This window comes from Yoonia sp. 208BN28-4, from assembly GCF_037543925.1.
Lineage (GTDB): Bacteria > Pseudomonadota > Alphaproteobacteria > Rhodobacterales > Rhodobacteraceae > Yoonia.
Genome location: NZ_JBBIFY010000001.1, coordinates 1020581 through 1061847, shown reverse-complemented (window position 1 = coordinate 1061847; position 41267 = coordinate 1020581). Strand labels below are relative to the sequence as shown.

At 56.2% G+C, this 41267-nt stretch carries 45 protein-coding genes, 3 tRNA genes and 1 pseudogene (1 of these 49 cut by a window edge); 24 read left to right on the top strand and 25 right to left on the bottom strand.

Annotated elements, in window-relative coordinates; all coding sequences use genetic code 11:
- A pseudogene (locus V8J84_RS05275) lies at positions 1 to 273 on the bottom strand (hypothetical protein); the annotation flags it as partial.
- 602 nt (positions 274 to 875) lie between these two features.
- Between V8J84_RS05275 and V8J84_RS05270 the strand changes: the two are divergent.
- From V8J84_RS05270 to V8J84_RS05245, 6 genes are all read left to right on the top strand, one after another.
- Positions 876 to 2045 carry a tyrosine-type recombinase/integrase gene (locus tag V8J84_RS05270; protein WP_339928703.1) on the top strand — a complete coding sequence of 390 codons (1170 nt, stop codon included), beginning with the start codon at positions 876 to 878 and terminating at the stop codon, positions 2043 to 2045.
- Positions 1979 to 2650 (top strand): hypothetical protein, encoded by a 672-nt coding sequence (locus tag V8J84_RS05265; RefSeq protein WP_339928701.1) that lies wholly within the window; start codon positions 1979 to 1981, stop codon positions 2648 to 2650. Before V8J84_RS05270 ends, V8J84_RS05265 begins: the two co-directional genes overlap by 67 nt.
- A gap of 87 nt (positions 2651 to 2737) precedes the next feature.
- Positions 2738 to 3001: a helix-turn-helix transcriptional regulator gene (locus V8J84_RS05260; RefSeq protein ID WP_339928699.1), complete on the top strand. Its 264-nt coding sequence runs from the start codon at positions 2738 to 2740 to the stop codon at positions 2999 to 3001.
- Positions 3002 to 3053: 52 nt separating this feature from the next.
- Entirely contained in the window at positions 3054 to 4013 is a 960-nt protein-coding gene (locus tag V8J84_RS05255; protein WP_339928697.1) for a DNA-primase RepB domain-containing protein, read from the top strand.
- Positions 4006 to 4977: an AAA family ATPase gene (locus V8J84_RS05250; RefSeq protein WP_339928695.1), complete on the top strand. Its 972-nt coding sequence runs from the start codon at positions 4006 to 4008 to the stop codon at positions 4975 to 4977. Before V8J84_RS05255 ends, V8J84_RS05250 begins: the two co-directional genes overlap by 8 nt.
- A 214-nt stretch (positions 4978 to 5191) precedes the next feature.
- Positions 5192 to 5572: a hypothetical protein gene (locus tag V8J84_RS05245; protein WP_339928693.1), complete on the top strand. Its 381-nt coding sequence runs from the start codon at positions 5192 to 5194 to the stop codon at positions 5570 to 5572.
- A gap of 1256 nt (positions 5573 to 6828) precedes the next feature.
- Here V8J84_RS05245 and V8J84_RS05240 read toward each other — a convergent pair.
- Together V8J84_RS05240 and V8J84_RS05235 are read right to left on the bottom strand one after the other, a co-directional pair.
- Positions 6829 to 7731 (bottom strand): GIY-YIG nuclease family protein, encoded by a 903-nt coding sequence (locus V8J84_RS05240; RefSeq protein WP_339928691.1) that lies wholly within the window; start codon positions 7729 to 7731, stop codon positions 6829 to 6831.
- Between the two features lie 434 nt (positions 7732 to 8165).
- Entirely contained in the window at positions 8166 to 9110 is a 945-nt protein-coding gene (locus V8J84_RS05235) for an alpha/beta fold hydrolase (protein ID WP_339928689.1), read from the bottom strand.
- Between the two features lie 86 nt (positions 9111 to 9196).
- Between V8J84_RS05235 and V8J84_RS05230 the strand changes: the two genes are divergently transcribed.
- Positions 9197 to 9910, top strand: a complete 714-nt coding sequence (locus tag V8J84_RS05230) for a helix-turn-helix transcriptional regulator (protein ID WP_339928687.1) — start codon at positions 9197 to 9199, stop codon at positions 9908 to 9910.
- 356 nt (positions 9911 to 10266) lie between these two features.
- Here the strand turns inward: V8J84_RS05230 and V8J84_RS05225 are convergent, their stop codons facing one another.
- Positions 10267 to 11256, bottom strand: a complete 990-nt coding sequence (locus V8J84_RS05225; RefSeq protein WP_339928685.1) for a phospholipase D family protein — start codon at positions 11254 to 11256, stop codon at positions 10267 to 10269.
- Between the two features lie 277 nt (positions 11257 to 11533).
- Between V8J84_RS05225 and V8J84_RS05220 the strand changes: the two genes are divergently transcribed.
- Both V8J84_RS05220 and herA read left to right on the top strand, forming a co-directional pair.
- Positions 11534 to 12772 (top strand): SIR2 family anti-phage-associated protein, encoded by a 1239-nt coding sequence (locus V8J84_RS05220; protein ID WP_339928683.1) that lies wholly within the window; start codon positions 11534 to 11536, stop codon positions 12770 to 12772.
- A complete protein-coding gene (herA, locus tag V8J84_RS05215) occupies positions 12769 to 14490 on the top strand; it encodes an anti-phage-associated helicase HerA (protein ID WP_339928681.1) in 1722 nt (573 codons plus the stop codon). Before V8J84_RS05220 ends, herA begins: the two co-directional genes overlap by 4 nt.
- 276 nt (positions 14491 to 14766) lie before the next feature.
- On the opposite strand, the gene V8J84_RS05210 is transcribed toward herA, so the two are convergent.
- The 5 genes from V8J84_RS05210 to infA all read right to left on the bottom strand — a co-directional run bounded on the left by V8J84_RS05210 (position 14767) and on the right by infA (position 16987).
- Positions 14767 to 14841: transfer RNA gene (locus V8J84_RS05210), tRNA-Phe, on the bottom strand.
- A gap of 78 nt (positions 14842 to 14919) precedes the next feature.
- A complete protein-coding gene (locus tag V8J84_RS05205) occupies positions 14920 to 15102 on the bottom strand; it encodes a DNA gyrase inhibitor YacG (protein WP_339928679.1) in 183 nt (60 codons plus the stop codon).
- The gene (locus tag V8J84_RS05200; protein WP_339928677.1) at positions 15102 to 16133 is read right to left on the bottom strand and encodes a ribonuclease E/G; all 1032 of its coding nucleotides are present in this window, start codon (positions 16131 to 16133) and stop codon (positions 15102 to 15104) included. Before V8J84_RS05200 ends, V8J84_RS05205 begins: the two co-directional genes overlap by 1 nt.
- The gene (locus tag V8J84_RS05195; protein ID WP_339928675.1) at positions 16130 to 16735 is read right to left on the bottom strand and encodes a Maf family protein; all 606 of its coding nucleotides are present in this window, start codon (positions 16733 to 16735) and stop codon (positions 16130 to 16132) included. Before V8J84_RS05195 ends, V8J84_RS05200 begins: the two co-directional genes overlap by 4 nt.
- 33 nt (positions 16736 to 16768) lie before the next feature.
- On the bottom strand, positions 16769 to 16987 hold the full coding sequence (gene infA / locus V8J84_RS05190; RefSeq protein WP_007205486.1) for a translation initiation factor IF-1: 219 nt from the start codon (positions 16985 to 16987) through the stop codon (positions 16769 to 16771).
- A gap of 178 nt (positions 16988 to 17165) precedes the next feature.
- Between infA and V8J84_RS05185 the strand changes: the two genes are divergently transcribed.
- Positions 17166 to 17909, top strand: a complete 744-nt coding sequence (locus V8J84_RS05185) for a DUF5765 domain-containing protein (RefSeq protein WP_339928673.1) — start codon at positions 17166 to 17168, stop codon at positions 17907 to 17909.
- On the opposite strand, the gene V8J84_RS05180 is transcribed toward V8J84_RS05185, so the two are convergent.
- The 7 genes from V8J84_RS05180 to V8J84_RS05150 are packed head-to-tail and all read right to left on the bottom strand — an operon-like array spanning position 17899 to position 22568.
- Positions 17899 to 18345 (bottom strand): hypothetical protein, encoded by a 447-nt coding sequence (locus V8J84_RS05180; RefSeq protein ID WP_339928671.1) that lies wholly within the window; start codon positions 18343 to 18345, stop codon positions 17899 to 17901. The genes V8J84_RS05185 and V8J84_RS05180 overlap by 11 nt on opposite strands.
- Positions 18342 to 18821, bottom strand: a complete 480-nt coding sequence (locus V8J84_RS05175) for an arsenate-mycothiol transferase ArsC (protein ID WP_339928669.1) — start codon at positions 18819 to 18821, stop codon at positions 18342 to 18344. The genes V8J84_RS05180 and V8J84_RS05175 overlap by 4 nt, the downstream gene beginning before the upstream one ends.
- Position 18822: 1 nt before the next feature.
- A complete protein-coding gene (locus tag V8J84_RS05170) occupies positions 18823 to 19302 on the bottom strand; it encodes a UPF0262 family protein (RefSeq protein ID WP_339928667.1) in 480 nt (159 codons plus the stop codon).
- The gene (hisD, locus tag V8J84_RS05165; RefSeq protein WP_339928665.1) at positions 19299 to 20609 is read right to left on the bottom strand and encodes a histidinol dehydrogenase; all 1311 of its coding nucleotides are present in this window, start codon (positions 20607 to 20609) and stop codon (positions 19299 to 19301) included. The genes V8J84_RS05170 and hisD overlap by 4 nt, the downstream gene beginning before the upstream one ends.
- Before the next feature lie 52 nt (positions 20610 to 20661).
- The gene (locus V8J84_RS05160; protein ID WP_339928663.1) at positions 20662 to 21141 is read right to left on the bottom strand and encodes a DUF2948 family protein; all 480 of its coding nucleotides are present in this window, start codon (positions 21139 to 21141) and stop codon (positions 20662 to 20664) included.
- Positions 21138 to 22409 (bottom strand): UDP-N-acetylglucosamine 1-carboxyvinyltransferase, encoded by a 1272-nt coding sequence (gene murA / locus V8J84_RS05155; RefSeq protein WP_339928661.1) that lies wholly within the window; start codon positions 22407 to 22409, stop codon positions 21138 to 21140. Before murA ends, V8J84_RS05160 begins: the two co-directional genes overlap by 4 nt.
- A gap of 6 nt (positions 22410 to 22415) precedes the next feature.
- Positions 22416 to 22568, bottom strand: a complete 153-nt coding sequence (locus V8J84_RS05150; RefSeq protein ID WP_339928659.1) for a hypothetical protein — start codon at positions 22566 to 22568, stop codon at positions 22416 to 22418.
- A gap of 86 nt (positions 22569 to 22654) precedes the next feature.
- Here V8J84_RS05150 and V8J84_RS05145 point away from each other — a divergent pair.
- Positions 22655 to 22729 (top strand) — tRNA-Thr (locus V8J84_RS05145).
- 100 nt (positions 22730 to 22829) lie between these two features.
- Here the strand turns inward: V8J84_RS05145 and V8J84_RS05140 are convergent.
- The 4 genes from V8J84_RS05140 to V8J84_RS05125 all read right to left on the bottom strand — a co-directional run bounded on the left by V8J84_RS05140 (position 22830) and on the right by V8J84_RS05125 (position 27439).
- Positions 22830 to 23264 carry a hypothetical protein gene (locus V8J84_RS05140; protein WP_339928657.1) on the bottom strand — a complete coding sequence of 145 codons (435 nt, stop codon included), beginning with the start codon at positions 23262 to 23264 and terminating at the stop codon, positions 22830 to 22832.
- A gap of 14 nt (positions 23265 to 23278) precedes the next feature.
- Complete coding sequence (locus tag V8J84_RS05135; protein WP_339928655.1) at positions 23279 to 25201, bottom strand: acyl-CoA synthetase; 1923 nt, start codon at positions 25199 to 25201, stop codon at positions 23279 to 23281.
- Positions 25202 to 25446: 245 nt separating this feature from the next.
- Positions 25447 to 27240, bottom strand: coding sequence for an ABC transporter transmembrane domain-containing protein (locus V8J84_RS05130; RefSeq protein WP_339928653.1), 1794 nt, complete (start codon positions 27238 to 27240; stop codon positions 25447 to 25449).
- 125 nt (positions 27241 to 27365) lie between these two features.
- Positions 27366 to 27439 (bottom strand) — tRNA-Gly (locus V8J84_RS05125).
- Positions 27440 to 27590: 151 nt separating this feature from the next.
- Here V8J84_RS05125 and V8J84_RS05120 point away from each other — a divergent pair.
- Positions 27591 to 27950, top strand: a complete 360-nt coding sequence (locus V8J84_RS05120; RefSeq protein ID WP_339928651.1) for a hypothetical protein — start codon at positions 27591 to 27593, stop codon at positions 27948 to 27950.
- Here V8J84_RS05120 and V8J84_RS05115 read toward each other — a convergent pair whose 3' ends face one another.
- A complete protein-coding gene (locus tag V8J84_RS05115; RefSeq protein ID WP_339928649.1) occupies positions 27951 to 28616 on the bottom strand; it encodes an SOS response-associated peptidase in 666 nt (221 codons plus the stop codon).
- Between the two features lie 112 nt (positions 28617 to 28728).
- A complete protein-coding gene (locus tag V8J84_RS05110; protein WP_339928647.1) occupies positions 28729 to 30288 on the bottom strand; it encodes a bifunctional metallophosphatase/5'-nucleotidase in 1560 nt (519 codons plus the stop codon).
- Between the two features lie 184 nt (positions 30289 to 30472).
- On the opposite strand from V8J84_RS05110, the gene V8J84_RS05105 reads away from it, so the two are divergent.
- The 3 genes from V8J84_RS05105 to V8J84_RS05095 are packed head-to-tail and all read left to right on the top strand — an operon-like array spanning position 30473 to position 32274.
- Positions 30473 to 30865: a DUF1801 domain-containing protein gene (locus V8J84_RS05105; RefSeq protein ID WP_339928645.1), complete on the top strand. Its 393-nt coding sequence runs from the start codon at positions 30473 to 30475 to the stop codon at positions 30863 to 30865.
- Between the two features lie 39 nt (positions 30866 to 30904).
- Positions 30905 to 31234, top strand: coding sequence for a DUF952 domain-containing protein (locus V8J84_RS05100; RefSeq protein ID WP_339928643.1), 330 nt, complete (start codon positions 30905 to 30907; stop codon positions 31232 to 31234).
- Entirely contained in the window at positions 31234 to 32274 is a 1041-nt protein-coding gene (locus tag V8J84_RS05095) for a quinone-dependent dihydroorotate dehydrogenase (protein WP_339928641.1), read from the top strand. Before V8J84_RS05100 ends, V8J84_RS05095 begins: the two co-directional genes overlap by 1 nt.
- On the opposite strand, the gene V8J84_RS05090 is transcribed toward V8J84_RS05095, so the two are convergent.
- Genes V8J84_RS05090 through V8J84_RS05080 form a run of 3 tightly spaced genes read right to left on the bottom strand, consistent with a single transcriptional unit; the run spans position 32271 to position 34520 of the window.
- Positions 32271 to 33599: an MATE family efflux transporter gene (locus tag V8J84_RS05090; RefSeq protein ID WP_339928639.1), complete on the bottom strand. Its 1329-nt coding sequence runs from the start codon at positions 33597 to 33599 to the stop codon at positions 32271 to 32273. The two genes, V8J84_RS05095 and V8J84_RS05090, sit on opposite strands and share 4 nt — an antisense overlap.
- Positions 33589 to 34089: a PaaI family thioesterase gene (locus V8J84_RS05085; RefSeq protein ID WP_339928637.1), complete on the bottom strand. Its 501-nt coding sequence runs from the start codon at positions 34087 to 34089 to the stop codon at positions 33589 to 33591. Before V8J84_RS05085 ends, V8J84_RS05090 begins: the two co-directional genes overlap by 11 nt.
- Complete coding sequence (locus V8J84_RS05080; protein ID WP_339928635.1) at positions 34086 to 34520, bottom strand: PaaI family thioesterase; 435 nt, start codon at positions 34518 to 34520, stop codon at positions 34086 to 34088. Before V8J84_RS05080 ends, V8J84_RS05085 begins: the two co-directional genes overlap by 4 nt.
- A gap of 125 nt (positions 34521 to 34645) precedes the next feature.
- Between V8J84_RS05080 and V8J84_RS05075 the strand changes: the two genes are divergently transcribed.
- The 9 genes from V8J84_RS05075 to V8J84_RS05035 all read left to right on the top strand — a co-directional run.
- The gene (locus V8J84_RS05075; protein ID WP_339928633.1) at positions 34646 to 35014 is read left to right on the top strand and encodes a MerR family transcriptional regulator; all 369 of its coding nucleotides are present in this window, start codon (positions 34646 to 34648) and stop codon (positions 35012 to 35014) included.
- Positions 35015 to 35090: 76 nt separating this feature from the next.
- The gene (locus V8J84_RS05070; RefSeq protein WP_339928631.1) at positions 35091 to 35681 is read left to right on the top strand and encodes a hypothetical protein; all 591 of its coding nucleotides are present in this window, start codon (positions 35091 to 35093) and stop codon (positions 35679 to 35681) included.
- A gap of 3 nt (positions 35682 to 35684) precedes the next feature.
- A complete protein-coding gene (locus V8J84_RS05065) occupies positions 35685 to 36251 on the top strand; it encodes a hypothetical protein (RefSeq protein ID WP_339928629.1) in 567 nt (188 codons plus the stop codon).
- 307 nt (positions 36252 to 36558) lie between these two features.
- Entirely contained in the window at positions 36559 to 36960 is a 402-nt protein-coding gene (locus V8J84_RS05060) for a MerR family transcriptional regulator (RefSeq protein ID WP_339928627.1), read from the top strand.
- Positions 36961 to 36994: 34 nt separating this feature from the next.
- A complete protein-coding gene (locus V8J84_RS05055; RefSeq protein ID WP_339928625.1) occupies positions 36995 to 38773 on the top strand; it encodes an acyl-CoA dehydrogenase C-terminal domain-containing protein in 1779 nt (592 codons plus the stop codon).
- Positions 38774 to 38823: 50 nt separating this feature from the next.
- The gene (locus V8J84_RS05050; protein WP_339928623.1) at positions 38824 to 39036 is read left to right on the top strand and encodes a hypothetical protein; all 213 of its coding nucleotides are present in this window, start codon (positions 38824 to 38826) and stop codon (positions 39034 to 39036) included.
- A gap of 271 nt (positions 39037 to 39307) precedes the next feature.
- Positions 39308 to 39937 (top strand): glutathione S-transferase family protein, encoded by a 630-nt coding sequence (locus V8J84_RS05045; protein WP_339929091.1) that lies wholly within the window; start codon positions 39308 to 39310, stop codon positions 39935 to 39937.
- Positions 39938 to 39958: 21 nt separating this feature from the next.
- The gene (locus V8J84_RS05040) at positions 39959 to 41170 is read left to right on the top strand and encodes an acetyl-CoA C-acetyltransferase (protein ID WP_339928621.1); all 1212 of its coding nucleotides are present in this window, start codon (positions 39959 to 39961) and stop codon (positions 41168 to 41170) included.
- A gap of 12 nt (positions 41171 to 41182) precedes the next feature.
- Positions 41183 to 41267: the 5' end (the start) of a 3-hydroxyacyl-CoA dehydrogenase NAD-binding domain-containing protein gene (locus tag V8J84_RS05035; RefSeq protein ID WP_339928619.1), read on the top strand. It continues 2108 nt past the right edge of the window; 85 of the gene's 2193 nt are visible here — the first part of the coding sequence; the start codon lies at positions 41183 to 41185; its stop codon lies off the right edge, out of view.

Sequence of the window (41267 nt, the reverse complement as noted above, 5' to 3'; positions counted from 1 at the left end):
GATCCGGTTTTCGCCCACAATTATCGTCAGGTCATAAAAGCTGGACACGCGATCAAACTGAACGTCTGACGCAGCAATTCCTGCCTCGAACAAGATTTCATCACCGCCTCCACCGGAGCCGAAGATGGTATCTACTCCAAAGTCAGGACCAAAGATATAAGTATCGCGACCGGCACCACCGTAGAATTCGTCGTTTCCGCCAAGACCGACTAAGGTGTCGTCTTGTTCAGAACCGCTGATAAAATCGTCGCCGTCGGTGCCAACTATTCGCATGTGCTTTACCTAAATTCATTGTGTTTCGAAATATTTCAAGAGTAACGACTTCGTAGCTTCCACACACTCTCAGATTCGTAAACCGATGCCAATCTACGGCACCGACCGTCCGACGGTATACTCGGTTTGTATCACGAGAAAGTCCAATACATTGGAGGCGTGGTATGATTTTGTACTCATGATCGCCCAACCCAATAACTGTTCGGCGACACGATACGACGCAGAACGCTGGCGATAAGCGTTGAAGCTTACTTCAGTCCAACGACTTGAGGTGCCTTCAGGTCATGCACTTTGTCCGGCGTCGTACCAAAGGCCAAAAAGTCCGGGCAAGTATCTTCGTCAGATGTCCTTAATTCCCAGAAGGCTTTCTACCAAATTTACGTTTCGAAGTTGGTCTCAAACTGTCGAATCGCTGAAATGGCCGCTAAGATTTGTCGCTTAAACGTTCTGCTCCACAGGTGGACCTTTAGACGCAAAACCCACAAACAGCCAACAACGCCCACGACACGCCAAGTTAGAAGAACAGACAAATATTTTATTTTAAGATATAATATCAAGAGTTTACCCGTGAGAATGGGTGATGGATAGGATATATATCTCGTATGAAAAAGAAACTCACATCCCGCTACGTTGAAACCGTCACTACACCAGGTCCCAAACGACTTGAGGTGTACGATCAAACGCTCACCGGCTTTGGCATTCGCATTTCAACATCTGGTCGCAAGACGTGGTTCTGCTCAACTCGAAGCAACGGCAGCATCAAGCGCGTGACTATTGGGACCTTCCCCGCTCTCGCGTTGTCAGATGCCCGGGAACAAGCAAAAATTGTGATCCATGATGCACAGCTTGATCTTGCCGACCAAGTTGAAGTTCAAACGCTCGGGGAAGTCGTCCCGTTGTTCATCACGCTATACGCAAAACCGCGCAATCGTGGCTGGAAAGATCAAGAACGGCTGTTGAAACAAAAATGGAAGCCGTTGTTCAAAAAGCGCTTGAACGAGATCAAACGGACCGATGCCGTGCGTGTGCTTGATCAAATGATCGCCGATGGCGCACCAGGTCGCGCCAATCATGCAATGGCTGTTTTGAAGAAATTGCTCAATTGGTCCGTTGATCGCGGGATGATTGAAGTAAATCCGATTTCAGGCATGAGCCCACCGACGAAGCCAAGACCACGTGACCGCATACTGACTGACCCTGAGATCACACGTTTTATGCAAGCGTCGACAGCACAAGGCTACCCCTTCGGCACAATCCAACAAATGTTACTGCTGACTGGCCAACGACGCGCCGAAGTCTCTGAGATGAAATGGGCCGAAATCAATTTTGAAACCAACACTTGGAACATCCCCGCTGAACGCGCCAAAAACGGGCAGTCGCATAATGTGCCGTTGTCGACACCCGTACAAAGCATTCTAACGTCCCTGCCCCATTTCGCGGGTTCCGAATACGTGTTCACGACAACCGGCAAGTCGCCCGTTTCGGGCTTTGGGCGCGCTAAGGAACGCATTGACGTGGCCGTTGGTGCAAGTGACTGGCGATTGCACGATCTCCGCCGCACCGCCGCCTCAGGCATGGCCCGTATCAAGGTATCGCCACATGTCATCGAAAAAGTTCTCAACCACAAAACGGGGATTATTTCTGGTGTCGCTGCGGTTTATAACCGTTACTCTTATGAGGAAGAGAAACGCGAGGCACTTGAACTATGGGCAAATCAGATCGAAAGCCTTTGTCGCGAAACGAAATTCTCGACATCATCCAAAGCGGCATAGAAGATTCAATGTTTGTTGGTATTGCAGTAGCATACGACGAGTTGATCGGTACATGGCAAGAAAGAATCTCGAGTTCAACCGGTGACTTCCCAAACTCAGGGATTCAGGCAACACCGTCCCAACGCGCAAGATGGTTAGATCGAAATTTGCTGAAACCAGGTCAGAAACTACTTACTGCGCTTGAAGATGACAAACGTCCGTACCTTTCGAATTGGGGCGCATTGTATGTTAATCCTAAACAGATTTCTGATAAAAAAATGAAAAAGCTAAAATCGCAATTGGCCAGTTTACATGAATATGTGGATCAGCTTTGGATGGACCTGAACTCACAGATTGCCGAAGGCGCGCCGATCACGGGTGAGATGCGTTACGAGATCGTCTTCGATCTTGTGAAATTCACTCTCGAAAATTGTCCACACGTAGCCCCGACCAGAGGGACTTACGACGGTGAAGACAAGCGTTGGGTTGGTGACTTACCAGAGTTTGTTACCCATGCTTATCATCACATTACCAATGAGCATGGCCTCAACCGAAAGGGCATAGACGACTTGCTCCGGATCGCCTTAAAAGACTACTTGTCGGTCACAAACCAAAGCGGCACATAGCCAACAAGCCATAAGCTTTAAACGAATCTAAATTCCCATCATGTCTCGGTGAAGGCAACAATGCCTGGTCACCAATGGAGACAAATAATGGAAAAGAAGCTGATAGAACTCACCACCAGTACCGGCGATCCCCCAGCGGACTGTGCCGATACGGGACCTATTCTATTGGCCTATGAACAGCTTGCAGAAATCGGCATTTGTTACTCGAAAGAGCACATTCGAAACATGGAAAAGGACGGGCAATTTCCTGTGCGCGTCCGACTTAGCCCTAAGCGCGTGGCATGGGACCGAAATGAAATTACTGACTGGCTTCGACAACGTTTAGACGCCCGGACAACGGTGATCGGCTAACACCTTTCACAACAAGCCACAGATCAACTTACAAAATTATAAAGGAAATAACATGCCACATGGCCTGAACAATCCCGCCTTGCCGATACACTCGCGTCAAGAAATGAAGAACTTTCTACAAACGTGCTGGAAGGTACATGGACGCAGACCTGATGCTTTCGTTTGCATCGCTACTTATGATCGAGATGCAAATAGATTACGCCATCGCTTTATAAGGATTCGAAATTTAAAGGTCGAATTACGTTCACATATTAATGATGTGTCGCAACTAAATCATGATATTTACTTTTGCCCAAACGCAACTCGGACGGCAAGCTTAGCAAAAGAGAACGTTCTAGCAACTCCCTATTTGCACGCGGATATTGATGACGCAGAACCAGACGAGTTCAATCCGAGACCAAACATACTTTGGGAAACCTCACCAGGGCGCTTCCAAGGTCTCTGGACTATGAAGACTGCTATCGACGCTGATCTTGCACAAAATAACTCAAAACGAATGGCCTATGCTTTCGGTGCCGACAAGAATGGACATGCTCCAAATAAGCTACTGAGGGTGCCAGGCTCCATAAATCTCAAGCCGACGCACCGTCGACCCCGCGTACGGATCATCCGGGACAATTGGGAGCTTAAGTACTCAGGCAAAGAACTAAAGTTAGACTTGTTACCGCCAAAGAGCACCTCAGATCGCGTACATATTCGCCTACCGTCATCCGTCGATTATGCTCAGATAAAGTCAATTTGGAACAAGTACAGAACCGTCCTCTATAAGTCAGATATTGGCACGTCTGCTGCGCGCTTCATGATGCACCGGCGCGTTTACAAGACTCAAGATAGAAGTGGAACGATCTACTGTATTATTGCGGGCCTTCATTCTGTGGGAGCGACTCGAACAGAAATTGCCACTGTGCTTGTCGCTAACCCGTATTTTCAATCGAAGCATGGGACTAACCAAGAAGCTGTCGAACGGGAAATTTCGCGCTGCATTGCAAGCTGGGAGTCCAAAAATGGATGATCAATTTCAAAAGCTGAGCGAATTTGAACGTAAGGAGGTCGAGTGGCTTTGGGAACCGTTAATTCCGCGAGGAATGATGACAATCATAGAGGGCGATCCAGACGTCGGAAAGTCATATCTTGCGATGCATATAGCCGCAGAAATCTCGAAAGGGGGTAGCCTTCCAGGAGGCGCGTCCCTCAAGAAAGGCCGTGTTCTGTACTTCAGTCAAGAAGACGATCCTGCGTACACTATGCGTCCGCGTATCGAAGACATGGGAGGCAAGGTTCACCGCATCAAAGTTCACGTAGGAGATTCAGTGTTCGATGAAAATGGGCTCAACATGTTAGCTGCCTATGTCGTTGACTGGAAACCTGATCTCATCATTATTGACCCACTTGTCGGTTACGTTGGCTCAAATGTGGATTTCTTTCGCGCCAACGAAATCCGGCCGGTCTTGCGTGCGCTGTCTGACATCGCTGAGATCGCCAAATGCGGTCTTCTCGTCATCCGGCACCTGACAAAAGGCAAACACGACAAAGCAATGCATCAGGGCGGCGGATCTGTCGATTTCATTGCTTTTGTGCGATCTGCACTTCGTGTTGCTGTCCACCCTGAACGGGATGACATCCGTGTGATTGCGCACTTCAAGCACAACTTGTCAAAGCGCGGTGCGTCTCAGTCATATGAACTGCTGGCCCAAGAGCCGCCACTCAGGCCAAAAGTCGTCTGGCGCGGTGAGGTTGATATTTCGATTGATGACTTACACGGTGGAGCGCGCAAAGAACCAAGCGAACTAGATCACGCGATTAAATTTCTGTGCAGTGAGCTTGCAAACGGGAAGGTACCGTCAAAGCAGATTGCTGATCGGGCGGATAGCTTTGGTATCGCAAAGAAGACGCTTGAACGCGCAAAAGAAGAAATCGGTATAAAGCCAAAGAAGGTTGGCGCGCACCGGTTCTGGTCATTGCCCGCGACTAAATAAACAATTGAAGATCGCCATTATTGTATAAGGGAAAAACCTGACGATGATGGCGAACTTCATTTTAAGATTGCCAACATCGTCACTAATCCCCCTCATGCAATTTGACGTTCTTCGCACGATGGCACTAATTCAGGCCGACGGTTTAGAATTCACTGATTTGGCCCTATCGTGTGCAGGAAGCACCTAGACTCATATATATAGGGACACGCAGGATATGGCCATGACAACACATGAACCTACCGAGGACCAACGGCATCTCGTCGAGGTCCTCGTGGCAGGTGGCACCCCAAAACGAACAATCGCCCGAGCGATGGGCATCGGGATGAACACACTGCGCAAACGTTATAAGGTCGAACTTGAGACCGGCCTGGAGATGGCCAATTCAAAGGTGGTGCGCCGGTTGTATCGATTGATTGAACAGGGCTCGACACCCGCGACCATCTTCTGGCTAAAGACCCGAGCAGGTTGGAAAGAAGGCCAGACGATCGAAGTCAAACAGAACAACAAGGCATCGCCTTTCGATTTTGCATCGCTCAACGACGAAGAGCGCGCCACGCTGCGCCTACCACTCGAAAAGGCTGTACGCGCATCCTAACGACACCAAATGACGCGGGGCACACCGCCAGACACGTTGAGATCGCCGCCAGGACGTCACAATGTCCCTGTTTGCACACGTGACGCGTAAAATTGAGGATCACGCCCTGCGGTGCCTCTCAGCGCCTCAATGCAAAATGCAGTCAAAACCATCAAAATGAGACGAAGTGCGCTTCCGCAAGTGGTTTTTGGAGCCGGATGGCTGATGACACGAGGATTACTGTCAGACAGGCCTTATTCTTTGCTTAGCAGTGACTTGCGTCCAAAATGGCACCCCATGACACGCGGACTAGATAGCGGTCTGTCGTACCCAAGCTGATCTTGCTTTTACCGAGTCTTGCCAATCGGTTGAAGCAAGGTCGAGCCTAAAACAAAATGGATCTGGGTGACGTATGGGTGACAAACTCTCGGTTTCGAATGCCATCCGTGTACTTAAAGCCGTTAAAGCAACCAACTTCTACAGCGCCAAATAGGACGGCTGGCTGCCTTTGTCCAAGTTGGCATGCTAGCATCATGATCGGATATTGTCGCAGCATGGCTCAGCTTCAAAGACTAAAAACTCCAGCCAAACGGGTCGTTGGGATTTCCGTAGGTTCGGCGCGGATCCTTGGTACTTTAGATTTCGATTTGGGTGCAAAGAACTGGCCATTTTTCATGTTTCAAACCCCACTTTAGCCAAATAGCATAATCCGTAACTCTCAAAAGCTTGCATGCGACAAGAATGGCTGAGATGCTCGGGAAAAAATCGAACAAACAAGGCCAGCAAGAGTGTTGATTAATCCAGATGAATTTGAGACCCAGCTAAGAGCTGGATGCGGTCCTGCGATTGAGGGGGTCTATAGAACCCTGGCCGACGCCAAGTTGCCTCAAGGCATGACGGCACGCGCGACTGGTCACGGTTATATTTCCAGAGAGCTACGTTTCGAGGTAGACGACAGATGGTATTTTTCAGCCGTCCTAAACCAGTCATGGGTTCTTTGGTACTTTCGCCGTCCTGCGATCGCTGACCTCAATGTCGAACATGATGAGGTACTTCGAATATTCCAAGCCGCTGAAACGACTGGTTCAAACGAAATTAAGTTACGAATTTCTGACAAACTATCCGCTTATGCAGTGTTAGGATGGATTCAGCAGGCGAGATGATGTCATGGTTCGCAGCAGCACAACTAACTAACTAGTTGAAGCAGTACGTCTCAACAAAACTGGTCAAAGGCTCATGTCTGTCGTCAGTGTTTTCAGAACCAATGATAGCTTGCACTATAAGAGATCCCAATCATCTAGAACTGTACGCCCCACCAGGCTTGTCACCTTTTGGACTTGCAAAGCATCCATTTGAAATGCTTCATTTTCAGGCAGATCAGCAGCAACGAGTGTTACAAGACCAAGCTTCAAGATATCACTAGCTGCGCCGTTTTCAATGACGCCTTCAACCAAGTCTGGCGGCGGTATCTTTAACGGCCAATTTTCTAGTTCCGGAGTAATCGCAAATTTACGTGGGACAACTACTCCAGGCTTAATTTTACGACCCGACGCCAACACACTTGCTACGATCGTTAATGCATTCCTCAGAGTTGGGTTCTTCAAAGCTTTTGGACTTGGGTACGCCCCTACAAGTCGCTTGCGATACTCGCTGAGTGGCTTAATCGGAACACTCGAAACGCGACCCAATGATTGAAGAAATAGGTTTAATATAGTCCGTTCAGGACTGCCTGGAACAACACCAGCAAGCGTTGCTGCGTGGCGACCTGTCGTTAGCGGATCACGCGATGACATGCTGCCTAGCCCAGCCGCCAGGTTCGTCAAAACTCCACCATCACATCTTCTCTTATAAAACGAAATGAGCTCTTCTTCTCGTCGCAGACAGGCCGCCTCATCACCCCCAAATAATCTGTCGACTTGATAAGTGATACTTTGCCCTGAATTCACGATCTTTCGAATTTTGTTGCATTTAAATGGGTTGCTTTTGTGGATCGCTGTTTGACGGATGGCTTCGGTCTCATGTTGAAGAAGGCGGATGCCTGTTCCTTTACCTACGTAAAATGCTTCCCTTTCCGGGGTCAGGAGCAAATAAGTATAAAAAGTTCCGTTCGGGAGACTTCGCACAAATTCATTCGCAAATTGACGACTACCTTCAAATACCGTCGCGGGCTCGTTGAGCATTTTATTTCCAATTCAACCTATTGTGACGTCAAGAATTCAAACCATAAGTGTGTTTGCAGCAAGATTGAGGCAGATTGATGGATAACCACAAATTCATCACCTAGATTACTTAGCGTCCATGCATTTTTTACTCACCTTGCATCGACAGTACCGGCCCAAAGCCGACCTCCACGGTTAGTCTGAGATGCTGCGTTGCGGCCCGTCAGACCGGACATTCGCTGCAAGTGCAAAATCCGGGGCCGCTCGAACTCACAGTTTGCGGACAAAGCGCCATTTCGCTGCGGCTGCGCCAAGGTCCGCTTTCATGTCTGCCGGTCTCACGGAGGTTCTCGCCCGGGCATTAGAACACAAATTCCGTCATTCACATTTTGGGCCGAAGACATCGCGATGGCCTGTGCCTTCCGAGCGAGCGGGAGGGCACAGACCTCCTAGGCTTAGGCGGCCAGATCGAGCGCCAACCAGCCAAGGATTGCATCTGTGGTCTCTTGCGGTCTTTCCTGCTGGATCCAGTGGCCGCACTCGAGTTTGATCACTTCAACATTCAGGACAAAATCCGCGAGGTTCTCAGAGGGAGGGATCATGTCCTGCGTCCCGTAGATCATCAATGCAGGCTGATGAACGATTGGATCGACATCCGCTAAAAGGTGCCAGTTTCGATCCATGTTCCTGTACCAGTTGATACTCCCGGTGAAGCCAGTTTCTTCGAAGGAAGATACGAACACATCGATGTCCGCGTCGCTCATCACAGGCTCTCCCATCGGTGCATCTGCCCGCGCAAGGTTGATGATCATCATCCCAGGTTCCGGTGGCAGCGCTGGCAGGTTCTTGCGGAAAAGGTTGCGTAGAAACGATCTGGCATTGCTGTCCAGTATGGCGTCTGCAACGCCGGGTTGGCGGTTGAAGTGGACAAAGTAATTGTCCTCCCCAAACACGGTTTCCATGAACTCAATCCACGGCATCGGTGTCCGAGCTTGATAGGGCAGTGCGAGGTTGATGATCTTCTTGACGCGGGTTGGATGTAAGAGCGCCATGCTCCAAACAACGTTTGCGCCCCAGTCATGTCCCACGAAGACCGCGTCGTCATATCCGTAATGATCCAGGAGTGCTGCAAGGTCGCCCGTCAGATGCGCGATGTCGTATTGTGTCACATCCTCAGGGCGCGAAGAGTTGCCGTAGCCACGCTGGTTAGGAACGATGACATGGTATCCTGCCGCAGCAAGTGCTGGCATCTGGTGACGCCAGGAAAAGGCATGCTCAGGCCAACCGTGGCACAGTACAATGGGGTTGCCTTTGTTCTCTTGCCCGGCCTCAAAGACCTCGAGCTCAATGCCATTCAGGGCAACCACTTTGGGGGAAGGAAAATTGGGGATCGTAGTCATGGTGGTACTCCGGATTGATTGTGGTAACACCGGATTAACCCTTAAAGGTATCAAATTCTGACGCCTTTCTGTAGTAGACTTGGAAAATGAAAAGCCGATCCCGACAAGCCGCTATCGTCCGAAGCCTCCGCCGAGGCGGGGCGTCCACGATCGAAGCTTTGTGTGAAGAAGTTGGGGCATCGCGCAGCACCATCTTGCGCGATCTCTCTGCCCTCCGGGACGAGGGCTACGTAATCATCGCCGAGCAGGGCCGTGGCGGGGGACTCTACCTTGACCCAACGTCGGTACAAACAACGGCCAAACTGTCTGTGCCTGAGGTCTTCGCAATGATAATTGGCATATCGAGCATGCGTGCCGCCGGATCGCTTCCCTTTGCCCGCTTGGCTGACAGCGGGCTTTCCAAGATCGAGAAGTCCCTGCCGCCAGACAAGCTGCGCGACCTCCGACGATTGTTGGAATGCCTCTATGTTGGGCCACTGGCGCCGCAAGTCGATATCTCGAATGTCGGAGAGATCGATAGTGGGCTGCTCCCTGCTTTTGAGCGGGCATTTCTTGAACAGTTATCTCTGCAATTCGATTACGTCGATGCAAAAGGCGCAAAGACGCAGCGCTGCGTCGAACCTCAGGCCATGCTGATCTTGCCGCCGCTTTGGTATCTGGTTGCATGGGACCCAAGCCGTGAAAATGTTCGGCATTTTCGAATTGATAGGATCGGCCGACCTGACGTCGTAGAGGGCCCAACATTTCGGCTGCGGCGGATTGAATTCGATGCAGGTGTGCAGCCAGTTCGATACGCTTAGCGGACCTTGGTGCGTCATGCAGCATCATGCACATTAGTCTCAAAGCGGTCATTGGTTCGATCCGCAGCATTGGTCAAAGTGGGCTCACTGCCGACCTTGGAGCTAGAGCAGCATGTTAACTCTTGCGCCGCCTAGCCCCGTATCGGACGGCCCAGAGCCGACCTCGAGCGTGGTGTCCAGATGCCGCGTTCGCAGATCACATTGCCGACATTCGCTGCAAGCGCGAGACTGACGCCCAGCTGAACTCACATCATGCGGGACGAAACGGGCTTTTTCTACCTCTTGTACGAAGGTCTAGTTCAGCCCGTGATGGTTCCTTGGGACGCCACTTCGCACAGCTTGAAATCTTGTAGCAGTTAGCCAACTTCAGAAAGATAAGATGCTAGTTCCGAGATTGGAAAGTTGTAAGCCCGCTGTTCTTCCTCTTCCCCGCTCGCGCCATCACGGACATAGGCGTGGAATGCCCTGCGGATAAGGGCTCTGTCCGCTTTCCCGAACGTGATCCCCTCAATGTGGTCGATCTCGTAGGCAGCGTGAAAGGTTTCCCCGTTCTGCTCGAAATCTGGAAAATCACCTGCGTTCCTGCGATAGAGCATCCCTCTCGCGATTTCCCCACGGGCAGGCCAGTCGTAGTCGACTAGGTACGCCGTCGCGGCATCAGTGGTCATGCTGTCCCAGTCCCAATACGTCTCGAAAGCTTGGCCATACTGGTCGCGGGCCTGCCTGTCACCTATTTCTAAAACAGCCAGATCGTTGGCATCCGTCACGGTATCATACACGACCATCCTGACGTTCAGGGCATCGAGTTCCGCCGGTGCCGTCAGCAGGACGTCGACCAAGCTGCGGTCTCCTCGCCTTGCCGCAACCACGGCATTCCCCTGCTGACGTCTGGCCCATGCCGCCGCCGCAGCCTCAAGGTCAGCCTCGTTGATCTTCGTGGCAGCTTGCCAGAAAGTTTCGAACATCCGCGCGATCTCAGTGCGGACGTTGCCATACACGACGTTTACCTCGCGCCAGCCTGTGTCATTCCCTTCGGCGCCGAGGCCGTTGGTCGACATGTTGGACGATCCCACGAAAGACATGTCGCCGATTACGCCGATCTTAGCATGTAAGTCGTTCAGCTGCCGGACGTCAGCTCCCAGCATGCGTAGGGTGCGGATCTCGCTCGGGTTCGTACCGCCACTCACGAGGTTGCAGACGATCCGCATTCCGGAGCCATCCTGAATGCCAAGCGCCTCGGCGGCACCCGCGCCCCAGAAAGCGACGGCAAAGTCAGCATCGACACCCGAACCGAGCGCGGCGCTCAAGCGCTGATTCAGTTCCGATCCATTAACGAAATCAGGCATGGAGTAGTCCTTAGATAGTTAGTTGAAGTGTAAGCGGCAGGACACCGAACGGCCGCAGTATGAACAAAGCGCTCTTTTGGGGGTGTGACGAACATTCGCTGCAAGCGTGCCGGTGTCAATCCGACAGGTTCCAGCGAAGTGTCCAGACAGATGCAAACCGCCTTCAACACCTAGCCGTTAATCACATTAATCAGGTTCCAAATTCGAGATAACTATGCAAACGTCTTCTAAATAATTGTAGCAGTGAAGTATTTCCGCCGGGGAAGGTATTTTTTCAATGATTGCAATTCGGGGGAATATTGAACTCAAAGACGATATTGAATTGACCGCCCATTTGGCATCGCTGTTGCGCATGGAAAACGTTGGTGTGTTGCTCGGTGCGGGTGCGTCGGTTGGATGCGGTGGGAAAACCATGGCCCAGCTTTGGAGCGATTTTGAAGCTCATTCGGCCGAAGAACTGAGTTGGTTAATTGCCAACAAATATGTCGCTCCAAGAGGCATGCCCGGCATAGAGCCAAAAACTGATGCCCCTAACGTTGAGCGCCTCCTTGACACCTTAGCAATATCCATCGCTGAGTGGGAAAGGTCGAAAGAAGCCTCGCTGGCTCCCGCAAAGAAAGCCCGTGCAGCGATCTACCGTGCTTTGGTCAGGGCGTCGGTCTTGGATCAAAAATGGTGGGAAACGCCCGAAGGTGTTGGACATCAAGAAGGGCGACTAGCATCACATCGCCTACTATTACAAAGACTTACAAGCGCACGACAGCCTGGGCAGGCTGCACCTTGGTTGTTCACCACAAACTATGACCTTTCGATTGAGTGGGCCGCAGACTCAATCGATCTAAATTTGATCAACGGTTTTATGGGGCTTCACTCTCGCCGCTTCTCGCCACAGAGCTTTGATCTTGGCTTTAGGAACGTCCAAGCAAAGGGAGAGGCGCAATTTGGATCTTACAATGTTTATTTGGCGAAGCTGCACGGGTCACTGACATGGAAAGAAGTTTCGGGTCAGTTTTACGAGATTCAAGCAACGGAGGCACGACAAGAAATTCAGTCGTTCACTGACGGAAAGACGGACGATTTGGCCTTCACTGTGCTGCCTAGCGCAGCAAAGTACATTCAGACCGTTGGCTTTGTATTGGGCGAATTGTTCCGTCGATATTCTGAGTTTCTTGCTCGCCCTCAATCGGCGCTCTTAGTGTCTGGTTATGGTTTCGGTGATGAACACATAAATAGGCTATTAGTATCAGCACTACTAAATCCAACCTTTCAACTGGTGGTGTATCTGCCCGCTTTCTCTGGACCCGACAGCATCAGCGCACTCCCCATCGCCGCTCAGAACCTCTTGTCGCTCGAAAGCCCAAGAGTCACCTTTGTTGGTGGAGGGCCTGACTCATATTTTGACGGTTTCGTAAGCCATTTACCTGAACCGTCGATTTATGATGACGACCTCAGAAAACTCGAGGAAAGACTGAGGGGCTTCACATCTGAAAAAGGCGAAGCCGGTGAAGGGGCGTGATAGGAAGGTCGTCCATCGGTTACGTGGTCAAAATTGATGGTGCAGAAGTAACTCTGAATGTTATGGACCACCATAGAGGCATGGTCGCTGGACACACACACGGTGTATCTACAGTGACGGAGATGGGCAGCTTGCTGGGGATAGACGCTGGAGACCGGCTTCTGCTTCTAAGGGTAAAGTCAATCAGTTTTGCCGAACCTAGTGAAGTTCATCGACGATCCATTGGTCAGAATCCTCTGTCGGCGGAACCCCTCCGACACGTAGTCGGCCTTGTCGTCGGCAAGCTCACACGTAAGGAAGGTGAGCCAGAATTTCTGGCAGACTCCCTCTCGACACCCGCTCTAGGCGCAATGGTCTATCCGCTCATCGCGGATGAACAAAGGATCGTATTGGGACGCAGTGGAGACACGCCGACGTCAATCCAAATTGGAAATGAGCTTCGAAGCAACACACCAGTCCACGTCGATATACAAAGCCTTATCAGCAAACATGTCGCCGTGCTTGGCAGTTCTGGCCAAGGAAAAAGCTGTTTCACGGCGGCTATCCTTCAACAAATCGTAAAATTGCCCCGTTCACGAACGGTTATATTTGACATTAATGGGGAGTATGCGCAGGCCTTCTCGGATGGCGTTGACCCAAGCTGGATTAAGAATACGGAAATCGGTGAGGGCGGCTATAAGGTTCCCTACTTTGCACTAGGTAGGCACGGACTTCAGCGCCTACTTATGCCCAGTGAGAAAACACAGCGCCCGGCGCTGATGTTCGCCTTAGAATCATTAAATAGGGTAAAATGGATCGATCGTGGCTCAGGTGTTGGCATTGCGACTGATACCACTCCATTTTTGTTTGACGATTGTCGAAGTGGTAATGCGCAGCAAGCGCATCTCCGAGTGTCCGCACTTCAGGATAAAAGTGCCGACGAAGTCCGCTCTTGGCCGCCGATGAAAGCACTCGGTCCTTTAGTCGCCGAGAGTTATGCTCTCTCCAACGGTCGCAATGGTTGGGAAAGAAACGCCTTTCAATACGGGAACGTTGCCCCACTAGTAAATCGGATCAACCGATTTGTCGAGGATCCAATGTTTTCTGCGGTGGTTGATACAAAAGGTGCAGTCCGATCATCTCCGCTGGACTGGAGGACGGAGGCAACCGACTTGGTGGCGAACCTGTTCGGAGACGAGAACTCTGATTGGAGGGTCCATATCGTTGACTTAAGCCGAGTCGCGCACGATTTGATGCCCTTTATCCTAGGCTCATTGCTTGAGCTCTTCGCGTTTGAGATCTTCGAACGTGGGCAAGACAAAAAAGTCCCTACCTTACTGGTGCTGGAGGAAGCGCATCATTACCTCCGCCCAACCGGTGTTGGAGAGAGTGACACAGCCAGCTCTCTTGCCTACGAACGTCTGGCCAAAGAGGGCCGGAAATTTGGCTTGGCGCTCTGGCTAAGCACACAGCGTCCGTCAGAGATTTCGCAGACGGTTTTGTCGCAGTGCGGAAATTGGGTATCTTTCCGGTTGGCCTCAGATAGAGATCTGGCGTCAGTTCAAGCTTCTAGCGAATGGGCAGATGCGCGTGAAGTTAAGCGCATATCTGGTTTAGCTCGCCAGACAGCAATTGCTTTTGGTGAAAGCTTGCGGATGCCCGTAACGATTACAGCGCCAACTGCAGATCCGTTGCCAAAATCAGGCGATGCGCATTTCGACGATTGGATAAATCCCTGAGGCATTCTCTTCTAAGTCTCGTGCTCACTGAAACGCTCGACCGCCTTCTACGCGAAGTGAAACACAAAGTCCGCTTTTTGCATAGTCATTTCCTAATTTGCATCCGCAGCGAATGTCTGGAAACCGCCCAACTTGGCACAAAGATATTAGTGCATGTCGAGTGATTTGGACGCAAAATCGGAGTTTTGTTACCCAAACGATACCCAAGCCGAAAAAACACGCCTTGAACGGTATCGCTGCATCCAGCGCAACCAACTGATAAAAAAAGGTTTTAAATGGTGCCCAGGGGCGGAATCGAACCACCGACACGAGGATTTTCAATCCACTGCTCTACCCCTGAGCTACCCGGGCACCGGGATGGACATGTCCATCGGGTAGCGGGGTTTTAGGCGGGGAATGCGGGGGTGTCCAGAGCCTAAATGCGCAAAATCAATGTGGTTTGCGACCTGCCTCGTCCAACTCCTCGGCCAAGGCATCATAGTCGTCGGGATTGTCGGATGGAATGGCGTAGGAGCCGGTCAGCCATTTGGCCAAATCGACGTCCGCGCAGCGCTTTGAACAGAACGGTCGCAACTTGGGATCGGTCTTGCGATTGCAAATCGGGCAGGCCATCACACCCCCTTTGGCAGCGTCTGCGTTACAGGCAGGCGTTCGCGTTTGCGCTGAAGTTCAAAAAGCCCCATCGGGGTCCAACCGACAAGCGAGGTTTCAATCGGACAGGCCTTGAAAGCGGCTCGCAAGGACTGTTCGACCTGCTTGCGGTGCGCCTTTGACATCGGCGCGAAATCGACGCTGATCTGCCCGCCAAGACCGCGCAGCCGCAAGGCGCGCGGCAACGCACGGCTGGCGGCAAGATTAGCCTTTAGCGCGGCGGCAGGCGACGTATCACCGCCGGTGTTCACATCAACGGCGACCAAAGCGCGCGTTGGCTCAACATACATTGTGCCGGCATCCAGCGGCACGAGCGGACTGCCAAGCGCATCAATCTGGTCGAGCACACCCAAGTTTTCAAATGCACCCGCGTCGGTGACGACATCGGCCTTCGCCGTCCAGTCGCGCCACGCAAGCACGTGCGGTCCGTCACCTTCTGTCAGCGCCTCGGCGATCCCATCGACATCGGCCATGATGGCGTCAGCCATATCGAGCATGGCGGAAATATCCTCGGCGATCTCGTCGTCTGGCGCGGCAAAGCAGGCCGACCGCAGGATCAATCCGTGGTCGCCCTCGTGCACGCTGTGGGCGATGCCGTGCAGGCGATCACGCTCTTCCTCGTCCGTGATCTGGCGCGAGATGTTCAGGCCGGGCTTGCCGGGTGTGACGATGGCGTAACGGCTTTTGAACAGCACGCGGTCCGTGACGGGCACCGCTTTGCCATCGTCGGCATAGCCCGTGACCTGCACCAACAGCGGCTGACCGGGGCGTAACCCTTTGCCTTGCCGCAAAAACGCTGTCTCACCGTCCGGCAGGCGCAGCATCATCCCGCCCTGCCCTTTCAATGGACGATCACAAATCGCGCGAAAGATCGCACCGGGGCGCGGCGCATCTTCATTGTCGATCAGCAGGTCATCCAGCTTGCCATCAACCAGCAAAGCCGCAGCCTCGACCCCGTTCAAATGATCCAGAACAATCGTGCGGCCCTTCATTTCGTATCTCCAAACAAGGGGTAGCCAGCCGCGGTCAGCAGGCCGAGCGTTTCAGGCAATGGCAGCCCCATGACCGCGTGAAACGACCCGTTGATCCATGTAACAAAGGCGCTGGCTGGTCCTTGGATGGCATAACCGCCTGCCTTGCCCTGCCAGTCACCTGTGGCCAGATACCAATCAATCTCGCGTTGGGTGAGCCGTTTCAGGGCGACAGCGGATTGCACGTCTTTTTGCCAGATACGATCACCGCGTTTGACTGCAACGGACGTGATAACGCGGTGCCTGCGTCCAGCGAGCGCGCGCAAGAACGCCGCCGCTTCGTCCGCATCAGCAGGCTTGCCCATGATCCGGCGGCCAAGTGCGACAGTGGTGTCGGCACACAGCACAACCTCATCATCTGCAACAAGGCTGGCGTCGGCCTTGGCGCGGGCAATCCGGTTTACATAATCGCGGGGCAGTTCGGCATACTGCGGATCTTCATCGATATCCGGCGCACGCACGGCGGCAGGGCTGATCCCTGCCAGCGCCAAAATCTCCAGCCGCCGTGGCGAGCCGGAGCCAAGCACCAGTTTCAACGCGGGATCGGGCGGCAGGGTCGTCATTTTACGGATACCCGCACGCAGCCCAAGCGCATATTACTTAAAGCGATAGTTAATCCGACCCTTGGTCAGATCGTAGGGTGTCATCTCGACTTGGACTTTGTCGCCAGCCAGAACGCGGATGCGGTTCTTGCGCATCTTGCCTGCCGTATGTGCGATGATCTCATGGCCGTTTTCCAGCTCGACCCGAAATGTCGCATTTGGCAGGAGTTCCTTTACGACGCCGGGAAATTCGAGCAGTTCTTCCTTGGCCATGGTCTCTCCTGAGTGTTGTCATGCGGATATCCCGCACGGAGCGTTACATGCGCCTGCACAGGGCAAATATCAAGCCTAAAGCTGAATTTACCTTTGATCAGCAATGGTTTTGCCGCCAAGGTGTCGCAATTACTGCGCGGGATTTGAATGAATGTGTTGGAGCACCGAAGCATCGGTTGTGTGGGCTACTGTCGGCGTCAGTGCATCAGCCTATCTTTGGTATAAGAAAGAGCCGCCTGTCATGTGGATGACCATCGGCTATTTCAGCCTGATGGAGATCATTCAGGCATTCAGCTATCCGGTGCTGAACCAGTGCGATTTACCGCGCAACCAGTTCCTGACGCTTCTGGGATACCTGCATATCGCGTTTCAGCCATTTTTCGTGAACCTGATGGCTTTGCATTTTGTGCCGCCACAGGTGCGGGCGCGTATTCTTCTGCCGGTCATGCTGGCTTGCGGCGTGGTGACGATGTCGCTGATCCTGAACGTCTATCCCTTTGAATTTGCTGGCACCTGCGATCCACGTCGCGCCTTGTGCGGACCGCAAATGTGCACGGTGGCAGGCAATTGGCATCTGGCGTGGCTGCTGCCGCTGAACGGCTTTGGCAATCCGCTGGCAGCGTTTGAAATTGCAGGCGTCCGCCCCTTCCCGCACGGGATGCCCGGCTATGCGATCGTCGCATTTGTGATGCCGGCGCTTTATGGCTCGTGGAAGTTTGCGCTGTATCTGCTGCTCTCTGGCCCCATGCTGGCTAAGCTGTTGACTGACAATATCCACGAACAGCCCGCCATCTGGTGCCTGATGGCCATCGCGGTGTCTTTCGCGATCATCAAAACCCCGCTGCGCCGCATCCTGCGCGAAGACCGTGTGCCCCCGTGGATGCGGTGGACCAATCGCCCGCCGCGTCACGCTACTGCATAGCCGGAAGCGGCCCGTCCCCCACCAGCGAAATACGCAGATCGGTGCATTCGTCGCCTGCGATCATCGTGACGTTCACCGACAAATACAGACCGCAAGTAAAGGATTGCCCGCTGGCATAGCTGTCCCGCAGGTCGCATCCCAACGGGACCAACGCCTTTGTCATCACATCCTTCGCGTCACTTACAGCGAGCGCACTGCGATATGTCACGTCCCCGAACGCCGTGCGTTCACCATCACGCCCTTCGTAGCTGTAAAGCGGATCGTCGCCGCAAACCTCAAGGACAGGCATCGCTTTGACATAACCAGGAATACCGGTGTGATACAGAAAGCTGCCGCGTGGCGCGTCCTCAACCTTGAGATAGACAGCCAAAAGGACAAACGGCGCGACGATCAGCATCAGAACACTAACGGCGCCGCCGATCAGCCAGCCTTTCACGCGGCGTCCTGTCCGGGGCCCCAGCGGGCAATCAGGTGTTTGCGAATCTGGTCACGCGCCTCGCGGTAACGGACGAGACGCGCCTCGCGATCATCGCCCATGCCGGTAGGGTCCATCACTGGCAGATATTCGACATCCAGATGAAACACATGCGTCAGATCAAGCGCGCGGCGCTGGCTGGCGGGTGACAGGGCAAGCACCAGATCAAAGGACGACAAATCATCCCCCCAGTCTTCCATTTCGTCAAAGCTGCGCGAGCGGTGGCGCGACAGTTCGACCCCGATCTCGGCGCAAACGGTAATCGCAAAGCCGTCGATCTCCAGATCGTTCTTCACGCCCACCGACTGCACATAACAGTCCGTGCCATAAAGCTTTTTCATGATCCCTTCGGCCATAGGCGACCGGACGGCGTTGTGGTCGCAGCAAAACAGGACCGACTGCGGCAGAGGATCATATGTTGGCTCCTCCCCGCTCACCCTAGCCTCCGAAATGCAGCACGCAGATCAGGGTGAACAGGCGACGGGCGGTGTCGGTATCGACCTCTGCCTTGCCCTCCAGCCGCTCTTGCAGGACGCGCGCGCCCTCGTTGTGGATACCGCGCCGGGCCATGTCGATGGTTTCGATCTGGCTGGGCGGCATGGTTTTCACCGCCTCGAAATAGCTTTCGCAAATCTGGAAGTAGTCTTTGACCACCTGCCGGAACGGGCCAAGCGACAAATGGAATTCACCCGCGGAAGTTTCATCTTCCTGCGCAATATCAAAGACCAGCCGCCGTTCGCGGATGCTAAGCGCGAGCCGATACGGGCCAGCTGGCACGTCACGATCCTCGCGCGCGGGCAGGACAAAGCTGTTGTCCTCGAGCAGATCAAACATGGCGACCTTACGCTCTTGCTCGATCTCGGGCGTGGGCGTGGGCAGGCCACTGTCGTCAATCTCGATATGGGTAATCTTGCTCATGCGTCACCCCCGTTCAGCCGGTCCAGACGGGCCAATACCGACAGGCCGTGCGCCTCAAGGCTTTCTGACGCTGCAAGCCGCGCCGCTGAGGGGCCAATCGCCTGCAAGGCGGCCGGTGTCATTTGCGCCAGTGTCGTACGTTTCACAAAATCCATCACCGAAAGCCCGCTTGAAAACCGTGCCGAGCGTGCGGTGGGTAGCACGTGGTTCGGCCCGCCGATGTAATCACCAATCGCCTCTGGCGTCCAACCACCAATAAAGATGGCGCCTGCGTGACGAATGTCCTGCGCCATGCCTTCGGCATCGGCCACGCACAGTTCAAGGTGTTCCGGCGCGATCCGGTCGGACAAGGTCACGGCCTCGGACATATCGCGCACGGTGATCACCGCACCAAAATCGCGCCAGCTGGGCCCCGCAATCGCGCGACGCTCCAGCGTTTCAAGCCGCTTGTCCACGGCCTCCGCCACCGCCTGACCAAAAGCCGCATCATCGGTGATCAGCAGCGATTGCGCGCTTTCGTCGTGTTCGGCCTGTGACAGCAGATCAAGTGCGATCCAGTCGGGATCATTGTCCTTATCCGCAATCACAAGAATCTCTGACGGACCTGCGATCATGTCGATGCCGACCTTGCCGAATACACGCCGTTTTGCCGCCGCGACAAAAGCATTGCCCGGTCCGGTGATCTTGTCCACGGGGGCAATCGTGTCTGTGCCATAGGCCAACGCCGCCACCGCCTGCGCCCCGCCGATGCGGTAAATCTCGTCCACGCCCGCGATCTGTGCTGCCAGCAGCACCAGCGGGTTCACAACGCCGCCAGGTGTCGGGCAGACAATCGCCAACCGCTCTACCCCCGCGACCTTGGCAGGGATCGCGTTCATCAGCACAGACGATGGATAGGACGCCAGACCGCCGGGCACATAAAGCCCCGCTGCTGACACGGCCGTCCAGCGCCAGCCCAGCTTGGCCCCGGCGTCATCCGTCCATTGCGCATCTTCAGGCATCTGGCGCGCGTGGTAGGCCCGGATACGGTCCGCTGCCAGTTCAAGCGCAGCGCGATCCTCGTCGGACACTTTCTCGCATTCGTCGGCAATCTCTTGGGGGGAAAACCGCAACGTATCTGCTGTCAGGTCCAGCCGGTCAAATTTGGCCGTCAGCTCAATCACCGCCGCATCGCCACGCGCACGCACGTCTGCAATAATGTCAGCCACGACATGATCCACGTCAGGGCTATCCTCGCGCTTGGCGGACAAAAGTCCGGCAAAACGGCTTTCGAAATCTGCTTCGGTGGTGGATAAAAACTGTGGCATGGCAGGCTCCTTGGCCGCTGACATAGCGCGGCGCTGTGCCCGCATCAATCTATCAGGTGTCGTGCGATGGGGCCTGACGTGACGGCGCGATATAGGGGCGTGTCACATCGCGCAGCACAGCTTCGAGCGTTTCCACCTCAAGCGCAATCGCGCCATCGCCTGCAAGTGTCAGCATCACCTGTCCCGCGCCGTCTTCGGCTGGGACAAATTCAACGGCCAAAAGCGAATAGATCATATCCGGATCGGCCTTGCTTACGCCTTGCGTCCTGACCGCCATCACGTCTTCAAACGCAAGCACGGCCTGCACACGTTCAAAGTCACGCGCCCGCTTTTGCGCGTTTGACGCGTCTTCCCAACGGAAACGGTTCAGCAATAGCGCAAAGCGGCGCGCTTTGCGATCAAAGCGCATTTCAACGGCGGGAAAGATCGCGTCCTGCACAAGCGCCGCGATCACTGTCAGGTCATCGCTATCCAGCGCCCTCAGCCGCAGCGGCGCATCGCCACCGTCTTCAAACCGCGCATCATCGCTCATGATCCCTGCACCCGTTCGATCTTAGCCCCGACCGCGCCAAGTTTTTCCTCGACGTGCTCGTAACCGCGATCAAGGTGATAGACGCGGTTCACGACCGTTTCACCTTCGGCTGCGAGGCCCGCAAGGATCAGTGACACAGATGCGCGCAGATCAGTCGCCATGACAGGCGCACCTTTCAGACCGGCCACACCCGTTACAGTCGCCGTGCCGCCCTGCACGTCAATGTCCGCGCCCATGCGCACCAGTTCGGGCGCGTGCATAAAGCGGTTCTCAAAAATCTTTTCTTCCAGCACCGATGTCCCTTCGGCCAGACAGAGCATCGCCATCATCTGCGCTTGCAGGTCTGTCGGAAATCCCGGGAATGGCTCTGTTGTAACATCAACCGCCTTGGGGCGGTCGCCACGGCGTTTCACCTTCAGGCCCGCCTTGGTTTCGGTCACATCCACGCCAGCCGCATCCAGCTTTTCGACGAACGACGACACCAGATCCATGCGGCCACCCAGACACTCGACCTCGCCACCGCAGAACACGGGAGCCAGCATATAGGTGCCAAGCTCGATCCGGTCGGTGACAACAGGGTGCGTTGCAGCGCCAAGGCGGTCCACGCCCTGCACGGTGATCGTCGATGTGCCGTCGCCTTCGATCTGTGCGCCCATGCTGCGCAGGCAAGTGGCCAGATCAACAATTTCAGGCTCGCGGGCGGCGTTGTTAATGACCGTTGTGCCTTTGGCCAGCGTGGCCGCCATCATGATATTCTCGGTCGCACCGACAGAGGCAAAGGGAAAATCGATAACCGCGCCCTTAAGCTTACCACCCGCAGCCTTTGCGTGCAGATAACCATCTTTCAGCTCAATCGACGCGCCCATCTTTTCCAGACCGTCCGTATGGATATCCATCGGGCGCGCACCAATCGCACAGCCACCGGGCAATGACACGATTGCGTGCCCTTCACGCGCCAGCAGCGGCCCCAGCACAAGATTGGAGGCTCGCATCTTGCGCACGATCTCGTAGTCGGCGGTTGTGTTGATCTCGCCATGTGTCGACATGACCTGCACCTTGCCGTCCTGCATCGACGTGATCTCGGCGCCCAGCGATTGCAAAAGCTGCGTCATGGTGGCGATATCGGACAGGCGCGGCGCATTGGTCAGCGTCAGCGGCTCCTCGCTCAAAAGCGTGGCCGGCATCAGCGTGAGTGCCGCGTTCTTGGCCCCGGCAATGTGGATCTGGCCGCGCAATTCGCTGCCACCCTTTACGACGATTGAGTCCATACCTGCCTACGCTTTCTTTTCATTTTCTTGTTGGTCTGCATCCTGCGCACGCGCGCGCGCCTGCGCCTTCCGCTTGGCCATATTGGCCTTCAAAGCGGCCTTCAACCTGTCTTCGCGGGTCTGCGCGGCCTTAGCGGATTTTCCTGCGGTCTGCTTCATGTCCACCCTGTTACAGCGTGCGACAAAAACCGTCCAGTGAGGGCTTGCACCATTTGACGATTGCCGCTAATTCGCACGTCACGGATGCTGTGGTAGCTCAGTGGCAGAGCACACCCTTGGTAAGGGTGAGGTCGAGAGTTCAATCCTCTCTCACAGCACCATCCGCTTCCCCTCCCGCGCAAACCGACTCCATACACATTAGTCGTGTCTCGACCGCGCAAGCGCATGTCCGCGTGCGAAACTTCAATTTGGTCAGGGATTTTAGGACCCACAGATCCGGCTTTGCGGATCTAGCTGCACATACTCCTGCGCTGAGATCGTCGCAAACTCACCGTCGGGCAGCTTGCTCCAGACATCGTCAAACATCCGTTTCACGCCCCCGCGAAAGAACTGCGAAAGCTGCGCATTGCCGACAAACGCGCCGATGGGGCTGCTGGAGCGGTGAAATCCAAGCTGCAAATCGGGGCTCAGGCAGGCATTGGGCAAGGTCGTGAACATCACGCAGGCCGAATTGCAAACACCGCGAATTTCGACAGCGCCGCCCCATGCTGCAAGGCGTCTACGCTCGGCAATCGCGTCGTTAAGATAGCCGCCACGATTGTTTTCGATAATATGCGGGCTTTCATAGCCCCGAACGGCATCCGGCGGCCCGCTACAGGCCGCCAGAAGAGGAAACATCGCGCAGATCAATGACATGCGCGGGCGTGGGCCTATGCGTCTGCCCATTCCCACGGGTTCGCATAATCGCCCAGAACCTTGCTCACATCCGCGTCTGACACGCCTTCGGCGCGCGCAACCTTGGCGACCAGACCGCGCTTCTTGTCCTCGGTCACCATGGCAATGGATGTGTTCACACCGGCCTTGCTCAGCGCGCCATCAAAGACCCGCGTGATCGCCTTCTTGCGCAGATCGGGCTTGAAGATTTTGCCCACAGCGGTCTTTGGCAACTCGTCCATTACCTCAAGGTGCTTTGGATACGCCGCGCGTTCGTGAATGCGCTCGTTGGCATAGGCCAGCAGGTCATCAGTGCTGACACTTGCTCCGTCGACAAGCTCGACATAAGCGCAAGGCACTTCGCCGGCGTGGGCATCGGGCTGGCCGATGGCGCCCGCAAAGGCGACCATGTCGTGACCTGCCAACGCCTCTTCAATCTCGGCGGGATCAATGTTGTGACCGCCACGAATGATCAGGTCCTTGGCACGGCCTGTGATCCACAAGTATCCTTCGGGATCGATCCGGCCCAGATCGCCTGTGCGCAAGAACTGCCCGTCGCTATCGTCACCCGGATAGAACAGATCTTTGTTCTTGTCGGCCTCGGTATAGGTCTTGCCGCTGTAGACACCGGGATTTGACACACAAATCTCGCCTATCTCGTCGGTCTTGCAATCCATGCCTGTGGCCGTGTCGACGATGCGCACATTACAGTAGGGGAACGCGATCCCGATTGAGCCGACGCGCTTTTCACCGTCAGGCGGGTTGATCGACACAAGGCACGTGGCCTCCGTCAGACCGTAACCTTCGCAGATCGAAAGCTGCTCGTCGTTGGGGCCCTTTTCGGCGTTCACGGCCTTTTCAAACCGGCGATACAGCTCAAGTGGCAGCGGCGACGATCCACAGAACGCGATCCGCAATGTGGAAATATCCGCATCCACCTTACGCTGCATCAGCGCGGACAGCGCAGTTGGGACCGTGATCATGAACGTCACCTTATGACGCTCGATCAGCTTCCAGAAATTGTCGAATACGCCCTCACCGCGATAGCCCTGCGGTGTGGGGAAAACCACATGCGCACCAGAGCCAAGCGATGCGCCCAATGATACGATGGTTGCAAAAACGTGGAACAGCGGCAGCGGACAAATCTGAACGTCTTCTTCAGTGAACAACAATCGCGCACCCAGCCACGCGTTATAGACGATGCCGGAATAGCGATGCTGCACAACCTTTGGCATACCCGTCGTGCCACCCGTATGGAAATACGCGGCCACACGATCCGTCTCGCTGTCGGCAAATGAAAGCGTTTTGGGCTGTTTGGCCATCTCGGCCTGAAACTGCACAACCTTAGCCGTGTGCGTCACAGGGTTCTTGGGCCGGATCAGCGGCACGATGTATTTCTTTAGACCGGTCAGATAGCGGTGCAGATCAACCTCGACGACGGTCTTGACATTGGGTGCCATCGCCACGGCCTCTGCCGCTTTCTGGGCCACGTCTGTCTTCGGGAACGCCCGCAGCGTCACAAGCACCTTGGCCTTTGTCTCGCGCAGAATTGCCGCAATCTGGTCAGCCTCAAGCAGCGGGTTGATCGGGTTCACGATGCCTGCAACTTGCCCGCCAAGATACGTCAGGATCGTCTCGGTCGCATTTGGCAGCAGATAGGCCACCACATCGCCCTCGCCCACGCCCATGTCGCGGAACATGTTGGCGGTTTGCGTGGTCTGGTCCAGGAGGTCCTGCCAGGTCAGTGTCTCACACGGATCGGTCGGACCCGAAAACAGCTGGAAACTGACGGCCTTGCGGCCCGGATGGGCTGTCGCTGTTTTGGTCAATTGCGCATAGGTGGTGACTGGCAAGTCACGTTCGCCCCACGGCATTTCGTCCTGGATTGCATCGCGGTCGGCAATTGACGCGTAGGTCATTGGCGCATTCTCCCTTTATTCTTATTGCTGCACATCGCCCCGACGTGCTCTCCCTGCCGGATACGATGCGAAACCCGCTGCAAATAAGCAAGTCTGACGCGGCGTTTTATGGCGCCCCGCCCCGTCTTCTTTTGGACGAAAATACTTTGCGGAGGTGTGGAGGTGCAAAACCTCCACGTGCCAGCCCTGCTGGCACCCACCCAAAAATGACGTGCGGCGCAGCCGCACCGCTGGATCAAACCCGCCTATTCGGCGGCGACACCGGCCGTGAATTGCAAACGCGCCAACCGCGCATAAAGCCCGCCTTCGGCCACCAGACTGTCGTGCGTGCCCTGCGCCACGATCCGGCCCTCTTCGAAGACCACAATCCGGTCGGCCTTTTTCACAGTCGCCAACCGGTGCGCCACGATCAGTGTTGTCCGGTCACGCGCCAGTTCTTCCACGGCACGTTGAACGGCCTGCTCGCTTTCCGCGTCCAGCGCACTTGTCGCCTCATCCAGCAACAGGATCGGCGCATCGCGCAGAATTGCACGCGCAATCGCGATCCGCTGCTTCTGACCACCCGACAGCATGACCCCGCGCTCGCCCACATAGCTGTCATAGCCGTCCGGCAGTGCGATCAGGAAGTCATGCGCCGCAGCCGCCTTGGCTGCCGCCTCAACCTCGGCATCGCTGGCATCGGGTCGGCCAAAACGGATGTTTTCGCGCGCAGTGTCACCAAAAATCACAGGGTCCTGCGGCACCAGCGCCATCTGTGCGCGGAAATCTTCGCGCCGCATCTGCGCCAGCGGCACGCCATCAAGATAGATCGCCCCGTCAGTCGGGTCATAGAACCTCTGCAAAAGCTGCATCACCGTCGATTTACCCGCACCTGACGGCCCCACAAGGGCCACCGTCTCACCGGGTTTGACAACCAGCGACACGTCATCAAGCGCAGCCACCAAAGGCCGGCCCGGATAGCGGAAGGTGACGCTGTCAAAGCTGATCTCGCCCTGATGCACATCCGGCACCGGCAGTGGTGCCGCCACATCCTGCACCGCGTCCTCGGCGTTCAGCAATTCAACCAGACGTTCGGTGGCGCCCGCGGCACGCTGCAATTCGCTCCAGACCTCGGTCAGGGCGCCCAGCGCGCCCGCGACCATGATGGTGTAGATCATAAACTGCACCAGTTCACCGATGCTGATCAGTCCCGCCTGCACATCTGCGGCCCCCATCCACAAAAAGCCTACGACGCTGGCAAATGCGATAAAGATCACGATGGCCGTCATCAGCGCACGCGTCATGATCCGCCGCAAAGCCGACCGATAGGATGCTTCGGTGACGTCGGCAAACTTGCCCCGTGACAGCGCTTCGTGCGTAAAGGCCTGCACGGTCTGCGCGGCCAGCAACTGCTCTGATGCAGCGCCAGAGCTTTCTGCGATCAGGTCCTGGTTTTCGCGGCTCAGGTTCCGCACCCGACGCCCCAGCAAAACCACAGGGATCAGCACAACAGGGATCGGCCACAGCACAAGTGCCGTCATCTTCATCGAGGTCCACAACATCAGACCGATCCCACCCACAAGGATCAGAACATTGCGCAGCGCCACTGATACCGACGATCCGATCACCGACAGGATCAGCGTTGTGTCTGTTGTGATCCGGCTTAACACCTCACCCGTCATGATCCGCTCAAAAAACGCGGGGCTCATCCCGATCATGCGATCGAACACGGCCACACGAATGTCGGCGATCACCCGTTCGCCCAGCCGTGTGACCAGATAATAGCGCAGCGCCGTGCCAACCGCCAAAAGGGCGGCCACGCCAAAAGCCGCGCCAAAGTACTGGTCCAAAATGCTTGTGTCGGTCAGCGTGAAATTGTCGATCACCCGCCGGACCGCCAGTGGCAAAATCAGCGATAGCATTGCAGTGGTGACCAACGCGGCCAGCGCCCCGCCCATCAAAGCCTTGTAGGGTGACAGGAATGGCCACAAAGCCCCCAAAGCGCCGATTTTCTTGGATGCCGCCCGATCTTCGGGTGTCGGGGAGTTGGGTTGCGCCATTCTGCCGGACTTTCGCTGTGCTCTTGCGTTTGTTGCAGATCACTTAAAGTCGGGGGCAGCACAGCACAAGCGCAAGCAGGCTGATTTCACTGCGGCACATGGTCGGGATTTGTCGGAAAAGCGGCTGGAGCGGGCGGCGGGAATCGAACCCGCGTCATTAGCTTGGAAGGCTAAGGTCTTACCACTACACAACGCCCGCCAGCAGCTTGGGTCAGGTCGTATGCCAAGTCGTCTGGGCCGTCAAGCACACATGGCCGACAGCGCAATGGCTGCCACAACTTTGCCCGATTCAGATGTTACCCATCCGTTCACCAAGACTTATTCTGCCACCTGAAAGAGAGAATCAAATTATGATCCGTCTCACAAAAATGCTGAAATCGACCTGTGCTGCCGCCCTGCTGGCTGGCGCAGCGGCCCCTGCCATGGCCGAAATTCACGATATGTATATCTATCCCGAGGGCTACTTCCCGACCAAGATGTATGTGCAGGTCGGCGACACGGTCCGGTTTGTGAATCGCACAAACGAAAACGCCATCGTGCCGATTGTGGGCTTTGGTAATTTCACACCATGGATTGAACCGGGCGAAAGCAGCTCGATCAATTTTGTCTATGGTGTGGACCGGACCATAGGCAAGCCCAAGCTTTATAGCGGCACACGGTCCGGCGCCAACTATGGCTATGTCTATTACGGCGTGGCACCAACGCAGTAATTACTCTGCAAGTGGTTCAATCAGCGCCGCGCCCTTTGCGCGGTTGCTGTTCACGTCCGTGCTGACACGATCAAAGTGCAACGCGTCCTCCGGCGGAGCGTGCATGATCGTGGATGCCCCCTTACCCGTTTCACCCAGCCATAGCGCCCACTGATCGGGCGTCAGGATCACCGGTATCCTGTGGTGTATCCGCGCCATCGCGTCATTCGCCTCGGTTGTCACAACGGCGCAGGTCGTCAGTCGCTCACCGTCCCTTTCCCAGTCCTGCCAGATGCCAGCCATGACCAGCGGCGCACCGTCGCTGCGCGCGACAAACCACGGTAGCGGTTTGTCATCACTATCGCGTTCCCATTCGTAAAACCCCGTGCACGGCACCAGACAGCGCCGCGCGCGGCACGCCTCGCGGAACGCAGGTTTTTCGGCAATCGTCTCGGCGCGGGCGTTGATCAAAAGCGGCCCACCATTCGGTTTCTTATACCACTTAGGGATAAACCCCCAACGCATCGGTCTGTATTGCCGCAACCCTGCCTCAGCCGTGACGACGGGGATTTGCACGGTTGGGCAGACATTATAGTTCGGCACCTCGGGCAGATCGTTGGCGGGTGTCGCTGCAAACAGTTCCACCATCGCCTCGTGCGGCAGCGTCATCGCCATTCGTCCACACATTTGCGCACCTCATCTTCATTTGGCAAAAACAACTCCCGCCGGAGGCATCCCGCAAAACGCAAAACGCGCCGCAGGATGCCTGCGACGCGCTTCTTTTGCAAACCCGTTGGGCTTACTTCATCATGATACGGCCGTCTGTGTAGGGCGTATACTCGGGGTTGTCGGCAATATATTCCGCAACAACATCCGCCAGATCAGGGCCGAAGTCATAGGCATTGGCCGCATTCTCGAACATCGAGTAACCGTCACCACCGTTACGGACATAGTTGTTGGACACAGCACCGTATGTGGCTTCCATGTCCAGCGCCTCACCGCCGACCATCACGTCGCTCACGCGCGATCCGGCTTCGGCAGAGGCATCAACCGTAAAGGTCATACCGGCAACCTGTGGGAAGCGGCCTGCGCCCTCTTCGATCTGGCTCACACCGTTTTCAAGGGCAGCCATCAGTTCCGCACCTGTCACCTGGAATGTGGACAGTGTGTTCTGGAACGGCAGCACGGTCATCACTTCGCCCATCGTCACCTCACCAGCGTCAATGGATGCGCGGATACCGCCAGAGTTGGCGATTGCGACATCAATGCCCTGATCGGCCACACGGGCCAACATGGCGTCGGCCACAAGGTTACCACCGGAACATTCCATTGCGCGGCAGACATCGCGGTTACCTTCGATCGCTTCAGAGGTTGTGCCAACCACGCGGCTACGCACTTCTTCCAGCGGCTCGGCCAGTTCAGCGATACGCGCCTTGGCAGCTGAATCTTCTGCGATATTGCCATCAGTAATCACAGGCTCACCAGTGGCTTCTGTGATGACGCCGTCATCGTTGAACGTCACGTTCAGTTCGCCCAGGAATTTACCATAGGCATAGGCCTGAACGATTGCGGTATCACCAACCATTGTTGGATACGGGCCAGCCGCGCCGTCATCAGTGTTGGACAGCAGAGTGTTCGAGTGGCCGCCAACGATCACGTCAACGCCGGTTGTGTTCGCCGCAACGTCCTGATCGACGTCATAACCGGAGTGGGACAGGACGATGATCTTGTTCACGCCCATCTCGGTCAGCTTGTCGACCTCGGCCTGCACAGCGCCGACAGGATCAGTAAAGATCACATTGTCACCGGGGCTTGCCAGTTCGTCGGTGTCGATTGGTGTCAGACCGATCAGGCCCAACTGCTCACCGCCACGCTCGATCACAGTGGATTTTGCAATTTTGTCAGCCAGAAGCGGCTCACCGGAAACGTCGGCGTTGGACATCAGCACGGGGAAATCAACGCTGTCCATGAAACCGGCCAGCACTTCGGGGCCGTCGTCAAATTCGTGGTTACCCACAGTCATTGCGTCATAGCCCATCAGGTTCATGAACTCGGCGGTCATCGCACCTTTGTAGTAGGTGTAGAACAGCGTGCCCTGAAACTGGTCGCCGCCATCCACAAGAATGCTGTTGTTTGTGCGCGTGCGCGCCTCGTTGATCGCTGTGATCAGACGTGCCGTACCACCAAAGCATTCGCCGGCATCGTTGTCTTCCACAGAACAAGGGCCGTCATATTTGCTAATCGGCTCGAACCGCGCGTGAAAATCGTTCGTGTGCAGGATCGTCAGACTATAGTCCGCAGATGCCGCACCGGCTGTCAGCGCCAGTGCGCAAGTCGATGCAAGAATACGTGAAATCATTTTTATGGTCCCCCAAGTTGGATTATGCCGTCAGCTTGGCGAGGCTGGCTGACAGAGTCAAACACACGTTGTGCGGGTTTCCGTAACGTCGGGTTGTTTCATGCATGTGACAGCCGCTGCGTGTGCGCATCTTCGCAAATGCCTCAAAAATGTGCTAATCTTGGAGTGGAAACGGGGAGTTGCGATGCCGGTTGACACGATTGAGGCCTACAATGCCGCGCAAGAGCCGTCGGATCGCGCGATCTGCGAACGGATAATGGCACTGATCGGAGCACATCTAGCAGGGGCCGAGCGGAAGATGTGGCACGCCCACCCTGTCTGGTTTCTGGATGGAAACCCAATCGTGGGTTACGGCAAGCTGAAATCATGCGTCCGTCTGATGTTCTGGAGCGGACAGACCTTCGACGCCGCGGGTCTGACCCCGACAGGCACGTTCAAGGCCGCCGAAAAGCGCTATACCGACGCCGACCAGATTGATGCGAATGAACTCAAGGCGTGGCTTGCAGACGGGGCGCGTATTCAGTGGGACTACAAAAACATCTACAAACGCAAAGGCCGGTTGGAAAGACTGGTCTGATCCCTTGACCCGTTGTCGCAGACGCGGCACATGATCCCCATGCTGATTTACAAGATTTTTCGTGGCCCTGAATGGGCGCAGTTGCAGGCCGATGGCACCACCACAGGCGCCCCGATTGATGTGGCCGACGGCTTCATCCACTTTTCGGGCGCTGATACCGTCGCCAAAACGGCAGAGCTTTATTTTGCCGACATGGATGATCTGGTCCTAGTCGCGGTTGAGGCGGATGGCCTTGACGGTCTCAAGTGGGAGACATCGCGCGGTGGGGCGCAGTTCCCGCACCTGTTTCGCGAAATGACAATGGATGATGTTGTCTGGCACAAGCCGCTCCCCATCGTGGACGGCGTGCACCAGTTTCCAGCACTCTGATGGCGATGCTGGAACAGATCGGCCTGCGCGCCCTGCGCCGCATGGACCCTGAAACGGCACACGGTCTGGCGCTGAAGGCTTTGCAGGCGGGCCTGGGTTCGCGGAGCGGCCCTGTGACCAACCCACGTTTGAAAACAACAATTGCGGGCCTCGAACTGCCCAATCCTGTGGGCCTTGCCGCAGGTTTTGACAAGAACGCCACCGCCCTGCATCCGCTATCGCGCACCGGCTTTGGCTTTCTTGAGGTTGGCGCGATCACCCCGCGCCCGCAGCCCGGCAACCCGAAACCGCGCCTCTTCCGCCTGACCGAGGATCAAGCCGCGATCAATCGTTTCGGATTTAATAATGACGGGATGGATGCAGCCCTTGAGCGGCTGAAAAACCGCCCCGCTGGCGTTATCGGCCTGAACCTTGGCGCGAACAAAGACAGTGCGGACCGCGCTGGCGATTTTGCCACCGTCCTGCGTCATTGCGGTGCACATTTGGATTTCGCCACCGTCAACGTGTCGTCCCCCAACACCGAAAAGCTGCGCGACCTGCAAGGCAAAGACGCGCTATCGGCCCTGCTGGCCGGTGTCGTGGCCGCCAATGACGCGAATACCCCGATTTTCCTGAAAATCGCACCTGATCTGACCGCTGACGAAATCGCCGACGTGGCCGAGGTCGCCAATACATCCGGCATCGCTGGGATCATTGCTACCAACACCACACTTTCGCGCGATGGTTTGAAAAATGCACACAAGGGCGAAATGGGCGGGCTATCCGGCCAGCCGTTGTTCGAAAAGTCCACGCGTGTGCTGGCACAGCTTTCCGCGCTCACCACCCTGCCGATCATCGGTGTCGGCGGTGTGGGCAGCGCCGAGCAAGCCTATCAGAAAATCCGCGCGGGCGCGTCCGCAGTGCAGCTTTATACAGCACTCGTTTATGGCGGCGTGTCGCTGGCCACGGAAATCGCGCAAGGATTAGACAAACTGCTGGAACGCGACGGGTTTGCCAATGTCGCAGATGCCGTCGGCACAGGCCGCGCCGACTGGTCCTAAGCGTCAGCTTCGGCCTCAAGCCCCGGATACTTCCAGCCCAACGTGATCCCCCGCACCGCAAAGCTGATGAGCAAGCCCAACCAAAGCCCGTGATTTCCCAGAAGCGCCATCAGCGGCAGCACGCTGGCGAAATACACGATGGCCGACACGATCATCATATTGCGCATATCCGTGGTGCGTGTGGCCCCGATAAAAATGCCGTCCAGCATCCATGCCGCCACCCCGACCAATGGGGCCGCCACCATGTAAGGCAGGAAATCGCGGGCCGCGTCGCGCACCAAAGGCGCGGTGGTCATCACGTCAATCACGCCGCCGCCCACAATCGCAAAAACCACTGCCAGCACGGCGCAAATACCCAGCCCCCACTGGCCGGTCATCAAAGCGGCGCGCCGTAAGGCGGCACGATTGCGCGCGCCCAGCGCCTGCCCGACCAATGCCTCTGCCGCGAAGGCAAAACCATCCATCGCGTAGGACGTGACAAACAGGAATTGCAGCAAAATCTGGTTCGCCGCGAGGTTCACATCGCCAAAATCTGCGCCCCAGAACAGAAAGCTGACAAAAATCGCCTGCAACAGCACGGACCGGATCATGATGTCGGTGTTCACAATCGCCATGCGTTTCAGCCTGATCCGGTCAAAGACCCTCGCCGCATCCCGCCACGCCGTGCCCGCAAACGCATCACGGCACAGCCACAGCCCCAGCGCCAGCCCGCTCCATTCGGCCAAAAAGGTGGCAAGACCCACGCCGCCGACGCCCATGTCGAAGTGCAGCACAAAAACGATATCCAGCAGGATATTCATCCCGTTCATCAGAACCTGAATAGCCAGCACCGCGCGGGTCCGTTCCAGCGCGATCAGCCAGCCGGTGATGCCATACAGCCCGATGGTTGCGGGTGCCGACCAGATGCGGATTTGCATGTAATCGCGTGCCAGCGCCTCAACCTCGGGGCTGGCTGGCGACACAAGGAACGCCCCGTAAAACAGCAACACCTGCCCCACGATCATGAACGCACCGGCGGCAAATCCGATCAGCAGCGCGCGCGACAGCATCGCCGCCACTTCGCCCTGATCGCCAGCCCCTTCGGCCTGTGCCGTCAGGCCCGCAGTGCCCATGCGCAGGAAACCGAATATCCAGTAAAGAGCCGACAGGATGATCGCACCAATACCCACGGCACCAATCGGGGCCGCCTCGCCCATTTGGCCAACAACGCCGGTATCAACGATCCCAAGGATCGGCACCGTCGCATTCGACAGCACAATCGGCACAGAGATATGCAGCACGCGCCGATGCGTCAGCGCCTGCTTGGGGGCAGCATCAGCCGTCACGCGGCGGCATCAGAAAATGCCCTGTCGCTTGCGCAAACAGACGGCTGCGGTTGTCCTGCCACGCCTCGACATGGACACTGGCATAGCGCCTGCCGGACCGGTTCACCCGCGCGCGCGCATAGGCATCGCGTGGCAGGCCGGAACGCAGGTAATCGACAGTGAAATCAATGGTCTTGGGGAACGCGGGCTTCGCGGCCAGCTCATCGCCCGCCTCCATCTGGTCCCACAGCATTGCCCAGCTAAGCTCGATGATCGCCGCTGTCTCCATAAACGCCGCCGTGGCGCCGCCATGCAACGCAGGTAGGGCCGGATTGCCAATCAGCATGTCCTGAAACGGCAGGATCGCGGTTAGCTCGTCACCGCGGCGTTCAAACTTGATACCCAGAAACTGGATGTAAGGCACGCCGCCCACCAGTTGCTCCAACGCGTGATCGCGCCGTTGTTTAATCACCTGCACAGGTTCGGGCTTTTGTATGGTCGGCTTGTTCATGACAATGGCCTTCCACTGACGGTAAAGGCACCGGTGGCCGTGGCGACGGGCCTGTCGGTGTCGCTATCCAATGCAACGGCCCGCACGAACGCGACAGATCGGGTCATGTGGTAACATTCGGCCTTGGCGACAATCGCGTCACCGGGCTTGGCGGGCCGCATATAGTCGATCCGCAAATCAAGCGTGGCCGTCGACAGCCCGGCATCAGGATGGCTAAGCGCCGCTGCACCGCCGCAGGTATCCATCAGTGCCGAAACCGCCCCGCCATGAATGACACCCGTGTCAGGATCACCAATCAGCCGCGTGTTATAAGGCATCTCAATCTCGGCTGTGCCGGGTCCGAAATGCCGCGGCACCATCCCAAGCGCCTTGCAATGCGGCAGGGCATCAATGAATTGCTGACCATTAAAGGTCGTCTTGGCTTGGGGCATTGCTTGGGTCCTTTGTCGTTCCAGATTTGACTGACAGAGCGCACAACGCAAGTCCAGACTGATCACGTCCGCCCCGTTGCCCCGCAGTCAACCCTTTGATAGTGTTTGCCTGTAGGGAGAACGCGATGTCAGAACCACGCCTGTCATTCAAAGAAATGTGCGCCAAGTTCGACGTGACTCCGCGGACCTTGCGCTATTACGAATACATCGAATTGCTATCGCCCGAAAAAGAGGGCCGATCGCGATTTTATGGTGCCAAGGAACTGGCCCGCATGACCCTGATCCTGCGGGGCCGCCGTTTCGGCTTTGCGCTTGAGGACATCCGCCAGTGGCTTTTGGTGTATGAACACGACGGCACCGAAGCGCAGATGCGCCAATGGGTCGAACTGGCCGACCGCCAGATGGTCGAGCTGGAAGAGCAACGCCGCCAACTGGACGAGACACTGGCCGAGCTGAAGCAGCTTCGCGATGTGACCATTGAAAGCCTGAACTAGACGAAAGTCAGGAATAGCTGACTACAATCCTGCCGTGTGGACCGATTACCTTGGGTCACCAATCACGGAGGATGAAATGCGTTTCCCATGTCTTGTCGCAAGCCTGTTTGCAGCAACCGCCGCCACGGCGGATTCGCCCTACTGCGATCTGCCGCAGTCCGAATGGGAGACCATCTCATACGCGGACCTGATCGGTGAATGGTCCGTCGCATTCATTATTGGCATGGTGATGACAGAGGCCGGCCCCTTTCCCGAATTTGAACGCGAAGACTGGCCCGCGACGATCTACGTCGAAGATAGTGCGCTGAAAATGTTCTACCGTGACAACATTCACGATCTGGCCCTCGCAACGGACGAGAATTTCAACTTCGATGATCTACAAAGCTTTGGGCCGTTTCCCAACGACGAGGAAGGCGATCTGCTGACCTATCTGGAGAATATCAGCAACGATTTCTTTGGCATGCAAAGCGGATGCACGGATATCGCCGACCTGCCGCAGTTCACAGTGACCGGCAAAGTACAGGAGCACCCGTGGGACAACGATCTGCGGATCTATCTCAAAATGATCGAGCCGGGATTGATCGCGGGCTTTGAACACTTCGAGACCCGTAACGGCGACGCGGTCTTTGACAACGTGGCCGTCATTTTGATGTCTGGAGAGGAATAGATGATGAAAACGATAGTGTGCGCAGCACTGGTCGCTGCACTCCCAATGACCGTTTCGGCGCAGGACACGGTATCGCCCTACTGCGATCTGCTGAAGTCCGGCTGGGACATCATACTGGAACAGGAACTTGCAGGCACCTGGACGGCCAACCACACCGGCGGCACCATGTTCACCGGCGCGGGCGCGATGGCCTTTCCTGCCAATGAGATCGGGCAAGTGAATTTCGTTTTCGAGGGCGAGGACATCTTTATGACCTTCCCTGAAGGCGACCTCACTGTGTTTGTCGTGGATGAGGTCAACTTCATATTTGACCCAACCTCCGAAGAGATGGCCAACATCGGTGCCGCTACCACCGATCTGGATATCGAGATCGCATCGAACTGTGCCGATACCAGCGTGCTGCCGCAGCTTATGGCGCTGGGGCAAATGCGCGGGCCGCAGGGATCAACCGATACGCAGGTCTATTTCAAGATGATTGACCGCGACCTGATTGCAGGCGTTCAGCATATCGACATCACGGGGCCGAATTTCTCTGGCTACATCGTCGCCACGGTCATGCTGACCCGCTAAACGCCTGCTGCGATTCGTGGTGCGGCTGGGCAATTACCGCTGGGCACGGCGACAACGCGGTGGTCGGCCCCACGAATCCGGTATGGAATTCCATACCCGCAGGCCCCTTATTTTTAAGGTTAAGGGGGAGCTTCCGCCAAAACTTCCCGGTCATAAAATTTCGTCTCACCCCACGGCATCTTTGCTGACCTTTCGTCAGCTCAGAAATGACGCCACGTTACGTTTACGTTAACGTCACCTTTCCTTGTATAACAGGGCAACACCTCGCAACTGACCGGCATCAGACGATGCTATTCAGGAGACAACGATGCAACGCGATACCATGACGATCCGCGATATGTGTGCGGCGTTCGACGTCACACCACGAACCCTGCGGTTCTACGAAGCCAAGGAACTGCTGTTCCCGATCCGTGAAGGCCAGAAGCGGCTTTTTACAAAACGTGACCGTGCGCGACTGAAATTGATTTTGCGCGGCAAGCGTTTTGGCTTTGCCTTGGAAGAGATCCGCCAGCTGCTGGACCTCTACCACATGGACGACAGCCAGCAGACGCAGCTGAGCAAAAGTTACGAACTGGCCCAGCGCCATCTTGCCGACATGGAAGCCCAAAAGGCCGAGTTGGAAGAAGCGATTGGCGAGTTGAAAGAACAGATGGCCTGGGGCGAAAAACGCCTGACCGAATTGGCCAACGACAAAACCGCAGCGGCCTGAACGCCGCTGCACGATACAACAGACGGAGACCTGAATGCCAAGTTTTACAGCCCCCACCAAAGACCTGCAATTTGTCCTGCATGATCTGCTGAAGGTCAGCGAACAGGATATTCCGGGTTTCGAAGACCTCGACCGCGACTTCACCGGTGCGGTGCTGGAAGAAGCTGGCAAGGTGGCCTCTGATGTTCTCGCCCCGCTAAACCAAGTGGGCGACACCGAAGGCTGTCATCTGGAAAACGGCGTCGTGCGCACGCCAAAAGGCTTCAAAGAGGCCTTCGAGATGATGAAAGAAGGCGGCTGGACCGGCATGGACTGTGACCCCGAATACGGTGGTCAGGGTCTTCCTTATGTTATGCACACCGCCGCACAGGAACCACTGGTGTCCGCCAACATGGCGTTCAACATGTATCAGGGCCTGACCCACGGTGCTTATTCCGCGATCTACGCCCACGGCTCTGACGAGCAGAAGCAGACGTACCTGCCTAAGATGGTGTCGTGCGAGTGGACCGGCACAATGAACCTGACCGAACCGCACTGCGGCACCGATCTGGGCCTTATGCGCACCAAGGCAGAGCCGCAGGACGACGGCAGCTACAAAATCACTGGCCAGAAGATCTTTATCTCGGCTGGCGAACACGACATGGCCGACAACATCATTCACCTCGTGCTGGCGAAAATCGCTGGCGGGCCTGAGGGCATCAAGGGCGTGTCGCTTTTCATCGTGCCAAAATTCATGGTCAACGAAGACGGCTCCCTTGGTCAGCGCAACACGCTGTCCTGTGGCAAAGTCGAAGAAAAGATGGGCATCCACGGCAACTCCACCTGCGTGATGAACTACGATGAGGCCACAGGCTTCCTCGTCGGTGAGGCACACAAGGGTATGCGCGCGATGTTCACCATGATGAACGAGGCGCGTCTGGGTGTGGGCCTGCAAGGCTACGCTCAAGCCGAGGTCGCCTATCAGAACGCTCTGGAATATGCGAAAGACCGTCTGCAAGGCCGCGCCGTCACCGGTGCCGAAGCGCCTGAAAAAGCCGCCGATCCACTGATCGTGCACCCTGATATCCGTCGTAACCTGATGGACCAGAAGTCTTTCGTCGAAGGTGCCCGCGCCCTGACGCTCTGGGGTGCCTACCTGATCGACCGCGCCCACAAGAACGACGACAAAGAAGCCGATGGCCTGATCTCCCTGCTGACACCCGTCATCAAGGGCTTCCAGACCGACAAAGGTTTTGAGTTCGCCACAGCGGCGCAGCAAGTCTACGGCGGTCACGGCTATATCGAAGAGTGGGGCATGTCCCAGTTCGCCCGCGACGCACGCATCGCCATGATCTACGAGGGTGCCAACGGTATTCAGGCGCTCGATCTGGTCGGCCGGAAGCTGGCGCAGGACGGCGGCAAGCACGTCATGGCGTTTTTCGAGATGATCAAAGACTTCATCAAAGAAAACGAAGGCAACGAGCAGTTGAAAGCCGGGTTCCTTGACCCGCTCAAGGCCGCGTCCAAGGATCTGCAAGCCGCTGGCATGTACTTCATGCAAAACGGCATGAAGAACCCCAACAACGCGCTGTCCGGCTCGTATGACTTCATGACCATGATGGGTCACGTTTGCATGGGCCTGATGTGGGCACGCATGGCGAAAGCCGCGATGGAAGCGATCGAAGGCGGCGCGTCTGATCGAGACTTTTACGATGCGAAAATCGCGACAGGCCGCTACTACATGGCCCGCCAACTGCCCGCTACGGGGATGCACCTTGCACGCATCAACTCTGGCGCGGACACGGTAATGGCACTGGAAGCGGCGCATTTCTAAAGGCAAGGTAGGGCGGCAACGCCCTGCCCCCCTGCCCGTAAGGAATTAATATGCCCAAACGCCTCCGCCTCACTCGCCGCTTTCCCGTTGCTATGACGGAAGACGGTTATCGCCGCCTCAAACGCTTTGCGCGCGAGGCAGGGTTGGACGAAGGCGAGGCGCTGTCGTTTCTGTTCGAGAACTTCGACAGCATCATGGATGAAGACACGTTTGGACATCGGTTGCGGCTGTTCAACGCCGAATTGGAGGACCGTAAAAAATGAAAATGCGGACCCTCCGGGGGGAGTTATTCTGGCCAAATGAAGGCGCAGCCCCGTCCACCCCGTCGCGTTTTACGGCTTGGCTATCCGGCTTATCGCGACAGGGCTTCACTTGGCACGCGACGACACTCTCCAGCGTTCCGCGCACTTTGACGCTAGGCGATTAACCTTAACGGCTGATGAAGATGCAAATCGCTTCGTCTTCATTTGGCCAAAACAACTCAAAATCCGCCGGAACTTGCAGGCGGTTCCATCTCGGGAGGATCGCGACATGATGAAACTGCATTGCTTTGGCGAAAGCGGAAACGCCTATAAGGCGGCGCTGACGCTGACCCTTGCCGGTGAGACGTGGGAGCCTGTGAAGGTTGACTTCTTTGCCGGCGCCACCCGCACGCCTGAATTCCGCGCGCTGTCTGTCATGGGCGAAGTGCCTGTGCTGGAGGATGGCGACACCATTCTCACGCAGTCAGGCGTCATTCAGGACTACATCAGCTCCAAGACCGGCAAGCTGGGCGGCAAATCCGCAGCAGAGCGCCGTGAGGTGCTACGCTGGATGTTTTTTGACAACCACAAGGTATCGGGCGTCGCAGGCCCCCTGCGGTTCAACATGAACTTCCTGCCTGCCGACAAGCAGAGCGCCGACGTCAACAATTTCGTGGCGATGCGCCTCGCGTCAGCTCTCAAGATCGTTGAGACGCAGCTTGAGGATCGCTACTGGCTCGCCGCCGACGACATCACCATCGCTGACATCGCGGTCGCGGGGTATCTGTTCTACCCCGAGCCCTTCACGTTTGACCGCGCCGATTACCCCAATATCAACCGCTGGCTGGACGCAATCGCGGCCCAACCCGGTTGGAAAGCCCCCTATGACCTGATGCCCGGCTCACCCGCTGACCGCGCCTAGAAATACCCCCCGGAGGACAAAATGACCGAAGCCTATATCTACGACGCCGTGCGCACCCCGCGCGGAAAGGGCCGCAAAGACGGCTCCTTGCACGAAGTCACATCCGCCCGCCTGTCGGCTGGCGTGCTGAATGCGCTGAAAGAGCGGAACAATCTTGAAGGCCACGCCGTTGAGGACGTGATCTGGGGCAATGTGACCCAAGTCGGCGAACAGGGCGGCTGCCTTGCGCGCACGGCTGTGCTGGCCTCAAACCTCGACGAACGCATCCCCGGCCTTGCCATTAACCGTTTCTGCGCATCCGGCATGGAAGCTGTGAACCTTGCGGCCAACCAGATCAAAGGTGGCGCAGGTGGTGCTTACATCGCTGGTGGCGTTGAGATGATGGGCCGCGTCGCCATGGGCTCTGACGGTGCAGCGATCGCTGTTGATCCGTCGATCGCTATGGAGACGTACTTTGTGCCGCAGGGCATCTCCGCCGATATCATCGCCACCGAATACGGTTTCACTCGCGATCAGGCGGATCAGCTTGCCGCTGAATCCCAGAAACGCGCCAAAGCGGCGTGGGATGACAATCGTTTCGACAAATCTATCGTCGCCGTGAAAGACCAGAACGGCCTGACCATTCTGGACCACGACGAATACATGCGCCCCGGCACCGACATGCAGGCGCTTGGCGCGCTGAACCCCGCGTTTGAGGCGATGGGTGAGGTCATGCCCGGCTTCGATAAGGTCGCCATGATGAAGTACCCGCATCTGGAAAAGATCAACCACATCCACCACGCCGGTAACTCGTCCGGTATCGTCGATGGCTCGGCTGGTCTGCTGCTCGGCTCCAAGGAATGGGGCGAGGCGAACGGCCTGAAGCCCCGCGCCCGCATCCGCGCCACCGCCAAAATCGGCACCGATCCAACGATCATGCTGACAGGCCCCGTGCCAGTCACGGAAAAGATCATGGCCGACAGCGGCATGAGCATCTCTGACATTGACCTGTTCGAAGTGAACGAGGCGTTTGCCTCTGTCGTCCTGCGCTTCATGCAACGCTTCGACGTGGACCCTGCACTGGTCAACGTCAACGGCGGCTCTATTGCGATGGGTCACCCATTGGGTGCGACAGGTGCGATCATCATCGGCACGCTGCTGGACGAGTTGGAGCGCACAGGCAAAGGCACAGGCCTTGCCACGCTTTGCATCGCATCCGGCATGGGTGCGGCCACGATCATCGAACGCGTATAAGGAACAAGACAAATGGCTGATTTTACACTTGAAATCGACGCGGACGGTGTGGGCGTCATCACGTGGGACGTGAAAGACAAATCCATGAACGTGATGA

Excerpts from the sequence above, each read along its gene's own strand:
- V8J84_RS05115 (WP_339928649.1), bottom strand. The coding sequence starts at position 28,616 with ATGTGTGGACGAATGGCGATGACGCTGCCGCACGAGGCGATGGTGGAA.
- V8J84_RS05160 (WP_339928663.1), bottom strand. The coding sequence starts at position 21,141 with ATGAGCGATGATGCGCGGTTTGAAGACGGTGGCGATGCGCCGCTGCGG.
- V8J84_RS05265 (WP_339928701.1), top strand. The coding sequence starts at position 1,979 with ATGGGCAAATCAGATCGAAAGCCTTTGTCGCGAAACGAAATTCTCGAC.
- V8J84_RS05100 (WP_339928643.1), top strand. The coding sequence starts at position 30,905 with ATGCTGATTTACAAGATTTTTCGTGGCCCTGAATGGGCGCAGTTGCAG.
- V8J84_RS05270 (WP_339928703.1), top strand. The coding sequence starts at position 876 with ATGAAAAAGAAACTCACATCCCGCTACGTTGAAACCGTCACTACACCA.
- V8J84_RS05260 (WP_339928699.1), top strand. The coding sequence starts at position 2,738 with ATGGAAAAGAAGCTGATAGAACTCACCACCAGTACCGGCGATCCCCCA.
- V8J84_RS05235 (WP_339928689.1), bottom strand. The coding sequence starts at position 9,110 with ATGACTACGATCCCCAATTTTCCTTCCCCCAAAGTGGTTGCCCTGAAT.
- V8J84_RS05195 (WP_339928675.1), bottom strand. The coding sequence starts at position 16,735 with ATGACGACCCTGCCGCCCGATCCCGCGTTGAAACTGGTGCTTGGCTCC.
- V8J84_RS05225 (WP_339928685.1), bottom strand. The coding sequence starts at position 11,256 with ATGCCTGATTTCGTTAATGGATCGGAACTGAATCAGCGCTTGAGCGCC.
- V8J84_RS05095 (WP_339928641.1), top strand. The coding sequence starts at position 31,234 with ATGGCGATGCTGGAACAGATCGGCCTGCGCGCCCTGCGCCGCATGGAC.
- V8J84_RS05085 (WP_339928637.1), bottom strand. The coding sequence starts at position 34,089 with ATGAACAAGCCGACCATACAAAAGCCCGAACCTGTGCAGGTGATTAAA.
- V8J84_RS05140 (WP_339928657.1), bottom strand. The coding sequence starts at position 23,264 with ATGTCATTGATCTGCGCGATGTTTCCTCTTCTGGCGGCCTGTAGCGGG.
- V8J84_RS05055 (WP_339928625.1), top strand. The coding sequence starts at position 36,995 with ATGCCAAGTTTTACAGCCCCCACCAAAGACCTGCAATTTGTCCTGCAT.
- V8J84_RS05070 (WP_339928631.1), top strand. The coding sequence starts at position 35,091 with ATGCGTTTCCCATGTCTTGTCGCAAGCCTGTTTGCAGCAACCGCCGCC.
- V8J84_RS05065 (WP_339928629.1), top strand. The coding sequence starts at position 35,685 with ATGAAAACGATAGTGTGCGCAGCACTGGTCGCTGCACTCCCAATGACC.
- V8J84_RS05120 (WP_339928651.1), top strand. The coding sequence starts at position 27,591 with ATGATCCGTCTCACAAAAATGCTGAAATCGACCTGTGCTGCCGCCCTG.
- V8J84_RS05220 (WP_339928683.1), top strand. The coding sequence starts at position 11,534 with ATGATTGCAATTCGGGGGAATATTGAACTCAAAGACGATATTGAATTG.
- V8J84_RS05205 (WP_339928679.1), bottom strand. The coding sequence starts at position 15,102 with ATGGCCTGCCCGATTTGCAATCGCAAGACCGATCCCAAGTTGCGACCG.
- V8J84_RS05200 (WP_339928677.1), bottom strand. The coding sequence starts at position 16,133 with ATGAAGGGCCGCACGATTGTTCTGGATCATTTGAACGGGGTCGAGGCT.
- V8J84_RS05170 (WP_339928667.1), bottom strand. The coding sequence starts at position 19,302 with ATGAGCAAGATTACCCATATCGAGATTGACGACAGTGGCCTGCCCACG.
- V8J84_RS05245 (WP_339928693.1), top strand. The coding sequence starts at position 5,192 with ATGGCCATGACAACACATGAACCTACCGAGGACCAACGGCATCTCGTC.
- V8J84_RS05060 (WP_339928627.1), top strand. The coding sequence starts at position 36,559 with ATGCAACGCGATACCATGACGATCCGCGATATGTGTGCGGCGTTCGAC.
- infA (WP_007205486.1), bottom strand. The coding sequence starts at position 16,987 with ATGGCCAAGGAAGAACTGCTCGAATTTCCCGGCGTCGTAAAGGAACTC.
- V8J84_RS05040 (WP_339928621.1), top strand. The coding sequence starts at position 39,959 with ATGACCGAAGCCTATATCTACGACGCCGTGCGCACCCCGCGCGGAAAG.
- hisD (WP_339928665.1), bottom strand. The coding sequence starts at position 20,609 with ATGCCACAGTTTTTATCCACCACCGAAGCAGATTTCGAAAGCCGTTTT.
- V8J84_RS05130 (WP_339928653.1), bottom strand. The coding sequence starts at position 27,240 with ATGGCGCAACCCAACTCCCCGACACCCGAAGATCGGGCGGCATCCAAG.
- V8J84_RS05050 (WP_339928623.1), top strand. The coding sequence starts at position 38,824 with ATGCCCAAACGCCTCCGCCTCACTCGCCGCTTTCCCGTTGCTATGACG.
- V8J84_RS05045 (WP_339929091.1), top strand. The coding sequence starts at position 39,308 with ATGAAACTGCATTGCTTTGGCGAAAGCGGAAACGCCTATAAGGCGGCG.
- V8J84_RS05080 (WP_339928635.1), bottom strand. The coding sequence starts at position 34,520 with ATGCCCCAAGCCAAGACGACCTTTAATGGTCAGCAATTCATTGATGCC.
- V8J84_RS05110 (WP_339928647.1), bottom strand. The coding sequence starts at position 30,288 with ATGATTTCACGTATTCTTGCATCGACTTGCGCACTGGCGCTGACAGCC.
- V8J84_RS05255 (WP_339928697.1), top strand. The coding sequence starts at position 3,054 with ATGCCACATGGCCTGAACAATCCCGCCTTGCCGATACACTCGCGTCAA.
- V8J84_RS05075 (WP_339928633.1), top strand. The coding sequence starts at position 34,646 with ATGTCAGAACCACGCCTGTCATTCAAAGAAATGTGCGCCAAGTTCGAC.
- V8J84_RS05240 (WP_339928691.1), bottom strand. The coding sequence starts at position 7,731 with ATGCTCAACGAGCCCGCGACGGTATTTGAAGGTAGTCGTCAATTTGCG.
- V8J84_RS05250 (WP_339928695.1), top strand. The coding sequence starts at position 4,006 with ATGGATGATCAATTTCAAAAGCTGAGCGAATTTGAACGTAAGGAGGTC.
- V8J84_RS05230 (WP_339928687.1), top strand. The coding sequence starts at position 9,197 with ATGAAAAGCCGATCCCGACAAGCCGCTATCGTCCGAAGCCTCCGCCGA.
- V8J84_RS05135 (WP_339928655.1), bottom strand. The coding sequence starts at position 25,201 with ATGACCTACGCGTCAATTGCCGACCGCGATGCAATCCAGGACGAAATG.
- V8J84_RS05105 (WP_339928645.1), top strand. The coding sequence starts at position 30,473 with ATGCCGGTTGACACGATTGAGGCCTACAATGCCGCGCAAGAGCCGTCG.
- murA (WP_339928661.1), bottom strand. The coding sequence starts at position 22,409 with ATGGACTCAATCGTCGTAAAGGGTGGCAGCGAATTGCGCGGCCAGATC.
- V8J84_RS05150 (WP_339928659.1), bottom strand. The coding sequence starts at position 22,568 with ATGAAGCAGACCGCAGGAAAATCCGCTAAGGCCGCGCAGACCCGCGAA.